The organism is Synechococcus sp. OH30 (genome assembly GCF_047462175.1).
Classification (GTDB): Bacteria; Cyanobacteriota; Cyanobacteriia; order Thermostichales; family Thermostichaceae; genus Thermostichus.
Genome location: NZ_JANSIP010000011.1, coordinates 1 through 49,017 on the forward strand (window position 1 = coordinate 1; position 49,017 = coordinate 49,017).

A 49,017-nucleotide genomic window follows, 5' to 3' on the forward strand; every position below is an offset into this window, starting at 1 on the left:
TACACGGGATTGGACTCCGTCCCGCTGCCGCGAACGATGAAGCAACTGGGGCAGAAGAAGAGACAAAAGCTCTGCTGCCAAGCGGGTGAGGAAACCCCACCCGCCTACGCGGTGGGGTAGTTCATGGACCTGCGTTAGATAGGGAACTCGCATTCACAGCAACAGTAGTTGAGCTCTACCTTAGCTTCCAAGACAGCCGTGTCGTCTTGAACCACCAACGTAACCTTGTTGTTGGCAACTTCAGCGGGAGAGAGCGTTAGGGTTTTGGTAAAAGTCTGGCCCGTCGAACTAACGGGTGAAGCGTACAAGAACCCCGACTGAGTTAGAGTGCCGCCGTTATACACGTAGTACTTGTCGTTGCCCGCATCTGGAGAACTGTTGCTGCTAGCCGGCAGATTGTTGCGGTAGGCAAATGTCAGAGTACCTCCTAGCCGGCAGCCTATTTTACAAGGAGGATCCCATTGAAAAGTATGGGCAAAGACTTTATTGGGGCTTGGTTCTGCCCAGTTGGTAGTTCCGTAAGGACCCTGGAGACTGCTCCAAATGGTGGCCGGTATCTCTGACTGCAAAGGGACAGCGGGGCTGGGTGGTGGAGCCTGCAGCCTTACCGACTGCAACCGCATGGGCTGAGAACAGGGGAGCGTGGGCAACGGTCTTGGGGAGGGGAGAATAGGGATCTGGCGGAACAGCTCATCGAGCTCCCCAATTAGGGGAACGGGGGAGGGCGTTGGTTCTAAAGGCCTAGGCCTTACAGCCGGCCTTGGAGCTTGCGCAACGGGGAAATGCTCCCAAAACCGATCTCTGCCCGCAGCAATTGAAGCAGAGCTATAACTCCAAAAACTAGAAAAAGAGACTAGAGCCAGTATACCTAGGCCCAGGCCTGTTTTTTTCATTGACGTTCTCCAGGAAACTTAATAACAAAGACTTTTCAGGGAAAAGCAAGTTCCCTAGAGAGGGGGGATTTTTTGTAAACTTCTATTGACTCTTAAGTTCCTGAAGACCAAAGGGAGGATTTCTAGTCATTATTCCTAAAGATACGTCTCTCAACCTTCAGCCCCACCCAGATCACGCCGATCCCGCAGGCCACCAACACCGCCGACTTGGCCAAGAGGCCAGTCTCATACTCGAAAAAGCGGGTCAGCACCACCAGGGTTAGCCCCAATAGCCCCTGCCAGAAGCGCCCCCGCAGCCCCTGCTGCAACCCTTCCCAGCAGAGGATCGCCGACAACCCCACCAGCAGCAGGGTTAGGATCCAGGGGGCAACAAACGCCAGGGCCACTCTTGAGGTCAAGTCCCCAGAAACAGCATTGCTGATCACCAGCAAAAGGGCCAGGGTAATCAGGGAGAGGAAAACGACGGCATCCTTAAGCCAGGCGGAGACAGGCTGGGATCTCTTGGCCTGCCACCCCTGCCACCAGCCCCAGCCGGCCAGCAGCAGCAACCCTGCCGCCGACAAGCTTGCCCAGGGATCCATAGCTTGGAACAGAGGTAAGGGGTCGGGATCCCAGTCCCAGGGGTCACGGAAGCTCCAGACGTAGAGCAAGAAACCCAGCCCCAGCAAAGCCAGGCCCTCCGCCGTCGGGATCAGATCCAAGACTTGCTCCTGATCGCCATCCTGGCCATTTTCTCCGGTCAAAATCCGGCTTAGTCGGTAACCATGGCGTTGGTGCCAAAAGCCCAGCCCCCAGACAACGGCAAGGCCAAGCAGCAGCCAGAGGGTCAAGCCTTCTCCAGAGCTGTCCCAGCCCCCTGCCAACCTTTGTAGCGCCAGGCCGAAGTCCACCAAAGCCAAAGCCAAGATCCAGCGGGAGCGGCACCCGTAGGCAAGGGGCAGCAGTAGGGCCAGGGCCAGCCAGGGGTAGAGGGGATCCAGAGCCGAGCGGATCCCCCTCTGCCACAGGTCAGTCATCCCGGCCAGGGCGAATAAGAGACAGGCCAGGACGCCACTGGGGGTGTGGAACAAGCTGTAGGCCACGGCCAAGCTGCCCAGCCCCCAGCCCAAGAACAAGCCCGCGGGGGATCCCCCTATTTGGAACCACTGGGCCATCAGAATAATGGCGGCTCCCAGGGCCAGCTCCCCGGCAATCAATAGGGCGCTGCCCAAGCGCGGGGATCCCTGCTGCCAAAGCCGCAAGCCGGCCACCTGCAGTCCCACCATGAGGGCCAGGGATCCCAGGGCTCTGACCGAGCGGGGAATGGCGTCCCAGTTGGCGGCCACGAAGGAGATCACCCCCAAGCCCACCAGCACGGCGCCCAACAGCAGCAGCACCAGGGTAAAGCGGCTAGCAGCTGTTCGCGGCAAGCTATCGAGTTGGTAGTACTCCCACAGGCGATCCCGCTGCGCCGGCTGAATCAGCCCCTGCTCCACCCAGGTGTCCAACAGGTCGGCCAATTGGCGGCGGAAGCGGTCGTCGGGGCCAGAGGAGCGGGGAGAAGTCATGGCACCCTCACCCCCTGCCCCTCTCCCGCGCTGCAGGAAAGGGGAGATTGGGATCAGTAGCCTGGAGCACTCGCTGCAGCACCTCTTGGTAGCCGGCTGCTGGATCGCCGAGATCAAAGCGAAAGAGGTCTTTATCCAGCACTCGCGGCTCAGTCCCTTCTAGATCCCACAGGCGGCAGGTGTCGGGGCTGATCTCGTCCGCCAGCCAGATCTCCCCTTCCTCGTCCAGGCCAAACTCCAGCTTAAAGTCCACCAGCTCCAGCCGGCAGCGCCGCCAGAAGTGGTGAAGGTGAGTGTTGACCGCCAAGGCCAGGGATCCCAGCTTCTCCACTTGCTCTGGCGTGGCCAGGTGCAACAGGCGGATGTGGTCGGGGGTTACCAAGGGATCCCCCAAGGCGTCGTTTTTGTAGTAAAACTCCACCAGGGGCGGCTCGATGGGCAGGCCCTGCTCCAGGCCTAGGCGCCGGCAGAGGCTGCCGGCCGTGCGGTTGCGCACCACCACTTCCAAGGGCAGGATCCGCAGGGCGCGCACCTGCATCTCTCGAGGGCCGGTCTGGGCCAAAAAGTGGTTGCGGATGCCCTGCTGCGCCAGGTAGGCAAACACCCGGCTGGAGACGGTGCAGTTGACCTCCCCCTTGCCGGCGATGGATCCCCGCTTTTGGGCATTAAAAGCGGTGGCGTCGTCTTTGTAGTGGCAAAGGTAAACGTGGGGATCGGCGGTGCGGTAGACCCGCTTGGCCTTGCCCTCGTAGAGGAGCTCTGGGGGCGTGGGCGAGGAGGACATAGGCAACCCCTAATAGCCGGTCAGCCGTCCGCGGATCCCTTGCCAAAGGGTAATGGCGAGGATGCGCAGATCCAGCCACAGAGACCAGTTTTGCACATAGTAGAGATCATACTGGGTGCGGCGGGCAATGCTGGTGTCTCCCCGCAGGCCGTGGATCTGAGCCCAGCCGGTGAGGCCACTTTTCACCAAATGCCGATCCGGATACTTGGGGATCTCCTGGCTAAATTGCTCCACGAAGTAGGGCCGCTCCGGGCGGGGGCCCACCAGGCTCATTTCCCCCTTCAAGACGTTCCAAAGCTGGGGCAGCTCGTCCAGGTTGGTGCGGCGCAAAAAGGCTCCTATCTTGGTTCGGCGCGGATCCCCAGGGCGCGTCCAGCCCGGCTGGCCGGGTGCCTCGGCATCCACCCGCATGGTGCGGAACTTGGCAATCCAAAAGCGGCGCCCATCCAAGCTCACCCGCTCCTGCCAATACAAGATGGGGCCGGGGCTGCTGCAGGCCACTAGCACAGCGATGATCAGAAACAGGGGGCTGAGCAACACCAGGCCCAGGGAGGCCCCCAGGATGTCTACCGCTCGCTTGAGGAAACGGTTGTGGGCGTAGCGCAGAGGGGGCTGGCGCAGCGTCAGCAGCGGGATCCCGTCCAGAGAGTGCAACTGCAGGTTAACGGTTAAGAAGCTGAGAATGTCCGGCACCAGCCGTACCTGCACCGACAGGGCCTGCAGCGTGAGGAGCAGGGGTGCGTTGGCCAGCTCCGGCTGCCCAAACCACACCTCTTGGATCTCGGGGTGAGCCTGCACATAGGCCACCAGGTGGCTGGGCTCCAGCCGCTCCAGCTTCTGCAAAGGCTCTGGTTCCGGTGCCGAGGGATCCCCGGCCACGGCCCAAGCCCTGATCTCAAACCCCAAGGCTGGGCAGCGCTCCAGTCGCTCCAGCACCTCAGCCAAGAGCAGGCCGGATCCCACCCAGATCACCCGTCGCCGCCCCTGCCCGTGGGCATACAGCCAGCCCATGCCCAGCCGCAGCACTGCCCGCATCCCCGTCAAGCTGAGCAGGGCCAGCAGGCCGGCATAGCCCACCACCAAGCGCGACAGCGAGACGGAGCGCACGAAAAAGGCCCCCGCCAGCACCAGGCCAAAGGTTACCCCCAGCCCCAGCAGCAAACTGACCCATTCCTCAAAGCGAGATAAGCGCTTCGATTCGCCGTATCCTCCCAAGCCGGCCTGAACGCCCCAATAGCTAAGGACTGTCAACAACCCCAGGCCAGCGTAGACATCCCACGGTAAAAGCTGGTGGGGGTGCAAGCTGCGCAGCCAATAAGCCGCCCCGAAGGCCAGCCAGATACAGAGCCCATCCCCAAAACAGGCCAAGGGCACCCATAGGCGGTGTGGATCCAAGCTCAGGGTGTAGCTAAAAAAGGGCCCCCCCTCCCTCCTGCAAGAGGACCTCTTCTGGCTACAGGGATTGGCCAAGAACTCTCTCCTCTAGCCACCTAGACTGGGATTCTAGTGGTCGGCCATCCCAACTGGCCAGAGAGCTGGCCCAGGGTTCTTTGGGACGCTACAGTCCGTAGAAATCAGGGCCGGATCCCTCGTAGCTGGGGTTAACCCGCAGGTTGAGGTGGGGGCAGACGATCTCGCAGGTGCGGCATTGGATGCAGTTTTCCAGCGACATGGCGTGGGAGCGGATCCCATTGCGTTCGCGGATGTGGTGGACTTCTGCCGGGCAATCGGCCACGCAGGGGGTAGGGCGGTTGAGCTTGTCGTAGGTGGCAATGCACTGGCGGCAGGTGTCAGCGCTGAACTCAAGGATGTGGCGGTTGCCTTCCGGGTAGCGGGGATCGGCAAAAAAGACGGCATCTGAGCGCGAGAAATAGCCCCATCGCGTGGTCAATGCTTCAGGATCCAGACCTAGGGGAGCCACAAAGTCCGCTTGGATGGCGGCATGGGGAGCAACATACCCCCGTGGGGGCGGCTCGCCGGCGCTGACCCGTCCCGTCAGCAGCGTGTAGGCGCGCAGGAGTTCCCCGCCGCGACGCACAGGATCCTGCAGGCCCCAGCGCAGGGATCCCAGCCAAGGGTGGCCGGCATCGACGCTGCAGCAGATCTGGGGCAGGTATTCTTCCAGCAGGCGGGAGTTTTCCAAAAAGGCTTCCCGAAAATAGCGGCTGCGGTAGAGATCTTGCCCCACCGAGCTCTCCATCACGGCTTTTTGGTAGGCCTCTTGAATGCGCAGATCCCCTTTTAAAAAGCCGTCGTGAATGAGGCCCGCTGCCAGGTAGCCGGTCTCCATGGCGTTGTTGATCCCGGCCAGGCTGCCCACATCCAGCACCCCCAGGGCATCCCCCAAAAGCAAGGCCCCTTCAACGCCAAAGCGGGTGGGCAGGCTGTAGTAGCCCCCCTCAGGAATGACGGCGGCCCCGTACTTGAGCAACTTGCCACCGGCAATCAGGGATTGGATCCAGGGGTGGGCTTTGAACTCCTGCAGGCGCTGCTGCGGGTTGAGGTTGGGATTTTTGCTGTCGAGGCCGATGATGAGGCCCAGGGCCAGGCGGTTATCTTTGAGGCCGTAGACAAAGCCGCCGCTGAAGCTGCCATCCAAAACCGGGTAGCCCAGGGTGTGCCACACCTGCCCTTGCAGCGAGCGAGGGATCTGCCACAGCTCTTTGACCCCCACCGACCACAGTTGCGGTCGAGGGCGCAGGTGAAACTTCTCGACCAGGTCTTTGGAGATAAATCCCTTGTCGCCAAAGCAGGTGAGCTCGGCAAAGACGCAATCTTCGTAAACTTGGCCGGAGTCGCTCACCCGCACCCCAATGACTCGCTCCCCCTCATAGAGGATCTCGTGGGCGGCAAAGCCGGGGAATACATCCAAGGTAACGTTGGGGATCCCTTTGGCCTTTTCCTGCAGGGTTTCGGCCAGCCAGCGGATGACATGGCTAAGGGTGAGGATGAACTGCCCCTGTTTGCGCAACCCCTTTGGGATCGCCGCTTCCGGCAGATCCCAGCGCTCTTGGGATCCCAGTACGCTCAGGTGGCTCACTTCCACCCGCCCCTCGTGGGGAAATCCTTGGCTCTCAAAATCCGGGAAAAGCCTGGCGATTACCTGGGGATTGCAGATGGCACCACTGATGATGTGCCCGCCAAATTGCCGGGCTTTTTCCAAGATGGCGATGGAGATCTTGAGCCCCGAGAGCTTGGCCAGATCCAAAAGGCGATGGGCCAGGATCAGGTTGGAGGAGCTTCCTCCCACCAAAAGCAGGTCATAGCGGATGGCGTCACTCATGCAGAATTCCCCACGCAGCAGCTCTGGAGAGTCTGCCCGTATCCTAGAAAGGAAAAGTGGAAAGATCCCAAAACTTTAGACCTTCTCAAGGCTTTGGGCGTTCTCCCTGCGATGGCCAACCCCAGCCTCTTGCCTGGCTTGGGCAGGGATCCCTCCTTCCTGCAATTTTTCCAGCTAGCCGGATTCGAGCCTCTCTTGCCAGAGAAAAAGGGGCTGTCTTTGAGCTGGCTTGCGGTCTTGCTGCTAGCTGGCAGAGCCTGGATTCTACGCTAAACAAGTTGTAGTCGGCAATGAAGGAACATCCTCTGTCCAAGTCTTTCTTGGCGACGCTGGTTGGAGCCTTCTTTGTTCTTTTAGGCTGCAGCGTTGTGCGGCACCACTTGTTTCAGTCGGGAGGGTATGATCTCGGTATTTTCGACCAAGCTGTTTATTTAATCAGCCGTGGCGAGGTTCCTTTTTCTACTATTCGCGGGATCCACATTCTTGGGGATCACGCAGCTTTTATCTTGTATCCTCTCAGTCTCTTGTATCGCATTGTTCCCTCTGTATATTGGCTGTTTGGCATCCAAGCTCTGGCACTAACGCTGGGAGCGCTGGCCGTTTACCATCTGGCGCTCCAAGCCGAGATTGATTCTGACAGAGCAAGAACAATTGCCGCTGCCTATCTTCTCTACCCAGCCATCTTCAACGCCAACCTTTTTGATTTTCATCCAGAAGTGTTGGCTGTTCCCCTTTTTTTGGCAGCTATACTCTGTGTTCGCTCTGGCAAGTTGTGGGAATTCTTGCTGTGTTTGAGCGGTATCCTCGGCTGCAAGGCGGTGTTGTCTCTCAATGTCGTTGCCCTAGGAGCTTGGCTGTTGCTCTTTGAAAGCAGACGAGTTGAAAAGCGCTGGCAACGGCGCTGCCAAGTGGCCGGCTGGCTTGCCATAGCGGCAGGGTCGGCCTGGTTTGGCATGGCTACTTTTTGGATTATTCCTCACTTCAGTGGCAGCGAGCCGGCAGCCGTTTCTCACTATAGCTATTTGGGCAATTCCGTTCCTGAAATTATCCAAAACTTGGTTCTCAAGCCAACATTAGTCCTGGGCAAGGTCTTCTCTCTCGACACCCTATTCTATGGATTTTTGTTAGTCATCCCTGTGGCTTGGGGCCTCTCTTGGCGCCACTGGGATCCCTGGATCCCTGCCTTGCCAACCCTGGGGCTGAATATACTTTCTAGCAATCCTGCTTATCGGGATCTGGTGCATCAGTATGCATTACCTGTTGTTCCTTTTCTCTTTCTAGCTGTTATCGAAAACGCGAAAGCAGTCCCCTTTTGGTTTTGCCCCGTCAAAAGCAGAAAAGCAGCGCTAGCCTGGTCTTTGCTGGCTTTTTTAGCCCTGGCAAAATACCCCTTTTTCGGCTCCATCTATCTTCAGTCTCTTGACACTTGGCAGGCCACTCGCGAGGCCCTTGCCCACATCACCACCCAAGGGGGTGTCCTTACCACCCACGAGATTAGCCCCCACCTCACCCATCGACGGGTTATTTACTTTACCGACGAGAGCCGCTTCAAGGGATCTCCCCCCCAACAATGGGATCCCTTTGACTACGTTTTGCTTAACAGCCGCCATCCGGGGTGGCGCAGCAGCCCAGAGTTCTCCCAGACCCTGCTTGCCGCTTTACAAAAAGAAACCTCGTTTCAGCTTCTCTACCATCGCGATGGGGTGTATTTGTTCTCTAGGATACGACAAGAACCTCCAAATCCCCCCTAGTCCAACAGGGCTGCTGGCAATTGACTACAACAACAACCTCTACCCCCGCTCGGCGGTGGCGGTGATTATGACGGCGGGATTATCGGTACGTAATTGGTGCTAAAGCTGTCACTGTAGCAAAACGGGCGGCAGGGATCCCTGCCGCTTTTTCCTGCAAGAGTTACTCCCCTCTCCCTGAGGGAGAAGGGCCTACTCCCACAAGTTCAAATCGGTCACCGCCCCCAGGCTGCTGCTGGAGACGAGCTTGGCGTACTTAGCCAAAACACCCCGTTTGTAGCGAGGCTCGGGGGGAACCCAGCGGGCGCGGCGGCGGGCCAGTTCTTCCTCACTAACATGCAGGTGCAACAGGCGAGCGGGGGCATCGATGGTAATGAGATCCCCTTCCTCCACCAGGGCAATGGGGCCGCCTACGTAGGCCTCAGGTGCCACATGGCCCACCACCATGCCGTAGGTGCCGCCAGAGAAGCGGCCATCGGTAATTAGCCCCACGCTATCTCCCAAGCCGGCGCCGATGATGGCCGAAGTGGGGGAGAGCATCTCCCGCATGCCAGGGCCGCCCTTGGGGCCTTCGTAGCGGATCACCACGACGTCCCCTGGTCGAATTTGGCCAGCAAGGATAGCCTGCAGACAGGACTCCTCCGAGTCAAAGACCCGCGCCGGCCCCGTGATCTTGGGTGTCTTGACGCCGCTAATCTTGGCCACTGCCCCTTCGGGAGCAAGGTTACCTTTGAGGATGGCTATGTGCCCTTGGGGGTAAAGGGGGCTGTGCCAGGGGCGAATCACCTCTTGGTCAGGGCTGGGCTCGTCTGGCACGTCCCGCAGGACTTCGGCAATTGTCTGGCCGGAGATGGTGAGGCAGTCCCCGTGCAGCAAGCCGTGGTTGAGCAGGATCTTCATTACTTGGGGGATCCCGCCAGCCCGGTGCAGATCGGTGGCAACAAAGCGGCCCGAAGGCTTGAGGTCACAGAGAACAGGCACGCGGGCGCGGATGGTCTCAAAGTCATCCAGCGTCAGGGGCACCTCCGCAGCGTGGGCAATGGCCAGAAAGTGGAGCACGGCGTTGGTGGATCCCCCTACCGCCATGATGACCGAGATGGCGTTCTCAATGCTCTGGCGGGTGATGATGTCGCGGGGCCGAATGTTGGCTTTAATGGCCTCGGCCAAGACCTTGGCCGATTGGGCAGCGCTTTCGGCTTTCTCTTCGTCCTCCGCCGCCATCGTGGAGGAGTAGGGCAGGCTCATGCCCATGGCCTCAAAGGCGCTGGACATGGTGTTGGCAGTGTACATGCCGCCACAGGACCCGGCGCCGGGGCAGGCGTGGCGCTCCACCGCCAGCAGCTCTTCCTCGGAGATGCGCCCGGCGCTGTACTCCCCTACCGCTTCAAAGACACTGACGATGGTGAGGTCGCGGCCGTTGTAGTGCCCCGGCTTGATGGTGCCGCCATAGACAAAGATGGAGGGCACGTTGAGGCGGGCCATGGCGATCATCGCCCCTGGCATGTTTTTGTCGCAGCCGCCAATGGCCAAGAGACCATCCATACTCTGGCCGTTGACCACCGTCTCGATGGAATCAGCAATCACCTCCCGCGACACGAGGGAGTACTTCATGCCCTCAGTGCCCATGGAAATGCCGTCGCTGATGGTAATGGTGCCGAAGATCTGAGGCATGCAGCCGGCCTCCCGCAGGGCGGCCTCGGCTCGCTCGGCCAGGGCTTGGATGCCGATGTTGCAGGGAGTAATGGTGCTGTAGGTATTGGCGATGCCGACGATGGGCTTGCCGAAGTCCTCATCGCGAAAGCCCACCGCTCTAAGCATGGCACGGTTGGGGGAGCGCTGCACTCCCTGGGTGACCACTTGGCTGCGCATCATCATTGGCAAGAAGAAACCGAGAAAAGTGAGCCGGGAAAAGAATGGGTAGAACTCATCCTACCGCTTTAACCCTCCTGGCAAGAGGGATCCGACCGAATCTGAAGCAACTCTGTAAGTTCTCGGCACCTGCGCCGAGAATCGGCCAGCCTACCTAGTAAAGGGGATCCCAGATTCCAATTGCGCCAACAGAACCCAGTCCTTGCCCTCCAGTTCGAGATCCAGAAGCTTCCTCCCCCTCAGGTGTTGGTGAAGCCGCCTATGGTTCTTAGCTCTCCTCCCTCCCCAGCCGCCGTGCCCAGCAGCGCCGAACGCGAGATGGCGCGGGATGTGCTCACCCTCTCCCGCCATGTCTTGCAGCAGTTTGGCAGCTTTACCGCTGAGGCGCAGGACTTTAGCGCCCTGATGAACCGCATTGCCCTAGCCGGCAAGATGATTGCCCGTCGCCTCAGCCAGGCAGGGCTAATCGAGGGGGTGCTGGGGGTAACCGGCAGCCTCAACGTCCAAGGGGAAGAACAGCAACAGATGGACGACTACGCCAACCGGGCCTTCATCCGCGCCTTGGAGCAGACGGGCCTGGTGTGTCGGCTGGTGTCGGAAGAGCTGAAGACCCCGGCTCGCCTGCCGGAAAACTGCTCCCTTAGCCGCTTGGCGCTGCTTGTCGATCCCCTAGATGGCTCCTCCAATATCGAGGCCAACCTGAGCGTTGGCTCGATTTTCTCTATCCTTCACCCCCTCGAGGATCGTCCGGAAGCAGACAACCAAGATCTCCTGCAGCCGGGCCGCCGGCAACTGGCTGCTGGCTATATCCTCTATGGTCCCAGCACCCAACTGGTCTATTCCATTGGCAAAGGGGTGCACAGCTTTACGCTAGATCCCAGCTTGGGGGAGTTCATCCTCTCCAAGAGCGATATTCGCATTCCCGAACGCGGCTCCGTCTACAGCCTTAACGAGGGCTACTTCTGCCAGTGGAGCGAAGGGATCCAAAACTTCATTCGCTATGCCCATCGCCAAGGTAGCTACACCTCCCGCTACAGCGGCGCTCTGGTGGCGGATTTTCACCGCATTCTTCTCCAGGGCGGGGTGTATCTCTATCCCGGCACCCAGAAAAAACCAGAGGGCAAGCTGCGGCTGATGTACGAGGCCAACCCTCTGGCGTTTTTGGCTGAGCAGGCGGGGGGCGTGGCTACCACCGGCAGCGAGGCCATCCTAGACATCGTGCCCCAATCCCTGCACCAACGGGTGCCCTTGATTATTGGCAGCCGCGAGAATGTGGAGGAAGTGTTGCGCTGCCTTCGCTGAACCCCGCCCACGCAAGCCGAGCTGACTCTATGGTGACCCTGGCTGAAAACCCCTTGCGCGTTGGCCTCAACCAAGAGCGCATCCCGGATCCCTGTATCCTGGTGCAGTTTGGCGCTTCCGGGGATCTGGCGACCCGCAAACTGATCCCGGCCTACTACCGGCTGTTTGTGCAGCGACGGCTGCCGCCGGAGTTTACCTTGGTGGGAGTGGCCCGGCGCGACTGGAGCCACGAGATCTATCGCGACAAGATGCGGGCGGCCCTAGAAGCATTTGCCCCCCAAGATCTGGGGCCAGAAGCCCTCTGGCAGGACTTTGCCCGCCGCCTGTTCTACTGCCGCCTTGATCTTGGTGATGCCGAGGGCTACCTGCGTCTCAAGCACTTCCTCAACCAACTAGACGAAGAGCGGGGCACCCGCGGCAACCGGGTATTTTACCTAGCGGTGGCGCCGGACTTTTATGCCCAGGCCATTCAACAGTTGGGGGCAGCCGGGATGTTGGCTGACCCGGCCAAAACGCGGGTGGTGATTGAAAAGCCCTTTGGCCACGACCTCACCTCGGCCCAGGAGCTGAACCGCCTTGTGCAGCGGATCTGCCAGGAAGAGCAGGTCTACCGCATCGACCACTACCTGGGCAAAGAGACGGTGCAAAACCTGCTGGTCTTTCGCTTTGCCAACGCCATCTTTGAGCCCCTCTGGAACCGCAACTACATTGACCATGTGCAGATTACTGTAGCGGAAACGGTGGGGGTGGAGGATCGGGCTGGCTACTACGACGCTGCCGGTGCTCTGCGGGACATGGTGCAGAACCACCTGATGCAGATCTACTGCCTCACTGCTATGGAGCCACCCGTCTCATTACGCGGCGACGGGGTGCGTAGCGAAAAGACTAAGGTGCTGCAGGCCACCCGCCTGGCGGACACTCGCAATGTAGCTGCAGCAGCAGTGCGAGCCCAGTACGGCCCCGGCTGGATTGCCGGCAAGCCGGTGCCAGGCTATCGCCAAGAGCCCAATGTCAACCCCAACTCGCAAACCCCCACTTACGTGGCCCTGAAATTGGAATGCGACACCTGGCGGTGGAAAGGGGTGCCCTTCTACCTGCGCACCGGTAAGCGCCTGGCCAAGAAGGTTTCCGAGGTGGCCATTTACTTTAAGCAGGTGCCGCTCTCTCTCTTTCCATCGGCAGCGCGGGAGGTGAGCCCCAACATCCTGGTGCTGCGCATCCAGCCCAACGAGGGCATCTCCCTGCGCTTTGAGGCCAAGATGCCAGGGCCAGAGATCCGCACCCGCTCAGTGGAAATGGATTTTCGCTACGGAACAACCTTTGGGTCGACCACGCCAGATGCCTACGAGCGCCTGCTGTTGGACTGCCTGCTGGGGGATCCCACCCTATTTACCCGCGCCGACGAGGTGGAAGCCGCCTGGCGGGTGGTGACACCGGTGTTATCGGCCTGGGAGGCGCCGCCTGGCCATGACAAGGGCGGCAATGCCGCACCGCCGCTGTACACCTATGAGGCGGGTACCTGGGGGCCCAAGGCTGCCGAAGACCTGCTAGCCCAGTCCGGGCGGCGGTGGCGACGCCTCTAGTTTGAATCGCTGCCCTCACCCCTAACCCCTCTCCCAACGAGTTAGAGATGGTGCTCCGCGCCGCCGGCGCAAACGTGAATCTGGTTGGAACTAGCCCTGGCAGGAAGGATCCCCGGTTGCTGCAGCTAACATGGGCATGGCCTGTTTTTGCGTGGGTGTCATGCCGCCACTGGTATTCCGGCTACCTGTCCGGTTTTTGCTAACCTTGCCGCTGGGCTTTGCCCTGGGGTTGGGGGTAGGGAGAGGGGATCCTGCTCGAGCCCAAGTGTTGCTGCACATTCCCCTACCCAATGGGGAGTTGATGCGGGCCCAGGGGCTGCAACTGGCTACCGATGCGCTGCGGCTGGCCCAGTTTGGCCAGACAGAAGAGGCGCTGCGCCGCCTGCAACTGGCGGTGGCCATGGTGCCCAACTCTTCCGAGCTGCTCTACGTTTTGGGCAACGTCTATCTGGAGTTGGGGAACTCTGACCAGGCCGTGCAGGTGCTGCAGAGGGCCCGCGCTCTGGCTCCGCAGGATGGAGATGTCCTCTACTCGCTGGGAGCGGCTTACTTGCGACAGGGCAGCTACTTTGCCGCCGCCGAGGCCCTGGAGCGGGCGGTCACCCTGCAGCCGGATAATCCCAACGCCCGCTTCCAACTGGGCAATGCTTACCTGATGCTGGATCAGTGGGATCCCGCCCGGCAGGAATATGAGAAGACCCTGGAGTTGGATCCCGCCTACTGGCCAGCCATGAATAACCTCGGCCTAGTGGACTACGAGCAGGGGGATCTGGAAGCAGCCATCAAGCGCTGGGAACGCACTCTCGAGATCAACGCTGCTGTGGCAGAGCCCTACCTAGCCCTGGCCACCGCTCTCTACGTGCGCGGCGACACCCAAAGGGCAGAGGAGTTGGCCGCCAAGGCTGTGCGTCTGGATCCCAGCTACGCCCGGCTAGAGGTACTGCGGGAAAACCTGTGGCGGGAGAAACTGCTCCAAGATGTGCAAGTTCTCCTGCGAACGCAGGCGGTTGCCAAGGCTCTCCAGCAGGCCGCTGTTGACCAGTTCAACCGCCAGATGGGCCTTGCAGCAGAGTAGCCCGGGATCCCGCAGCCCCTGGCTTCTGCAGCTTCTCAAGCTTGGCTCGGATCCGCTCGGCAATGCCAACACTGTTGAGGCCAAGGTCTGCTAGGGACTCTTCGCGGGTGGCCTGTTCCACCCAAATATCCGGCACCCCCAGCCGCAGGAGCGGTACTCGAATGTCAGCGTCCAGCAGAACTTCTCCTACTGCTGAGCCAAACCCGCCCAGAAGGCAGCCTTCTTCCACCGTCACCACCAGGCGGCTTTGCTCAGCTAGGGGCAGGATTAGCTCGGTATCCAGGGGCTTGGCAAAGCGGGCATTGACTACAGTGGTGGAGATGCCGTGCTCTTTGAGAAGCTCCGCTGCCTGCAAACTGGGGTACACCATTGACCCATAAGCCAGGATTAACACATCGCCGCCGCTGCGCAGCACCTCAGCTTTGCCAATAGGGATGGGCTCCCAGCCATCTTCTGCCAAGGGCACCCCAACTCCAGAGTCGCGCGGGTAGCGCATGGCGATGGGGCCTTGGGTGTACTGGATCCCGGTCACCACCATCCGCTGCAGTTCCGCTTCGTCTTTGGGGGCCATCAGCACCATCTCAGGAATGCAGCGCAGATAGGCAATATCGTACATACCCTGGTGGGTGGGGCCGTCAGGGCCGACCACGCCCGCCCGATCCAAGCAGAAAAAGACCGGCAGCTTTTGAATACAGACATCGTGGATAATCTGGTCGTAGGCCCGCTGGAGGAAGGTGGAATAGATGGCCACCACTGGACGCATCCCCTCACAGGCCATACCGGCAGCCAAGGTAACAGCGTGCTGCTCGGCAATCCCCACATCTATAAACTGATCCGGCAGCTTTTCCTTGAGTTTGTCCAGACCCGTGCCCGTATCCATGGCCGCCGTGATGCCAATAATACGGGGATCCCGCTCCGCCAGTTTGCAAAGAGTATGGCCGAAGACCTTGCTGTAGCTGGGGGGAGTGGGTTTGGTGGGAGGATAGGGTTTGCCGGTAGCCAGGTCAAAGCGGGATTGGGCGTGATAGCTCACCTGCTCCGCCTCGGCAGGGGGGTAGCCTTTGCCTTTAACCGTAGCCACATGCACCAGCACCGGTCCGGAGAGACCATGGGCCAACTCAAAAGCATCCAATAACTCCGCCAGGTTGTGCCCGTCCACCGGCCCCACGTAAGTAAAGCCCAGCTCCTCGAAGATAATGCCGGCCTTGTTGTTCTGCACGGCAGTAACCAGCTTCACCGTTTCCTTCATGCGGTCAATTTCCGGGCTGAGGCTGGAGCCAACCAGAGGCAGATTCTTGAGCTGCTCCTCCAGGCTGTCGGTCAAAAACTGCACCGGCGGGCTGAGGCGCAGGCGGTTTAAATAGCGCGGGAGCGCCCCCACATTGGGGGAAATCGACATGCCGTTGTCGTTGAGGATCACCATCAGGTTGGTCTTGGGCAGGTGCCCGGCGTGGTTGATGGCCTCATAGGCCATGCCCCCCGTCAGGGCGCCGTCACCGATGATGGCCACCACCTTGAAGTTTTCCCCCCGCCGATCGCGGGCAATGGCCATGCCCAGGGCTGCCGAGATGCTAGTAGAGGCGTGGCCGGCCCCAAAGTGGTCGAAGCGGCTCTCACTCCGCTTGAGGTAGCCAGAGATCCCCCCCTTCTGGCGGATGGTGTGGAAGTTGTGGTACCTGCCAGTAAGCATCTTGTGGGCGTAGGCTTGGTGCCCCACATCCCAGATCACCTTGTCGCGATCCAGGTCCAGGGTTTTGTAGAGCGCCAAGGTTAGCTCCACTACCCCCAATCCCGGCCCCAGGTGACAGCCGACTGGGGAGTTGGCAGCCGTTTGCAGGTGTTTTTCGCGGATCTGCCGGGCTAAGCTGCGCAACTGGCCGAGGTTTAGGTTGCGGAGCTGGTTGGGGTGAGTGATTTCACTCAGGTGCATAGAAGACGAGTCCTTTTGGTGTAATCCCACTCTAAATCATCCTTTTCCCAAAGTGGCCGGTTGCCCCAGCCACCTCCTCAGGTGGCCGACAGCGGCCAGGGATCCCTTAGTAGGGTTAGCATCGGACAAAGGCCCAGCTTCTCGAGGTGGCCTTGAATTGGCTTGTTGTTGCCTATGAGGATTGCCGATAACATCACCCAACTCATCGGCCGCACACCCCTGGTGCGGCTGAACCGGATCCCCCAGGCAGAAGGCTGCCTGGCGGAGATTGTGGTCAAACTGGAGAGCTTCAACCCAGCGGCCTCGGTAAAAGACCGCATTGCCGTCAGCATGATTGAGGCAGCTGAACAAGCCGGCTTAATTGCTCCGGGTAAGACCATTTTGGTGGAGCCCACCTCCGGCAACACAGGTATTGGCCTGGCTATGGCGGCAGCAGCCAAGGGCTATCGGCTGATCATTGTCATGCCTGAGAGCATGAGCCTGGAGCGGCGGCTGCTGTTGAAGGCCTACGGAGCAGAGGTGCACCTGGCCAGCAGCGAAGGTGGCATGGGAGAGGCCATCTGGAAGGCAGAAGAGATCGTGCGCCGCACCCCCAATGCCTACATGCTGGGCCAATTTACCAATCCTGCCAACCCGCAAATCCACGCCCGCACCACCGGCCCTGAGATTTGGGAGGACACTGATGGCCAGGTGGACATCCTGGTGGCGGGGGTGGGCACCGGCGGCACCATCACAGGGGCGGGCGGGTTCCTCAAGAGTAAGAAACCCTCGATTCGGCTGGTGGCCGTCGAGCCCAAGGCAAGTGCTGTTCTAAGTGGGGGGCGGCCCGGCTTCCACCGCATTGAGGGCATTGGGGCAGGGTTTGTGCCCGAGGTCTTGCGGCGCGACCTGCTGGATGAGGTGATTGCAGTAGATGACGAAGAGAGCATGGTCTATAGCCGCCGCCTGGCCAAAGAAGAAGGGATCCTCTCCGGCATTTCCACCGGGGCGGCCCTGGCTGCCGCTATCCAGGTGGGGCGGCGACCGGAAAACGCTGGCAAGCTGATTGTGATGATCCAGCCCAGCTTTGGCGAGCGCTACCTCAGCACTCCCCTTTTCCGCGACCTGGAGCGGGAGTCGGCCTCCCGCCTGCCCCAGTCTTTGGTTAGGTAATGCCCGGCCCGGTCCTGCTTAGAACTCGCCAGCCAGGGCCGCTACGCAGCGCTCGCACAGCTCGGGGTGTTCAGCAAATTCCCCCACGCGAGGGGAGTAGTTCCAGCAGCGCACGCATTTCTTGCCCTCCGCCCGCTGAACGGCAACCTGCACCTCTGCCTGCTCAGGCTCCGCCTTGATTAGCTCCACCTGGGAAGTGATAAACAGGTAGCGCAGGTCAGCTGCCCGCTCCTCCAGAAGAGCATACAGGTAGGGATCCCCTACCTTGAGGAGGAGTTTGGCTTCGGTGGAAGCGCCGATGACCTTGGCGGTGCGGGCCTGCTCCAGCGCTTTGTTCACCTCCTGCCGCACTGCCCGCAGCTTTTCCCAAGTGGCCGCCAGCTGGGGATCCCGCCAGTGCTCTGGTAGCTGCATCCAGCCCCCTTCAAACACTGAACGGGTAGGCTTGGGGTAAGGCAGGTAGCTCCAGATTTCTTCTGCTAGGTGGGAAAGTACGGGGGCGATGGCTTTGGCCAAGTTCTCCAGCACCAATGCCAGCACCGTCTGACATTGCCGCCGCCGCCGGCTGCGGGCGTGGCTGATGTAGAGGCGATCCTTGGCAATATCCAGGTAGAAGTTGGAGAGATCCACCACACAGAAGTTCTGAACCGCTTGGAAAAAGCGGTAGAACTGGTAGCTTTCAAAAGCTGCAGTGACTTCCTCCCCCACCTCCTTTAGGCGGTGCAGGAGGTAGCGGTCCAACTCCGTCAACGCTGCAAAGGGAACGGCATCCTGAGCCGGGTTGAAGTCATAGAGGTTGCCCAGCAGAAAGCGGGCCGTGTTGCGGATCTTGCGGTAGATATCCGCCATCTGCCCGAGGATGGTCTTGCCCAGGGGCACATCGCCGGAGTAGTCCACGCTGGCAACCCACAGCCGCACCACATCGGCGCCATAGGCGGGATCCGTCTGGGGGTTGCTGCCGCCGTTGATGAGTACCATTGGGTCGATGACGTTGCCCAAAGACTTGCTCATCTTCTGGCCCTTTTCGTCCAGCACAAAGCCGTGGGTGAGCACCGCTTTGTAGGGGGCACAGCCGTTGACGGCCACGGAAGTCAGTAAGCTGGACTGGAACCAACCCCGGTGCTGGTCGGAACCCTCCAGGTAGAGATCCACTGGGTAGCCCAACCCGCGGGCCTGGGCCACCGCCGCCCAAGAAGAGCCGGAGTCAAACCAAACATCCATGGTATCTGTGCCCTTGCGGTAGGTGCGGCCATTGTGGCGGTACTGCTCCGGCAGCAACTCTTCCACCGGTCGCTTCCACCAGGCGTCGGATCCCTCCTGGGCAAAGATGGCTTTGATGTGCTCGAGGGTCTCGGCCGTGAGCAGAACCTCGCCCGTTTCTTCGTCGTAGAAAACAGGGATCGGTACGCCCCAAACCCGCTGGCGGGAGATACACCAGTCCGAGCGCTCCTTCACCATGGCGGTGATGCGGTTTTCCCCTTCCGGCGGGATCCACTTTACGGTTTTGATGGCCTGCAGGGCCAGCTCTCGGAAGCCGGCTACAGACGCAAACCACTGCTCGGTGGCGCGGAAGATGGTTGGTTCTTTGGTGCGCCAGTCGTAGGGGTATTTGTGGTGGTAAGGCTCCTCCTTGAGCAGGGCGCCGGCAGCCTGCAAGGCCTTGATTACGGCCAGGTTGCCGCTGGTCTCCGGTTCTTTGGAGAGCACATCCAGGCCGGCAAACTGGGAGCCGGCTTCCGCTGTAAATCTCCCCCGCTCATCCACGGGGCTGAGGATGGGCAAGCCGTACTTTTGGCCGGTTTTGAAGTCTTCTTCCCCATGCCCCGGCGCTGTGTGGACAATGCCGGTGCCGGACTCGGTGGTGACATAGTCTCCCAAAACACAGAGGCTAGGGCGGTCAAAGAGGGGGTGGCGTCCCTGGCAGTATTCCAGAGCCGATCCCGGCAGCGTGGCCTTGACCTCCAGAGGGGTCTCCAGAACTTTCTCCAGCCGCTGCCGCAGCTCGGCAGCAATGAGCAGCAGACCGAAGTGGGGAGAATCCACCACCGCATAGGTGAGCCTGGGGTTAAAGCAAAGGGCCAGGTTGGCCGGGATCGTCCACGGGGTAGTCGTCCAGATGGCCACCCGCAAGCCCGGCAGGAAGGGCTCCAAAATCGGCTGTGCTGCTGGAGTGAGGCTCTGCAGAGGAAAAGCCACGTAGATGCTGGGGGAGACGTGGTTGTCGGGATATTCCAGCTCCGCTTCTGCCAAGGCCGTCTGCGAGCTGGGGCTCCAGTGGACAGGCTTGAGGCCGCGGTAGATGTAGCCTTTGAGGGCCATCTGACCAAACACCTCGATCTGGGCCGCCTCGTACTCCGGCGAGAGGGTCAGGTAGGGCCGATCCCAATCCCCCCATACCCCCAGCCGCTGAAAACTGGCCCGCTGCACGTTGACATAGTGCAGGGCGTACTCTCTGGCCTTTTGCCGCAGTTGCAGGGGGGTAAGGCTTTCCCGCTCCTGGGGGGAGAGGCTTTGCAGTACCTTTAGCTCAATGGGTAGGCCGTGGCAATCCCAACCAGGCACATAGCGCACCTTGCGCCCCCGCAGGATGTGGTACTTGTTCACAATGTCTTTGAGAATCTTGTTGAGGGTGGTGCCCATGTGGATGTCGCCATTGGCATAGGGCGGCCCATCGTGCAACACAAAGGGATCCCCGGGATTGGTTTCCGACAGACGCTGATAGATCTGTTCTTCCTGCCAAAAAGCTTGGATGGCGGGCTCCCTCTTAGCGGCCTCCGCCCGCATGGGAAACTGGGTTTGCGGCAGGTTGAGGGTACTCTTGTAGTCCACGGCAACTGGTTGATCAGGCTAAAGGGTGTCCTTCTATCCTACGCCGTTGCTCTCTCCTCAGCGGTGTCTCCTGAGATCCCCTTCATTGAAGCCCTTTTGGGGAGAAGGGATCCAGCCCGCCCTCTTGGTAAAGGTAAAGATTCGTGCTAGCCTCAGGATGTCGTTGAGGAAGGGAGGTTCCAGGGGATGCCAGAGAGTAGTTCGTGTAAGGGTCGTCAAGTTGGGTTCAGCCGGCTGTGCGCCGGGGCTGTTCTCTAACGGCCTGAACTCAGATCCTTAGCTTGCTGAGGAGTCTTCGCGTTCTGGCTCGCTTGGAGTTCCTCCCGGCAGTCAGGTTCCAGTTGAAGGCCCGCTAGACCGCTCTCTCCTGGACCGCCTGTTTCTCCTCGGTGGTGGGTGAGAGCGGATAGTTTTTTGAGGAGTTTCCGCTCCAGTAAGCCCAACTCTTTGCTAGGTTGCTTCAAGAACCTTCCTCTCTGGCTCATCACTGTACCTGCAAGGTCAGTCTTGGAACCCAGCCACCCCTACAAGGGCTATACACAACGGGGTTGCCGGAATCTGGCGCCTTCCGTGTCTGCTTGTGGAGGGACGACCGGATCCCGTTGAAGCGTGGGCAGAGCGCGGCGTAAGCCATGCAGCCTGTCCTGTCAGCAGGAGGTTCGGGAGTAGGTCACGGTTGGACGGCAAGGCGCCGGCTCTCGACAACAAGGCCACTTTGGTTAACCAGCATCACCGAGATCCACCGAGCGCCCGGTTCTGGGGGGGCATCTGCCTGGAGAAAGAGCCCGCCTGCCTGCAGAGGTTCAAGGGCAAACGAAGTGAGATCCAAGTAGCCGCCTGCAGCGACGGGTTGCTCATCGACAGCGCCCAGCAGCAAGGACTGGGTGAGGGGTTCTGCCACAATAGCCTGCAGCGAGTAGGTGGATCCTGGCTTGACCGCCTCGGGCAACTTGAAAGTAACAGTGGGAGGTGCCGAGCCGGAGAGGAGGGTGCTAGACTCCCGCAGGACTTCTTGGTCTACGAGCAGCAGTTGTCCTGGATTGGCCACATCCGGGCGGTAGCGGTTGCGCACCAGGGCGGCAGCCTTGACCTGAAACTCCCCCCGTGCTGAAGCTTGGGATCCCTGCACTTGGCTGGCGATCTCGGCCACGATCTCAGGGCCCACCTGCCGCCAAGAGACAATTTGAGCCGAGTAGGTCAATTGGGGATGGGCCTCCCACAGCTGGCGAATAGCTTCCTCCACCTCTTGTCGATCCAGGCCGTCCCGGTGGCGAAAGTCGGGGCTATAGCCAGCCATTACCCCTGGCAAGTCGCGGCGGTTGGCAGCGTCTATCTGCTTTTGCAGCCACTCTACGAGCGAGGCTGGCGGCGGGCTAGAGACTTGCCGTTGGATCCCGCTTTCTAGGCGGACGGGGGCAGCTTGAGCCGGCAGCTTGGCAGGGAAAGGGATCCCCCAGCTCAAAGTCAGAGCAAGGAACCCAAGCAGTTGGGAAAGGGTGAATCGAGAGCTCAAACTGGAGCCTCCAGGGGGCAAATCTGCCCTTAGTTTAGCTTGCTGAAGGTTTAGTGTTGCCCAACGCGATTGGGCCTGGGTTTATCCTGGGAGCTGGGTTCTCTGGGAGGTGTGCATGGCATCCCACCACTCTCCTGCTTTCCTGGCTTTGGTTAACGAGGCCAAAAGCCGCATCCAAGAGCTCACCGTTGAACAGGTGAGGCAAAAACAACTGCAAGGGGATCCCTTCTACCTAGTCGACGTGCGGGAAGAGTCGGAGTGGCAGGCCGGCCACATTGTCGGCGCCATTCACTTAAGCAAAGGCATCATCGAGCGGGATATCGAGAAGGTGATTCCAGATAAAGAAGCCGAGATTGTCCTCTACTGTGGTGGCGGCTTTCGCTCGGCGCTAGCAGCCGACAACCTGCAGAAAATGGGCTACCGCCGCGTGATCTCCATGGACGGCGGCATCCGCGCTTGGCGAGAGGCTGGCTTTCCCGAAGAGCGCTAGAAGCTAGCCCCTCTCCTGGAGGGGGTTCGCGGTAGCCAACGGTTTTTTCGGTGCTAGTTGGGAAAACACCCAGGTCGCCGAAAAACACGGCGCAGAAGCCCTTGGCTCCTGCTTTGTAGTCCACCACCAAGTAGCCGCTTCCTCTATGTTCCGTCTGCTTTCCCAAAGAGAACTATATTGGTCTCTAGGGCCATCGGCCCAGATCTCCCTCTTGTCCCTGCCATGCTCCAAACCCTGCCTCGCTTGGATATTGCCGCCCGTTTGCAGCAGTTGCGCCAGCTTTTGCAGGAACAAAATCTGGATGGGTTTTGGGTGCCCTCGGCTGATGAGCACCTCAATGAGTATTTGCTGGAATACCGCAAGCGGCGGCAGTGGATTACAGGCTTTACCGGCTCGGTGGGGGATGCTCTGATTAGCCGGGACAGGGCCTGGCTGTGGGTGGATCCCCGCTACCACGAGCAGGCGGAGCGGGAAGTGGATCCCAACCTGTTTACCGTCATCAAAGGCGGCCTGCCGGAGCAGCCCAGCCTGATGGAGATTGTGGAAGAGCTGGGATCCGGCTTTCGCCTAGGAGTGGATCCCTTCACAGTATCAGTGGCCACCTACCGCCAGTTGCAGACCCACGCCCAAGCCGGGGGGGTGCTACTGGTGCCGGTTAGCGAAAACCCGCTGGACAAGCTGGCCAAGGAAGCTAGCCAAGCCCTTTTGCAGCAACCCATCTATCCTGTCCCTGCCCAGCTCTGCGGGGCTACTGCCAGCGACAAGCTGGCCCAGGTGCGCCAGGAGATGCGTCGCAAGCGGGTGGGATTGTTGCCCCTAACCAAGTTGGACCAGGTAGCTTGGCTGTTTAACCTGCGCGGCTCTGACATCCCCTACAACCCAGTGTTCCGCGCCTACGCGCTGGTCGCCCTGGAGAGGGTTGCCCTGTTTACTGACCTGGAGCGCCTCACGCCCTCGGCTCGGCAAATGCTGGTGGAAGCCGAGGTCGAGCTCTGGCCTTACGAGGCCTACCCGGAACAGCTGCCCCAGTGGGCCAAGGGCTACGGGCCGGTGGGATTGGATCCCAAGCAGACCACTCAGGGCACCCAAGAGCTGCTGCAAGGGATCCCCTGTCGCGAGCTGGATCACCCTGTGGAGGCCCTCAAGGCGGTGAAAAACCCCACTGAGCTGGAGCAGATGCGGCTAGCTAACCGCAAGGCCAGCCGGGCCAAGATCCGCACCCTGGCTTGGATTGACCGGCAAATTCAAGCGGGGATCCCCATCAGCGAAGCCGATGTGGCGGCCACCATGGCAGCCCACTACCGCGAGGAAGGGGATTGGGTGGGCCTGAGCTTTAACACCATTGCCGGGGCCGGCGCCAACAGCTCCATTGTTCACTACGGCACCCCGGATCCTCAGAAGTTTTTGCAGCCAGGCGAGTTGTTTTTGTTGGATTCGGGATCCCACTACCTGGGGGGCACTACCGACGCTACCCGCACCATCTGGATTGGCCCGCAACCGGCAGATCCCTTGTGCCAGCGGCGCTACACCGAGGTGCTTAAAGCCCACATCCAGTGCGCCCGCCAGATCTTCCCCCCGGATACCTACGGGGTCTCCTTGGATGGCATTGCCCGCTCCAGCCTCTGGCAGGCAGGGCTGGACTATGGCCACGGCACCGGCCACGGTGTCGGCGCCTTCTTGAACGTCCACGAGGGGCCCAATGGGATCCACCGCCGCGCCACCACCCCCTTCAAGGTAGGCATGATCACTAGCATTGAGCCGGGCTACTACCAGCCGGGCTGGGGTGGAATTCGCTTGGAAAACCTCTATGAAGTGGTTGCCCTTCCAGAGCCGGAGGGCTGGATGGGCTTTCGCTCCCTAACTTGGATCCCCTTTGATAGGCGCTTGATTGACTGGGATCTGCTAGACAAGGCGCAACAGACTTGGCTTGAGGAGTATCACCGCCAGGTTTACGCCCTGCACCAAGCTAGCCTGTCGGAAGAAGAGGCCGCCTGGCTAGCGTGGGCCTGCGGCCTTGCCAAGTGACCTTGCAGGTACAGGGTGGCGTGCCCCTACTAGCTTTTCCAGGCGCAGCCCCAGCTAGAGCAGGCGGGTTGCCTCCACCAACTTAGCGTACTGGACCAGTAGCAGAGACTGCTGGTCGGGCAGCGGCTGAATAACCCCCTGCTGCTGCAGGCGCTCTAGCACCGCTGCCACTGTTTCCTTGCTAACTCGGCTGATATCGGCCAAATCCTGGAGCGGTGGGTAGAGGATGCGCATCCCCTGGCCAGTCTTCTCGCCAAAGGCTTCCGCCAGGTACACCAGCGCCTGCACCACCCGCAGCGGGGGGCTTTGTTGATCCAGATCGGCCTGCAAATTGGCTAGGCGCAAGCGACGGGAGAGGCTGCAGGCCAGTTGGTAGCACAGGCGCGGCTCCTGGAGCATCAGCGCCTTGAAAGCTGCCGCCGGGATCCCGGCAGCCCGCAGCGGGGTTAGGGCCAGCACATCCCGCGAGCGGGGAGCTTCATCCAGCACGGCCATTTCCCCCACCCAAGCGCCCGGGCCAAGCAGGGCTAGGGTTTGGGTGCCATCCTGCATCCCTTGGGCGGTGCGGATCCGCCGCGCCCGCCGCACCTTGGCCCAGCCGGAGAGGATTAGGTAAACGACGTTGCCCCAGGCCTCCTGCATCAAGAGCAGCTGCCCTGCCGGGATGTCCCGCAGCCTCACCTGGGATCCCAGCCACTGCAGAGACGTTGCCGAAAGTTCCGCCAGCATTGGCACTGCCTTGAGCTCAGAAAGAACAGCAGCTGCCTCGGAAGTCATGGGGATGGGCGCCCACTCTACCGCAAGCCCACTGTAGCCCAGTTGCCAGCTCGAGAGCTATCCTGCAAGGGCACTCTCGCCAGTTCAACCCCTCGCCCTTTGCGCCAAGATCTAGGAAGGGAACCCGCTTTTCTTGAATTCGTCTGGTAAGCAGAAGGGATCCCTCTGCTATTGTCCTCCTGCTCCATGGCTGCTTATGGATGCTGTCCTCGACGACCTCAGTGGCCAGCGCTGGTCGGCTTCAGTAAAGGACGAGCCTGTGCCGCCAGAAAAGCTTGCTGATCAAGAGCTGGTACTGCTGTGTCAGCAGAGATCCCAGCCCCACCGCGAGGCCTTCGCCGAGCTCATACGCCGCTATCAAGCCTACGTAGACAAGGTTCTCTACCACCTTGCGCCCAGCTGGCCAGATCGCCAGGACTTGGCTCAGGAAGTTTGGATCCGAGCTTATCGCAACCTAAAACATTTGCAGGAACCAGCAAAGTTTCGCAGTTGGCTGGGCCGGATTGCCACCAATCTGTTTTATGACGAGCTGCGCAAGCGCAAGCGTCAACAGCCAACCCTTTCTTTAGATGCCTCGATTTCAAGGCAAGAGAGTGAGATGGAATGGGAACTGCCCAGCAATAGCCCCGGCCCCCATGACCACCTCACCACCTGCGAGTTTTACGAGCGATTGCACCAAGCTGTCCACGATCTGCCCGAGGTCTTTCGCCAAGCTCTCCTGCTGCGAGAAATTCAGGGGATGGCCTATGAGGAAATTGCAGAGATTACGGGGGTATCTTTGGGTACTGTTAAATCCCGCATTGCGCGGGCCCGCGCCCGCTTGCAATCCATCCTGAAACCCTACCTCAACGGCGAATGACCATGTTTTGCCCCAACCCTGACCGTGAGAAGGCCGCCTCCCTTTCCCCAGCGGAGCTACCGCCAGTGGAGGAGTGCTTTGAACAGTTAAGCGCCTACCTAGATGGGGAACTGGCTCCCCAGGAGGCACGGCAAGTGGAGGATTGGCTGGCTAGCAATCCCCAGGCGCGGCAACTGTATAGCCAGCTGGCGGCTTTACAAGCTGGCTTGGCCAACCTCAAGGCGCCAACCTCGGATCCCGTTCAGACGGAGTTGCTAATTAGCCGTGTGTTCGAGAAGCTGGAGCGAACGCCAGCGGTTGCTCTAGGGTGGCGGCGCTGCAGCGGCTTTCCCTGGGGACAAGTGGCAGCGGCTGTGGTGGCCTTGGCGGGAGCCGGCTGGGCAGGCTGGCGCTGGTTGCACCCTCAGCCCTTGGTGTCACTGGAGGAGCCGCCGGTGCGGGTGGCCATGGTGCCAGCCTCTGCCCGGCTTGCCCAGCGCTACCTGTTCGAGCCAGGAGAGAAGCAAGACGCCTACTCAATTTTGTTTGAGCCGCTGCCCAACTCTCCAGCTGACTTGGGCGGGGAGTAAGGCTTGAGCTAGCTTGAAGGAAGACCGAGGAGGGCAGGGTGAGCACAGCAATCCGCCGGGCTTGGGGGCTAGCCATTTGTCTTTGGCTGGGCAGTCTGGGATCTTGGGCAGCCCAGGCAAATCCCAGGGGTAACCCTCTGGCGCACCCCTCTCCCAGTCCCTTGAAGTTTGCTGCCCAGCCCACCCCCCCGCTGGCCAGGGCGCAGGCTTCTACCCCAAAAAACCAACCGGCTGCTTCTGAGGTAGAGCTCTCCCCTTTTCCCGATTTCCCTCTCCTCAAAAAGTTGGAGCCACTCCCACCAACTTCAACCCAGCTGGGCATCGATTGGGCTCAGCTGCCCCTCCTGCCCGATCCCCAGCTGGCAGAAGAGATGGATAGGGAGTTCAGCCGCCGCTTGGCCCGCCTGAACCAGCAGATTGCTAGCCAGCAAGACCGCCTCTACCGCCTTTTGCAAACCTGGGACTCCGACGAAGAGGAGATCCGCCAGGTCCAGGCCCAACTGAGTCAGTTGCGCCTCGAGCGGGATCGCTTAGCTCTGGAGCACCTATTGCTGCTGCGGCAGTTGCAGGAGAACTTTGCCTTGCCTCTACCGAGTCGCTCTGCCGCCACCTCTCCGTGAGGTGGGAGCAGGTTATGATCGGCAGAGGGCAACCCCTGACGGAGCTGAGCAATGGCCCAAGTGCCCAGCAACCCAGAGATTGAGCAATTGGCAGCTGCCATTGGCAAGGAAGTTTACATCGATGTAGCCCGGTGGCACCTTTACCTGCGGGATGCCCACCTGCATACGGTTTTGGCAGAGCGACTGGCTCCCCAGGTGATGGCAGGCAAGGTGGACGAGAATGCCGTTACCGAGGTTTTGCAAGGGATCCCAGTAAAAGTGGGGGGTGGGCGCAAAGAGCTGCCTCTAGCCGATCTGCTGCCCATGCAAAGCCTGCTCAACCTGCTGGATGTGCTGGAGGAGTTCAGCCGCAAATGGGCTCAGTAGAGCGGGAGAAGGCGCTGCAGCAGCAAGGCAATCCTAGGCGGTCTGGGCGATCGCTGTCTCTAGCCAGCAGCTGGCTCAAGGGTGGAAGCTTTGTCCTGCTGCTGGGGCTGGTGTCGGCCTGTCAGGGAACCGAGTGGGGAGAGCGGCTGCAACGAGCGGTGCGACCGGTGGGTCTGTCTGCCTCTCCCTCTGCAGATCAAGCTGAGACGCCTTCCCCTTGGATCGAACCCCGCTCCCCCTCTCCTCCTACAACTCCCCCTGCTGCCTTCACGCCTCTGCCCAGCCAGCTCAGCAGCCGCTTCACGGATCTGGAGCCCGGATCCCTGGTGGCCCGCTCGGTCTATTACCTGGATCAACTGGGGGTCTTTGCTGATATTGGCGGCAGGGAATTTCAGCCCCAGCGCAGTGTTCGCCGCGGCGAATTTGCCCGCTGGCTGGTGCTGGCCAACAACGCCATTTACGCCGACGAGCCCAGCCGCCAAATCCGGCTGGGACCTGCCAGCGAGCGCCCCCTCTTTTTGGATGTGCCGGAGGAGGATCCCAACTTTCGCTACATCCAGGCCCTGGGAGCTGCCGGCATCGTTAGCGGAGACGCCAACCGCGAGTTTCGTCCCAACAGCCTGCTGTCGCGAGCCGAGCTCATCCGCATGAAGGTGCCTTTGGATTTTCCGCCTGGGCAGATCAAGGGATCCCGATTAGAGCTGGAGGAGCGTTGGGGCTTTACCGATGCGGCGCAGATCCCTGAGGAGGCGGTTGCTCCCCTGGTGGCAGATCGCAGCCTGGAGAATGCCTCCACCGTGTTGCGCACCTTCGGCCCCATCCGTACCTTTAACCCCTTCCAGCCGGTCAGCCGTGGGGAAGCGGCAATTGCCCTGTCGGCCTTTGGAGGGCGGACAGCTCAGGAGGCGGTAGCCCAGCTCTCGGCCCTGCCAAGTCCAACGCCGGAAGCCGAAACTTCTCCGCCGGCAGCCCAGCCGGAACCCACCTCTCCTACCCCTGAGGGCGAGCCTTCCCCCAGTGAACCTCCGGCAGTTACCCCAGGGGCAGGGGAAATCGTTACACCCCGCTAAGGGATCCCAGGCTTTAGGAAACCGAGAGGTCGAAAGCCCCTAAGGAGAAAGGCTCTGTTGCCCCTCCCTAGGGCAGGGCTTCCCGCCTAATAATGATGGAAGAAGCTAGCTTTGGAGAAAGGGATCCCGTCTGTGGCTGCAACCATTCCCGAAATTCGCTCTGAAGACCTGCTGCGCTACACCGTCATTGGCTCGCGGCGGCCCAGTGTTTACTTTTGGGCAGTGGTCTTGACAGCGGGGGGTCTGGGCTTTACCCTGGCTGGTCTTTCTAGCTATTTCCACCGCAATTTGCTTCCCTTTTCCGATCCCGCCAGCCTGGTGTTCATTCCCCAGGGCATTGCCATGCTCTTTTACGGCCTGCTCGGATCCCTGGCGGGGCTGTACCAATGGCTAAGTTTGTACTGGAACCTAGGGGGCGGCTACAACGAGTTCGACCGCCGCACCCAAAAGATAACGCTGGTGCGGCAGGGCTTTCCGGGCAAAAACCGCGAGGTGCGCCTAGAATACGACTTTGCCGAGGTGCAAAGCCTGCGGGTAGAGCTGCGAGAAGGCCTCAACCCCCGTCGGGTTATCTACTTGCGGGTAAAAGGACGCGGCGACATCCCCCTCACGGGTGTGGGTCAGCCACCCTCTTTGGCCGAGATCGAAAACCAAGCAGCCGAGATCGCCCGCTTTCTCAATGTCAGCCTAGAAGGTATTTGAGGGGGGATCCCAGCAGTCGACTCAGCAAGCAAAACCCCCCTCTCCCTAAGGGAGAGGGGCTGGGGGTGAGGGAGCTCTAGTAGCTAGGCAAAGCTGCAGAGCCCGCAACGGTCAGAGAAGGGCTAGCTGGCTCTGGAGCAAAAGCCTGGGCTGTCGGGAACCCCAAAAACGGACTTTGCTCTACTGCCTGGATGGAGAGAGTAAACAGCGGATTGGAGAGAATGCCAGCCAAGATGGTGGCCACCAGCGTCAGCACCATGCCCACCCGCAAAGCCGGCATGCCTTCGGCCTGCCAGTCGGTCTCGGGGTAGTTTTGCACCGAAAGCGACATTTCCTGCGGCTCTTTTACCACCATGGCTTTCACCACCCGCACGTAGTAGTAGATGGAGATGACGCTAGTAACCAAGCCCACCAGCACCAGCGTGTATTCTCCTGCCTGCCAGCCAGCCCAGAAGAGATACAGCTTGCCGAAAAAGCCCGCCAGCGGCGGCAATCCGCCCAGCGAGAGCAGACAAATGCTCAGGCAAAGGGTGAGGAAGGGATCCTTTTGGTAGAGGCCGCTGTACTCGTTAATCTCGTCGGTACCCGTCTTCAGGCTAAACAGGGTAACGCAGAGAAAGGCCCCCAGGTTCATGGCCAAATAGACCATTAGGTAAAAAATCAAGCTGGCGTAGCCCGCTTCAGTCCCTGCTACCAACCCAATCAAAACAAAGCCCGCCTGCCCAATGGAAGAGTAGGCCAGCAGTCGCTTGAGACGGGTTTGGGCAATGGCCACCACATTCCCCAGCACCATGGTCAAAATGGCCAACACCGAGAGCACCGCCCGCCACTCTTCTGTCATTGCCGGGAACACAGTGGCGAGAAAGCGAATGGCCAGGGCAAAGCCTGCCGCCTTGGATCCCACTGACAAAAAGGCCACCACCGGCGTTGGGGATCCCTCATAGACATCGGGCGTCCACTGGTGGAAGGGCACCGCCGCCAGCTTAAAACCAATGCCGCTAAGGCAGAACACCAAGGCAAGGATCCCCGCCAGCCCAGCATTGGCCAGGTGTGGTGCAATAGCTGCCAGCTGCGTCTGACCTCCTGAAAGGCCATAGAGCAGCGACATGCCATAGAGGAAGATGGCTGTGCTGCTGGCCCCGATCAAGAGATACTTCAGTGCTGCCTCTGAAGAGCGCGGATCCCGCTTGGTGTAGCCGGCCATCAGGTAGCTGGCGATGCCTAGCGTTTCCAACGAGACAAACACCATGATGAGATCGGTGGCCCCTGCAAGGAACATTCCCCCCAAGGTGGCCGTGAGCAGCAGCACATAAAACTCACCGGTGGGCGCTCCCGCCTGGGCGATGTAGCGCTCCGCCATCATCACCGTCAGGGCTGCCGTTACCACCACTAGGCCCCGGAAGAGAATGCTAACTGGATCCGCAGCAAAGCTGCCCAAGAAGCTCTCCAACTGAGGCTGCTGCCATTGCAACACCAGGGTTACCAAAGCCCCGATCAAGCCAAAGAGGGAGAGGGCGGGCAGACTTTTGCGGGCTGCTGACCCGCCTACTAAATCCACCACCAAGACCATCAACAGCGTGAGGGTGACCACCACCTCCGGCCAAATGGCGCCAGCATGCAGGTTTCCAGTTGGGGCAAAGACATCCATAGGAGAAGACTATGAAGAGAGATTAACGGGATCCAAAGCCAGCATACCGCGATTTCTGGATTCTCTAGCTTGCTCCTGGCATCTCTTCTCCCAATCGTCTCCATTGACCCTCCCTGGGTTTAATAAAGCTTGGCGCTGGAGGTGAGGACCAGTTTTAGGCGGGCATGGATAAGATTCAAGTCCGCCAAGCCCAGGTCGATCTCGCCGTCGATAACAATCCCGGTGTTAATTAGCCGATCCAGGAGTTCCAGCAGGGATCCCTCGCCGTCAGGCTGGCCGGGGTAGTAGTCTCCCTGGCGGGGCAGAAGGGTGCCCAGATCCCCTAGATCGAGGTTGAGATCCGCTGGATCGATCTCCAGCAGGGCGCAGAGTTGCCGAATTTGCTCTCGCAGAGCTTGCAGGCTGCTGCCAGCCCGTTCAATTTGCTCGGGCGAAAGGCGATTGGCTTCCATTTGGCGTACCACTTGGGCCTCCATCAACTGCCGCAGCAGCTCCACCAAGGTCAGCACCAGCGAGGCCAGGCCGGCTTCCGGGCGTTTCCGGCTAGGGGCGAAGTCTTCCAGGCTAGCCGGGCTGATGGCAAGGGGGGGAGAAGGAGGAGGCGGGGCCAACCACTGCTCAAAGGGCTGGAAGAGCTGCTCTAGGCTAAGCAAATGGAGACGGGGATCCCGAGCGGCCGCTTCCCGCTCCTCGGGCAGGTTGTAGCCCCACTCGGCTAAAAACAAGAGCACCTGCTCCAGTTCCGGTACACTCTGCACCTGGCGCAGCGTCTGCAGGCGATCCTCAACAAACCAGAGTTCCTCAGGCGCTACCTGGGTCGCTGCTAGCAGCCGCTGGAGGGTGGTGGCCTTGGGGGCGCGTACCTCCTTGCCCAGGATGCGGTGGCGTGGCAGCTGGATCCCCTCGCGGAGCAAAAGCTGCTGAATGAAGCGCCCCTCCTTGGTACTGAGAATGGCCAGGCGCGGCTCGCCAGCAGCCTGGATCTGGCGCATCCAGGCCGTTACTCCTGGATAAAAGCGGTGCAGCCCCAGCCAGCCTTGGAGATCCTCTGCCAGCCAGCGATCCCGCACCTCATCCAGGGCTTGGGCCAAAGCCCGCTCGGAAACCCCCGCCTGCTGCAACAACCGCTGCCGCCAGCCGGGCCAGTCTTGGCGCAAAGCGTCCTCTGGGATCCCTTGCTGTAGCCCCCATAGCAGCAGAGGCATCTCCCAGCCAATCTCGATTAGGGGTCGCAGGCGGTCGAAGGCAGGGCGCAATAGCTCCAACTGGGCAGGGGCTAAACCCCACACCTGGCCACAGACGCGACAGGAGGAGGCAAAATACTCCAACCGCCCGTCGCAGAGCACGCCGTCAAAATCCAGAACTAGAATACGGGGGGACATTCGCGGGGGCCTAGTGAACTCCATACCTAAGTCCCCCATAGAGCAAGTTGCAATTTAACCAAACTGTTTCGCCGGATTGGCCCAACCTAGTTTGATTCCGAGATGCGAACAGACTTGATCACAACCGGGTTCAAGGGGCGATCCTGAGGGCCCGTGGGCGCCGTGGCAATTTTATCCAACACCTCTTCCCCCTCAATCAGTTGCCCAAAGATGGTGTAGTGAGGAGGCAGCGGGTAGTCGGCATGCATAATGAAGAACTGGCTGCCATTGGTGTTGGGGCCAGCATTGGCCATGGCCAAAGTCCCTCGCGTGTAGGGGCGCCGCACCGGCTCATCGGGAAAGCGGTAGCCTGGCCCACCTCGACCTGTGCCAGTGGGATCCCCGCCCTGAATCATGAAACCCCGAATGACCCGGTGAAAGATGACGCCGTCGTAGAAATGATCCCGGGCCAAGAAGACAAAATTGTTGACAGCAAGGGGAGCTTCCTGCGGGAACAGCTCCAAAACCATCGTGCCGGCGGTGGTCTCCAGCGTGGCCGTGTAGGACTTGGCCGGGTCGATGACCATTGGCGGAGGACTGTTGTAGGTTTTCACGGTTTTGCCCAACTGTTGTGCTAGGAGCAAATCGTAAGAAGAATGCGGACGGGCCAGAGCGGGAAGAAAGCCAGATCCCACCCAAAGCAGCACCGCCAGCACAGCTAGCTTCAACAGGTGGGCAACCCCCGAGAGCACGCGCATCTCTCTTGCCAGAAAGCTCCGCCCCTATCCTATCAGGATTTGTCCAGGCCCGCCCTTCGCTCGACAGGGATCACGGCTTGGCTCGTCGCACCAGCCAGTAGCTGACGGAGAGGGCTAGCGTCGCTGCTGCCAGCCCAATGAGATCCAGGCCCCCCAGCTTCTCAAAATCGAAAATAATGATCTTGCGCGCCACTGCGATCAAAGAAGTCACAATCACCAGCTCTACCTGCACCACCTGCTTTTGCAAGTAGGCGGTAATGTTCTCCAGAATCTCCAGCGCAATCAAAATATTTAAAAAGAGGCCGAAGATCTCGATCAAAGTGGTAGAGAAAAACCCGATTGGCTCCTGCAGCAGATCAGCTACCAGGAAGCGGGTCAAATCCACCACAGCTACCCCAATCAGCCCAATCATCAAGATAGAAAGCAGCTTCGAGATCAGGCTTTCTAGGCGGATGATGGCCCGCAGAAAGGGATCCTCCTCTTCCGTTTCGTGAGGATTGTGCAAGAGCCACTTGAGAAACCGCATGCCACCCCCCTTTGACGACCCCATTATCTGCCCCAGACGTCTAGGAGGACCGGGATCCCTTGGGGCGATGGTTGCGACACCGCTCAGAACAGTATTTCACCTCCGGCCAACAGTCGGCCCACTTCTTGCGCCAGGTAAAGGGCCTGCCGCAGGTGAGGCAGATTTTGCTGGGCAAATCCGACTTTTTTCGGTGGTGGGGCATGGCGCGCTGGAAACAACAACCCTTGGATAACTTAACCAGATAACTGCCCTGTGTTCTGCAACTGCAGGGCTTGCGGCCGGGAACGGCTGCGCAGGGCGGCCTCGATCAGCCCCAAAAAGAGGGGATGGGGGCGGTTGGGGCGGGAGCGAAATTCGGGATGGAACTGGGTGGCAATGAAAAAGGGGTGGCTGGGCAACTCGATGATTTCCACCAGGCGGTTATCGGGCGAGACGCCGCTGATGACGTAGCCGGAGTCCAAAAACAGGCTGCGGTAGGCGTTGTTGAACTCATAGCGATGGCGGTGGCGCTCATAGACAATGGTTTCCCCGTAGAGCTTGGCCGCCAGGGTGTTGGGCAAGATGCGGCAGGGGTAGAGGCCCAGGCGCAGGGTTCCCCCCAAGTGCTCCACATCTTTCTGCTCTGGCAACAGGCTGATGACAGGGTGGGGGGTGTCGGGATCAAACTCGTAGCTGTTGGCCCGCTCCAGACCGGCAATGTGGCATCCCCAGTCGATCACCGCACACTGCATGCCTAGACACAGGCCTAGGAAGGGAATGCCCCGCTCGCGCACGTAGCGGATGGTGGCCACCTTACCCTCGATGCCGCGGCTGCCAAACCCCCCCGGCACCACCACGCCGTCCACACCGGCCAGCAGGGCTGCCGGCCCCTGCTCCTCAACTTCTTCAGAAGAGATCCAGCGCAAGGTAACGCCGGCATTGAGGGCCAGGCCCGCATGGCGCAAGGCTTCCGCCACTGAGAGGTAGGCGTCGGTGAGGCGCACGTATTTGCCGACAATGGCAATCTCCACTTGCTCTTGAGGGTGGTGCAGCCGCTGCACCAGGAGCTCCCACTCCCGCAGATCCGGCTGCTGCGGCTCCAGGTTGAGGATCTCCAAAACCCGCTGCGCCAACCCTTCCTGCTCTAGGATCAAGGGCACGTCGTAGATGCTGGGGGCATCCTGCGCCTGGATGACACATTCCACCGGCACGTCGCAAAACTCAGAGATCTTCTCCTTGAGGCCGCGGGGTAGGGGCTGCTCGCAGCGGCACACCAGCACGTCCGGCTGAATCCCAATCGAGCGCAGCTCCTTGACCGAGTGCTGGGTGGGCTTGGTTTTCATTTCCCCTGCTGCCCTGATGAGAGGCACCAGGGTCACGTGCACGTAGGCCACGTTGGCTCGGCCCACGTCTTTGCGAAATTGGCGGATGGCTTCCAGAAAGGGCAAGGACTCAATATCCCCCACCGTGCCTCCCACCTCCACCAGCACCACATCGGCGTTGGTCTCGCGGGCCACCCGCCGGATGCGCTCTTTGATCTCTTGCGTAACATGCGGGATCACCTGCACTGTGCTGCCCTGGTAGTCGCCCCGCCGCTCCTTGTAGATCACCGCCTGGTAAATGGCGCCGGTGGTGACGTTATTGAGCTTGGACATGTTGGTGTCGGTGAAGCGCTCGTAGTGGCCCAAGTCCAAGTCGGTCTCGGCGCCATCGTCAGTAACGAACACTTCCCCATGCTGGTAGGGGCTCATGGTGCCGGGATCCACGTTGATGTAGGGATCCAGCTTCAAAATTGACACGGTGTAGTTGCGGGACTTGAGCAAACGCCCCAGGCTGGCCGCTACGATCCCCTTGCCAATGCTGGAGACAACTCCGCCGGTGATGAAGACAAACTTGGTCATACCCCGGGTCCCTTGCCCTTTTTTGATTATGGCAGGGATCCCTTAGGGCCGAGAGCGGATGGGGCCGTTGTAGAGGATGGTGGTCTGAAAGGTGCGCCGATCCACCCGCACCTGGGTTTCGATGCTGGGCTGAGTAAAGCCAGGCTCGCCGCCCCGGAAGGTGAAGATCCAGGCATCTGCAAACTCTTCAAACGGTGCATCGATGGCTGCCCCGTGCATAGAGGCCTCGGCGCGGTAGCGCTGCAAGCCCCCGTTGGCAATTTCAGCCGCTTGGCGGGCTAAGTTCTTGGCTCGGTTGAGATCGCGGAAGTAGCGGCTAATCTCCTCAAAAGTCCCCCTTGGCAGCGGCCTTGGCCGGGGGGATGTCGTCGGTACAGGCCGGGGATCCGGCACGATGGGCAGGGTGGGAATATCCTGGCTGGGGGGCAGCGGGATAGGAGTTCGGGAAGTTTCTGGAAAAAGGGGCGTGATCACCTGTGCCTGCGCAGAGAGCAGGGATCCCCAGATTAGAACGCTGCCCCCGGCCAGGCAGAGAGGGAAAATGGACTTCATCGGGCCATTCCGGTGGGAATCTTTCAATCCCCACTCTACTGAGCCTCTAGTTAGAAAAGTAGAGGCAAAAGCCCGGCCTCCTTTTCCACCAGCAGCTAGGCGCAACCGGCTTTGTCTTCTCCCGGCGCCTGTTAGCATCCTGAAACCGGCTCCTCTTTGCAGAAGTTGCCATGGAGTTTGTCACGCTTGCCGAGACAGGTCTAAAACTTAGCCGCGTGGGGTTGGGCACCTGGAGCATGACCGGGGATTGGTGGGGGCCAGCAGACCCTGAGGAGGCCTATGCCACCCTCCGCAAGGCTATTGACCTAGGTATTACCCTCTTTGACACAGCCCCGGCCTATGGCCGCGGCCTTTCGGAAACGCTTTTGGGACGGGCCATCCGGGATGCCGGCTGCCGGGATCGCGTGGTCATTGCCACCAAGGCCGGCCTGCAGTGGACTAACGGCAAGGTGGTGCGCAACTGCAGCCTAAGTTGGCTAGCTCAGGATCTGGAAAACTCCCTTCGCCGCCTGCAGACGGAGGTGATTGACATCTACCAGGTGCATTGGCCAGATCCCCTAGAACCTTTGGAGGAAACGGCCGCCTTTTTCTACCGCCTGCTGCAGGAGGGCAAGATCCGTGCCATTGGGGTGAGCAACTTTTCTCCTCAGCAGATGGAGCGCTTTCGCCAGGTGGCTCCCCTGCACACCGTCCAGCCGCCCTATAACCTGTTTGAGCGCCAGATTGAAGCGGACGTTCTGCCCTACTGTCGGGCTAACGGCATTGCTACGCTGATCTACAGTCCCCTCTGCCGGGGATTGTTGGGGGGACGGCTGACGCCCCAAACCAAGTTTCCGCCTGGAGATCTGCGCGGCGGCATCGATCCCAAGTTCGTGGAACCTCGCTACTCCCAGTACTTACAAGCAGCAGAAGAGCTGAGCCAGCTGGCACGGGAGCGCTACGGCAAAACCCTGCCTCAGTTGGCGGTGCGCTGGCTCTTGGATCAGCCGGGAGTGAGTGCAATCCTGTGGGGAGCGCGCAAACGCCAGCAGTTGGATGACCTAGCCGGAGTTTGGGGCTGGTCGCTGGAGGCGGAGGCAAGGCAGGCCATCGACGAGATCCTGCATAGGCACGTCCCCGAATCCATTCCCCCCAGCTTCATGGCTCCTCCTGCCCGCGCAGGGATCCCAGCTTCTCGGAATTGTCCAGAGTGATCCTAAGGATCAAGCAAGAGAAGGGCGGAAGAGGTTCTCCTATGGCGCTGCAAGGGGTGATCCTAAGCTGGAGCGGCATAGTGGCCGACGATGAGGGGCTGCACCTCTCCGCCATCAACCAGGTGCTGCTGGAGGAGAACTTGCGTCCCTGGGATCTAGGATCCCCTGCCCAAAAGGAGCTCTACCGGCTGCACTACCTAGGCCGATCCGATCGGGAGCGCCTGCCCGCCCTTTGGCAAGCCCAGGGGCGGGTGCTCAGCCCCAAGCAGCGAGAAGAGTTGCTGCACCGCAAGGCCCTGTACTACCGGCAGGCGTTGCAGGAGCAGAAGGGATCCCTTCTTGTCCCCGGCTTGGTGGAGACTCTAGAGAGGCTGGAGCGGCTGCAGCTCAAGGTGGGCCTAGTGAGCGGCCACGCTGCTGCTGAGGTGGAGGCTTTTCTAGAACGCTTCCCCTGTCCGCTCCTGGCCCGGCTGACCGACCATTTCCGGTACCGTGTGACCGGCGAGGAGATGGATCCTGACCTGGGTTCAGGGCAGCTGCACCGTCTGCTCCTAGAGCGGATGGGGCTCTCCCCTCAGGAGTGCCTGAGCTTTGAAGCCACCTACGCCGGCATGCAAGCAGCTCGCTCCCAAGGGATCCCGGTCTTGGCCCTGGCCACTTTCTTTCCTTTGCACATGCTGCAGCGGCGGGCCAACTGGGCAGTGGATGGCTACCCCCAAGTGGAATGGGAGCGCCTCCAGAGGTGGTTTGCCACTGGCCAAGACCGGCCTGCCCAAGCCGCCTGACTCAGCGGACGGAAGGGATCCCCTTAGGGCAGGATCAGCATGCCGTCCCCAAAAGAATAGAAGCGATAGCCCTGCTCAATGGCCTCTTGGTAGAGATCCAGTAGCCTCTGCCGCCCAATCAGCGCTGCCACCAGCATCATCAGGCTGGAGCGGGGCAGGTGGAAGTTGGTGATTAGGCCCTGCACCACCCGCCAGCAGTAGCCGGGGTAGATGAAGAGGTCGCTCTTCCCCTGCCAGGGCTGCAGGGTGCCGGAGAGGGCTGCCGTTTCCAGCGCCCGCACCACGGTTGTTCCCACGGCAATCACCCGCCTTCCCTGCGCTTGGGCTGCCCGAACGGCAGCTACGGTTTCCGCCGGCACCTTGAGCCACTCGCTGTGCAAGTGGTGGTCAGTGACTCGTTCTGCCTCCACGGGGCGGAAGGTGCCTAGGCCAATGTTTAGGGTGATGAAGGCGGTTTGGATCCCCTTTTGAGCCAAGCGCTCCAAGAGCTGGGGGGTAAAGTGCAGCCCGGCGGTGGGGGCGGCCACCGAGCCTGGCTGTCTAGCCCAAACAGTTTGATAGTCTTCAGGTCGGACTCCCGCCTCCGCCGGATTAAGGGTGTGGGCAGCCTTGATGTAAGGGGGAAGCGGGATCCGCCCCACTCGCTCCAAGATCTTCTCAAAGGGATCCGCTCCTTCCCAGGTAAACCGCATCACCCGGCCACTGGTCTCCGCATCCACAGCAAGTACCGTGCCCATCAGTTCCGCCGGGGATCCCTGGTGATCCCAAAACCGGATCTGATCCCCCACCTTGACCCGCTTGCCTGGTCTAACCAAGACCCGCCAGATTTGCTCCTGCTGGAAGGTGTTAGCTGGGATCCCTGGCAACTCAGGCTCCAGCAGCAAAACCTCTACCCGTGCCCCAAAAGAGTCTTTTCCCGGCAAGACCTTGGCTCCCCACAGCCGGGCCGGAATTACCTTGGTGTCATTGAGAACCAGCAGATCCCCGCTCTGCAGGTAGTCAGGCAGGTCGCAGAAGCGGCGGTGCTCATGCCTATCTGGGTACACCACCAACATCCGCGCTTGATCCCGCGGCTCCACCGGTTTTTGCGCGATGCGGTCAGGAGGTAGAAAGTAGTCGTAGGCAGCAGTTAGGAGATCCGGGTTGGACTCTTCAACGCTCCCTGCAAGGGGGCCGGGTTGAGCTGGACCAGCTAGGGGTGGAAAAGGATCCGTCATGACCAAAAAGAGGTTTCCCAGACTTCAGGATCCAGCCTAGCCCTCTGCTCTGGGCTGGCTATCTCCCCCTACAGCCCCTGTAAAATGGCGTTGGCTTCTTGGGGAGCTCCGCTATGGCCAGCCATTCCATGCCTCCTTCTGCGAGGGAGTGCTCACCGCAGCAGGCAAAAGTGTGGCTACAAGGGCTGCTGGGCATTGCCTGGGCCGATGGAGAATATAGCCCCGAAGAGCAGCGACTCATTGAAGATCTCATCCGCTCCGACTGGCCAGAAGTGGAGGGGAAGGATCTATCCCCCCTATCCCCGGAGGAGTTGGCAGCCCAACTGCAACCGGAGCTGCGGGAAGATTTCCTACGTACGGCCGTGATGACCGCCATTGCCGACGGCGTGTATTCCAAAGCAGAGGATCGGCTCCTGCAGCGGTTTGCCGCCGCCTTGGGGCTGGAGCTACCCCAGCTCCATCTGCTCAAAACCACCTTGGTCGACAAGGGTTCTGCTGCGCCTTCCCCAGGAGGTGCTCCAGCCGAGAGCGGTTACACCGACCTTTTGGCTCCCTTGCGTTCCTGGCTGGACGGGATCCAAGTCCGCAATCCCCAGGTGGCCCGCTTCCTGTGCCGCCTGATCCCTGCCCGGTGTCCCTTCGAGCGGGATGTGGTGCTGTTTGGCCGCAAGGTGATGCACATTCCCCCCTTGTGCAAACTCAACCCCCTCTACGACCAGGTGGTGGCCCTGCGCTTCCGCGCTCTCTCTTTTTTGGCAGAACGCGGAGAAGATATTAGCCAGTACATAGGATAGCTGGGTGGCCCCGTACTGTAGGGCGGGGCGGAAAAGCCCGTAAGCAGCTTTGGTTGCCAACCAAAAATGCGGCTTGCTTATGGGTACAGCTTGCCAGCCAGCTTCCTGGAGGCAAACGAAAAACCCGACCGGTGGCAAGCCTCTGGGCGGGTAGGGTATCAAAGGCGAAGAGGGGGTTCCGGCCCAACTTGCTAAAGTCAACCTTAGGGCTTGGCCTCAAGGAACTGGGGGGGGCGTTTTACTGCGCAAGAATCCCCCGACTTAAGTCAGCGGGAGGGTCAATAGCCCCAAGTCCGCAACCCTGCTCAAGCGGCAAGGCAGAGAACGGCGGCAGCAGCTGCCCAGGCAAGAGTGAACCCTTTTTAGCCACACAACAGGCCTGAAGAGGTGGGCGTTCTCTCAACGGGGGCAGCTTCTGTACTCCCAGGGCGATAGAAGCAGGGGCCAAGCTTCCAGATTGGCCACAAATGGCTGCATATCCACCCGGACCCTAGCCAGTTGTAGGCTCTGGTGGGTTGCTTGCCAACTGCAGGGCTGCTGTTCCCTCCTCAAGCCCGCAGGTGGTCTGGAGGACAAGGGTCGGGTAGTCTTCTGTCTCTCCCCGAGGGATCGTCTCCCTCCTGGCGGCTGCTTCTGCTGAGCTGGGAGCTATCCCCTCTGCGGGCAACCAGCCCAACAAGGGCAAGGGCAGGAGGGTAGAGAGATTGGTTACTACCAACAATAGCCCCAGGTTGCTGAAATTGCTTTCGGTTACTCCTAGCGCGTGCATGAGCAGGGATCCCAGCTCCTGGGAGAGAAACCCCGCCAAGTTGAAGGCCGACATCAAGAGGGCAAAAAAGGTAGCCTCAACCCCTGGCGGGCAAAGGCGGGCGGCCAGAACCAGCACTGGCATAAAGGCAATTTGCCCTGCCACCGTCAACACCAGGCTATCCCCGAGGCTAAACCAGTGATCGTCGAGGCCCCAGGCGCGGTTGAGGTGATAGACCAAAATCAGAGTGGTCAGGCCCAGCCCTGCTGAAATGACTGTCATCCAGCCAAAGAGGGGCCGCAGGGGGATCTGTCGTAGATACACCTGAAAGATCCCCACCCCTGCCAAGCTGGCAATGCTGGTAACCAGCCGCACCTGGCCCAGAAACTCCGGCCCAAAGCCAAGCTCGTTGGTTACAAAATAAAACAGGGCTACGTCGGCACTGGGAGTTGCCTGCCAGACAAACACAAACAGCACCGGTAGGAAAATGCTGGGCTGCCGCAGCGCTTGCCACACCCGACCCACCTGTTGCTGCAAGGGATCCCAGCCCCAAGAGCTGGCTACAGGCTGATCCCCAATTACCCAGGCAGCCAGGGCAATCAGCAAGGGCAACAGAGCTGTTAGCCCAAACACCACTTGGGGAGGGTAGTGGGCCAAGAGCGCGCCTCCGGCATAGGCGGTGAGCAGGGATCCCAGAGCTGTTGCCCCCCATGTCAAAGACTGCAGCGTGCCCGTTCCCGCCCAGTCACTGCCCTGCACCCGCTCCACCACCAGCGAATCGACGATGACATCCCCCACCGCCACTGCTAGGGATCCCAAAACCATCCACAGCACAGCCAGCTCCGCTGTCGGTGCCCCCCAAGCCATCCCCAGCCAAGCCCCGCACCCCAACACCCCCGCAAGCAGGAGGTAAGGACGGCGCCGGTAGCCCGCCAGCGGCAGCGTATCCGACAGGAGTCCGTAAAGAGGCTTGAGGGTCCAGGGAATTACAGCCAGGCCCATCAACGCCGCTGCCTGCGCTGGACTGAGGCCCAGGCTATCCTTCAAGTAAAAGCTGGTGGCTAGCCTTGCCAGTCCTACCGCCCCCTGCACAAAATACACCAGCAGGATCCCAAACAGTTCCGGAGTCCAATGGATCTCTTGGAAGGGGTCGAGAGCCGATTGGCGTAGCCGTTGCAGGAAGAGAAGGATCATGAGCGTTTGTGTCTTGCGTTACTGAATTGTTGGGGTCCTGCTGGGTAGGACCCCTCAGGTTCGGGGCTTTGCCGCAACAATAGGAAAAGTTAGCTAAGAACTTCTTTACACTGTAACCTGCCCCCTGACCTACCACTGCAATTTTCCAGAGGCCTGTTGTTCTAGGCGCCAGCAGTACTTTTGCAAAAGCTGCCTTGGGTGAACATGATCGACAATGCAAGGGATCCTTTCTTGACTGCCCATGAGCTGGCAACGCCCTGATGGCCGCACAGCTGCCCAATTGCGCCCGATTTCCTTTCAGCGCCACTTCACCCGCTACGCTCCTGGCTCAGTGCTGGTGAAGTTTGGCGATACCCATGTTCTCTGCACCGCCACCGTGGCTGAAGAGGTCCCCCCTTTTTTACAAAACACCGGCCAAGGCTGGTTGACGGCAGAGTACCGCCTGCTGCCCACCGCCACCCAACAGCGCCAGCCGCGGGAGGTGCTCAAGCTCTCCGGCCGCACCGCCGAGATCCAGCGGCTGATTGGGCGCAGTCTGCGCGCTGCTTTGGATCTCCAGAAACTGGGATCCCGCACCATCACCATCGATGCCGACGTGCTGCAGGCCGATGGCAGCACCCGTACCGCCGCGATTACCGGTGGCTATGTAGCCCTGCATGATGCCATCACCTGGCTCTACAAACAGGGGCTGCTGGATCCGGCACAGGGATCGCCGTTGCGGCAGCAGGTGGCAGCCCTTTCGGTGGGGATTGTGCAAGGGGAGGTGCTGCTGGATCTCTGCTACGAGGAAGACAGCCAAGCGGAAGTGGATATGAACGTGGTTATGAACGAGCAGGGAGCCTTAATCGAGATTCAGGGGACTGCTGAAGCCAGCTGCTTCGACCGCTCGCAACTGTTGCAAATGTTAGACCTGGCCCAGGCCGGCATCCAGAAACTGCTCCAGGCCCAGCGGGACGCCTTAAACTCGTAGCCAACGGATCCTTTGTCGGCTTGTGAGCCTAGGCCCAGCCGAGGAGCGGGGGCTTTTTGACGATTTGATGAAGGGGAGATAACTTTATAAAGCAGCTGCAAATTAGGGTGAGTAGCCAAGGTAATCGCTGCTTGGGTGGCCTGAAAAGACGAGGCCGGAGGAGCTTCTATGTCCCATTTTCTCTTTGCAGCGGCGGAACTGGCACCTCTACTCCGGCAGCAAAGTCGGCAGTTTACCACTGGCTACCTCCACCTTTACCTCAAGAGGGGGGATCCCGCCGCGGAACCAGAGCCTTGGGTGCTGACCTACTACTGCGGCCGGCTGCTCTTTTCCGCTGATCAGCCCCTTGGAGCCCCAATTCTGCTGCAGCGCCTATCGCGCTTTATCCCTCGCCTCAACCTAGAGTGGTCCCAACGGGTTATCCGGGTGCTGCGGGAGCGGCTGCTCCGAGACAGCCCCCTGCCGGAGTTGCTGGAGGTGATGGCCGAGCTGGGTTTAATAAAGCCAGGCGAGGTGGAAGACGCCCTCTGGCTTAACTTGCTCACCGATTTTGATCGCTACCTATTCGAGCGGGCGGGCACCTGTTACTTCGAGGTGCAGGAACGGGTTGCCCAGGAGGCACCCATTGGCGGGTTTGAGCTGGAGCCCCTGCTGCAAGAAGCTGCCCGCCGCCACGATCGCTGGGCAGAACTAAAGGTGGCCATCCCCAGCCTTCTGGCGGTGCCCGTGGTTAACTGGGAGCGGGTCAATCGCTATCGCCTTAGCGACGAACAGCGCCAAAAGCTTCATGCTCTTACCAAAGATGGCCAGTCGCTGGAGGCCATTGCCCAAAAGCTCTGTCGGGATCGGCTGGAGGTAGCTGGCCTCTTTGCCGCTTGGGTCAAAAAAGGGCTGGTGAGCTTACAAACTTCTCCCGAGCTGCTGCCCCCCCAGCGCCCTACCCCCCTCACCCTCTTGGCGGTAGATGACAGCGTTGTTATGCAGGAGATCCTGCGCCAGTACCTGCCCAAGTATCGGGTCATTACAACCGGCAACCCCGCTGAGGTGCTCCCCCTCTTGTTCCAGTACCGGCCTCACCTGCTACTAATGGACATCGCCATGCCCGGGATGGATGGCCTGGAGCTCTGCCGCATCGTGCGCAGCCTGGAAGAGTTCAAGTCTCTCCCTATCCTGATGGTGACCGCACGGGACGGCCTGTTGGATCGCATCCGCGGCAAGTGGTCGGGAGCAACCGGCTACCTGACCAAGCCTTTTAGCGAAAGCCAGCTCAATGCCGAGGTGGAGCGACTCTTGGCCCAGCAGCAAGATCACCCCCCGCGCTCTCCTCGAGGAGCCAAAACCAACCCGGGATCCCTTTTCCCCTTCGAGGATCAGGCCAAGGCCTAGAAGGAGAGCCAACAAAGCCATGTTTACGGGTCTGGTGCGCAGTTTGGGTACAGCTCAGTTGATCTCCTCTTCTCAGGTACGGGTTACCTGCCCAGAGCTGCAGCCACAGTTGGCCTATGGGGACAGCGTGGCGGTAGACGGCCTTTGCCTGACGGTAGTGGAGATCCTGCCCGATGGCTTCTTGGCAGATGTCTCCCCGGAAACCCTGCGCCGCTCGACTTGGGGCCAGGGATCCCGCGGCCCGCGCCTAGTTAACCTAGAGCCAGCCCTGCGGGTGGGGGACAAGTTAGGGGGACATTTCGTCAGCGGCCATATCGATGGGGTGGGGCGACTGTGCGAACAAGCAGCTAGCGGCAACGCCTGGGAACTGAGCTTTGAGGTGCCGGCGGCAATTGGCCGCTACATCGTGCCCAAGGGCAGTGTGGCGGTAAACGGCGTCAGCCTAACCATTGCCGAGGTGCGCCAAGGGGGGTGTTGGTTTAAGGTGGCGGTGATCCCTCACACCTACCGCGAGACCAACCTCTCCCTACTGCAAGTGGGGGATCTGGTAAATGTGGAGGCAGATCTCTTGGGCAAATATGTGGAAAAATTGTTGGGCCTGGCTTGGCCGGAGAGCGGCATCTCCCTGGAGTTTCTAGCGGAGCACGGCTACATTTAGGTCCCAGGAAGTCCCAGCCGACCCTGCCCCATGATCCCTCCCCAAGAAGCCGAATGCCTGCGCGGCGTCACCATCTATTTGATTGGCATGATGGGCAGCGGCAAATCCACCCTGGGGGCGGAGCTGGCCGCCCAGTTGCGCCGCCCCTTTTTTGATACCGATGCTCTGGTGGAGCAGGTGGCCGGCTGTTCAATAGCCCAGATCTTTGCCGAGCAGGGAGAAGCCCACTTCCGAGAGCTGGAAACCCAGGTGTTGGCCCAACTGAGTGGCTACACTCGTCTGGTCATTGCCACCGGCGGCGGCATTGTGCTGCGACCCAAAAATTGGAGCTACCTGCACCACGGCCTTACCGTTTGGCTGGATGCGACCCCAGAGCTCATTTGGCAGCGACTGAGACGGGATCCCGGCCACCGCCCCCTGCTGCAAACTCCTGCTCCCCGCGCTACTTTGCAGAAGCTAATGCAGGAGCGGGAACCCTTCTACGCCCAGGCCGATGTACGCGTGCGTATCTCCAGGGAAATTAGCCCACCGCAGTTGGCCGAAGAGGTTTGGCAGGCCATCCGCGCTCGTCTGCGAGAGGGAAACCCCTAAGTCCTCTGCCGACACCACTGCCCAGGGGCAGGCAGCCTCAGCTGGTTCTGCCTAGGGATCCCTAGTGTTCTAGGATGGGGAGGGGTAGGGCCGAGGACCATTTGCCTAACAAGAGGGAGGGCGTTGTGGTGCAAGCTAGAATTTTGTTTGCGGCGGCAGAGGTTGCTCCCCTCGCAAAGGTAGGAGGCATGGCGGATGTGGTGGGATCCCTGCCCATTGCCTTGCGCAAGCTAGGGCAGGATGTGCGCATCATCATGCCCCTCTATGGGTTTCTCTGGGACAAGTTTGGCCAGGAACCAGGGCAATACCCCCGCTCTAAGGATCCCATCTGGTCGAAGCAGGTCATGGGCCAGGTGGCTGATATCTACGAAAGCGTTTTACCCGGCACCGATGTCCCCCTTTACCTGGTCAGCCACTACTGTTTTGCCCCCCACCGCATCTATTACGGCGAGGACGAGTTCTGGCGCTTTACTTTTTTTGCCAACGCCGTAGCCGAATTTGCCTGGACCTACTACCCCTGGCGGCCCAACATCATCCACTGCCACGACTGGCACACCGGCATGATCCCGGCCTGGATGCACCAGGCTCCTGACATCGGTACTGTCTTTACCATTCACAACCTGGCCTATCAAGGACCTTGGCGTTGGCAACTGGAACGCATGACCTGGCTGCCCTGGTATTTTTCCGCTCCCAATGCCATGGCTGCCGGGATCCTCTACGCCGACCAGGTAACCACGGTTTCGCCCACCTACGCCCTGGAGATCCGCACCAGTGTCTATGGAGAAGGCCTCCAGGATCTGCTGGCCTGGAAGGGGGAACGCCTGTGGGGGATCTTGAATGGGATCGACACCGAGAAGTTTGATCCCCGCACCGATCCCCATCTAGCCGCCAACTTCAGCATTGACGACCTCAGCGGTCGAGCGGTGAACAAGGCCGTGCTGCAGGCCCGCGTGGGCTTGACCGTCAACCCCGATGTGTTTTTGATGGGGATGGTGGCGCGTTTGGTGGAACAAAAGGGGATCGACCTGCTTATCCAAACCTTGGATCGCTTCTTGGCCTACAGTGACTCGCAATTTGTCCTGCTGGGCAGCGGCGAAGCCTACTACGAAGGACGGATGCAGGAGATGGCCGAGCGGCACCCAGGCCGAGTGGCCTACCAACGGGGTTACCAGCCCCAACTGGCCCAGTTGATCTATGGGGGAGCAGATGTCTTTTTAATGCCCAGCCGCTTCGAGCCCTGTGGCATTAGCCAGATGATTGCCATGCGCTACGGGTGTGTGCCCATCGTCCGCCGCACGGGGGGGTTGGTGGATACGGTCAGCCACCATATTCCCAGCAAAGGGATTGGCACTGGCTACTGCTTTGACCGCTACGAGGCTTTGGACTTCTACACCTGTCTGGCGCGGGCCTGGGAGGCGTTTCAGCACAAAGACACCTGGCAAGCACTGCAAAAGCGGGGCATGGCCAGCGATTTCAGTTGGCGCCGCTCCGCCTTGCAATACCTGCGCCTGTACGAGCGGATTATGAACTTGCCCCTGTTGCCAGAAACCCTCTCGGCTCAACCGGATCCCTTCCCGGCCAGTTCCCCGCCGTCTGAAGAGCTGCCTCCTCGGCAATCCCCTCTGGAGGAGGCCCCTGAGCTGCAGCAGAGTCAGAAGTAAGGTAGAGTAGAACGGGTTAGCACGGTTTCGAGGGTTCCTGGCCCATGTTCCGACCACCCCCTGCTGGTGCTGGCAAGAGTCGACCTACTTTCCGTGGGCTTGCCTTTCGGCCCCGCTCTTGGTTGCAGTTGGCCTTTGGTCTCTTGCTGGGCTTGGGGCTGGGTGTCAGCTCGAGTTTCTGGGCTACAGCTCAAGAACTGCCTGCTGCTAGCCAGCAGCTTATTCCCAATCCCCAGCAGTTTCGTGCCCTAGAACAGCCCAGCAGCGCCCTTAGCGCCTTGCGAGCCGAACAGTTGGCTGCTGAGGCGGATGCCGCCATCCAGGCCCAAAACTACGACCGGGCCATTGAGCTCCTGCAACAGGTGTTCAACGCCTACAACCAGCGCTCCAACTACCACCAGGATCTCTCCCGGGCTTTTGCCGGCATCCAAAACCGCATCTCCGAAGAGCAGCGGGAGCTGGCCCGCGTTGCCGCCCAGGCTCGGGATCAAGCCGCCTATGATCTAGCCGTGGTCTATCGGGCTGCCGGCCGTCCTGAGGAGGCCGTGGGCTGGCTGATCCAGGTCATCAAGAGCCAGACCCCAACCCGGGAGCTAGGCACCCAGGCCTACCAGCAGCTTCTCGAGATTGGCTTTGTCAGCACCCCCTTCCCCTAGGGCCCCTCTCCCAGCTGCCGATAGAAAGCTAGCGCCGTTTGCCCGTAGGCCCGCTGGTCCAAGCGCAGCAGGGATCCCACCTGCTCCGGTAACTTTTGGCCACTGCGATGCTCGACAATCAAGGTTCCACCTGGCTTGAGCAAGGGCGGGATGAGCGGCAGGAGGGGGGTGTACAGGCCGGCATCATAGGGGGGAGCAAAGTAGACGTAATCAAACGGATCCAAAGCGAGACCTCGACTGAGCAGCTTGCGGGCATCTCCCTGAATCACCTGGAAAGATTGTCCAGGCTTGGCCACCTTGGCCCAGTTGGCCTGGATGAGGCGACAGGCTGGCGCGGCAATCTCGATGCCAGCCACGAAGGCTGCTCCCTGGCACAGGGCTTCTGCCCCTACCGTGCCAGCCCCACAGCAGAGATCCAGCCAGCGACAGCCCTCCACCTGCCCCCGCAGGATGTTAAACAGAGCTTGCCTCACCCGCCCAGGGGTAGGCCGAGTTCCCAGGCCAGGGGGGGTTTGCAGCGTCTGTTTGCCACTGATGCGCAGGCCCATTGGTGTTAGGGAGAGGGAGTTGGTGTAGGCAACTGGCCGGTCAACCCACTGCGCTGGGCGGCGCGATCCCGCTCCATCTGGATTTGCTCCACCAGGGCTTGCGGCAACTGGGCAGCGGCCTGCAAAGCCTGGTCAAAAAGGGGGACGGCTTCCCGGTCTTGACCCTTGGCAGCCAGGATCTGGGCCTTGAGGTAGTAAAGTTCAGGGTTGTTACAGGAAACTGCAATTGCCCGATCCACCGCCGCCAGCGCCTCGTCATAGCGTTGCATATCCCGGTAGGCCAGCGCTTGACCGCGGTAGGCTAAATACTCAGGCGCTGCCAGACGAAATTGGTTCAAAGCCTTCTCGCGGTAGGTCAGCAACAAGTCAATATAGCCGTTGAGAAGATTTAGCTCCGGGTCACTGCTGTCTACTGCTTGGGCAGCGCGGATGGCTGCAAACAATTGGTTGAGGGTGGGCAATGCCTTAGGCAAGCCAAGCACCACCCCTTCCCGCACCACAATGTTGGCTGCTTCCAACCCGTAGCCCACGCCCTCGTACAGGTTGCCGCGTAAGGGATCCGTCTTCTTCAGCTCGGCAGCCACTTGGCGGGTTTGGGTGGCCAACTGGGCGAAAGACTCCAGATCCCCCTCTTGGTAGGCCAGGGCTGCCAGCAAGGCGTAGACCATTGGCTCTTGGGGAGAAGCCTGTCGGGCCCTCTCTAGCTTTTCCCGGCTCTGGGTATAGCGGCCTGCGCAGAAAAACTCCTCAAAGGCGGCAGCCACCTCAGGGCTAATGGGGCGAGTGTTGGCCCCACTGCGGAAGGGATCCTGCGCCCAAACTGGCGCCGCCGGGGGGGGGGGGGGGGGGGGGGGGGGGGGGGGGGGGGGGGGGGGGGGGGGGGGGGGGGGGGGGGGGGGGGGGGG

Annotated in this window: 42 protein-coding genes; 22 read left to right on the top strand and 20 right to left on the bottom strand. The window is 60.5% G+C overall.

Annotated elements, in window-relative coordinates; genetic code table 11:
* Positions 1 to 1,015: 1,015 nt before the first annotated feature.
* The 4 genes from NW830_RS10580 to NW830_RS10595 form a co-directional block, all read right to left on the bottom strand.
* Positions 1,016 to 2,440 carry a DUF2157 domain-containing protein gene (locus NW830_RS10580; RefSeq protein ID WP_414362711.1) on the bottom strand — a complete coding sequence of 475 codons (1,425 nt, stop codon included), beginning with the start codon at positions 2,438 to 2,440 and terminating at the stop codon, positions 1,016 to 1,018.
* A 7-nt stretch (positions 2,441 to 2,447) separates the two neighbouring features.
* Positions 2,448 to 3,224 (bottom strand): phosphoribosylaminoimidazolesuccinocarboxamide synthase, encoded by a 777-nt coding sequence (gene purC, locus NW830_RS10585; RefSeq protein WP_414362710.1) that lies wholly within the window; start codon positions 3,222 to 3,224, stop codon positions 2,448 to 2,450.
* Positions 3,225 to 3,233: 9 nt separating this feature from the next.
* The gene (locus NW830_RS10590; protein ID WP_414362709.1) at positions 3,234 to 4,619 is read right to left on the bottom strand and encodes a sugar transferase; all 1,386 of its coding nucleotides are present in this window, start codon (positions 4,617 to 4,619) and stop codon (positions 3,234 to 3,236) included.
* 163 nt (positions 4,620 to 4,782) lie between these two features.
* Entirely contained in the window at positions 4,783 to 6,507 is a 1,725-nt protein-coding gene (locus NW830_RS10595; protein WP_414362708.1) for an electron transfer flavoprotein, read from the bottom strand.
* Between the two features lie 368 nt (positions 6,508 to 6,875).
* On the opposite strand from NW830_RS10595, the gene NW830_RS10600 reads away from it, so the two are divergent.
* Positions 6,876 to 8,258 carry a DUF2079 domain-containing protein gene (locus NW830_RS10600; RefSeq protein ID WP_414404690.1) on the top strand — a complete coding sequence of 461 codons (1,383 nt, stop codon included), beginning with the start codon at positions 6,876 to 6,878 and terminating at the stop codon, positions 8,256 to 8,258.
* Between the two features lie 189 nt (positions 8,259 to 8,447).
* On the opposite strand, the gene ilvD is transcribed toward NW830_RS10600, so the two are convergent.
* Entirely contained in the window at positions 8,448 to 10,130 is a 1,683-nt protein-coding gene (gene ilvD / locus NW830_RS10605; RefSeq protein ID WP_414404691.1) for a dihydroxy-acid dehydratase, read from the bottom strand.
* Between the two features lie 312 nt (positions 10,131 to 10,442).
* Between ilvD and fbp the strand changes: the two genes are divergently transcribed.
* The 3 genes from fbp (at position 10,443) to NW830_RS10620 (ending at position 14,084) form a co-directional block, all read left to right on the top strand.
* Positions 10,443 to 11,426: a class 1 fructose-bisphosphatase gene (gene fbp / locus NW830_RS10610; RefSeq protein ID WP_414362716.1), complete on the top strand. Its 984-nt coding sequence runs from the start codon at positions 10,443 to 10,445 to the stop codon at positions 11,424 to 11,426.
* Between the two features lie 29 nt (positions 11,427 to 11,455).
* A complete protein-coding gene (gene zwf, locus NW830_RS10615; protein ID WP_414362705.1) occupies positions 11,456 to 13,009 on the top strand; it encodes a glucose-6-phosphate dehydrogenase in 1,554 nt (517 codons plus the stop codon).
* A gap of 160 nt (positions 13,010 to 13,169) precedes the next feature.
* Positions 13,170 to 14,084 carry a tetratricopeptide repeat protein gene (locus NW830_RS10620; protein WP_414362704.1) on the top strand — a complete coding sequence of 305 codons (915 nt, stop codon included), beginning with the start codon at positions 13,170 to 13,172 and terminating at the stop codon, positions 14,082 to 14,084.
* Here NW830_RS10620 and dxs read toward each other — a convergent pair.
* Positions 14,053 to 16,014 (bottom strand): 1-deoxy-D-xylulose-5-phosphate synthase, encoded by a 1,962-nt coding sequence (gene dxs / locus NW830_RS10625; RefSeq protein WP_414362703.1) that lies wholly within the window; start codon positions 16,012 to 16,014, stop codon positions 14,053 to 14,055. The genes NW830_RS10620 and dxs overlap by 32 nt on opposite strands.
* A gap of 174 nt (positions 16,015 to 16,188) precedes the next feature.
* Between dxs and cysK the strand changes: the two genes are divergently transcribed.
* Positions 16,189 to 17,166 carry a cysteine synthase A gene (cysK, locus tag NW830_RS10630; protein WP_414362702.1) on the top strand — a complete coding sequence of 326 codons (978 nt, stop codon included), beginning with the start codon at positions 16,189 to 16,191 and terminating at the stop codon, positions 17,164 to 17,166.
* Between the two features lie 18 nt (positions 17,167 to 17,184).
* Here the strand turns inward: cysK and ileS are convergent, their stop codons facing one another.
* Together ileS and NW830_RS10640 are read right to left on the bottom strand one after the other, a co-directional pair.
* Entirely contained in the window at positions 17,185 to 19,950 is a 2,766-nt protein-coding gene (gene ileS / locus NW830_RS10635) for an isoleucine--tRNA ligase (protein ID WP_414362715.1), read from the bottom strand.
* 715 nt (positions 19,951 to 20,665) lie between these two features.
* Positions 20,666 to 21,508, bottom strand: a complete 843-nt coding sequence (locus NW830_RS10640; protein ID WP_414362701.1) for a hypothetical protein — start codon at positions 21,506 to 21,508, stop codon at positions 20,666 to 20,668.
* A 115-nt stretch (positions 21,509 to 21,623) separates the two neighbouring features.
* Here NW830_RS10640 and NW830_RS10645 point away from each other — a divergent pair, with 115 nt between their 5' ends.
* Positions 21,624 to 21,998, top strand: coding sequence for a rhodanese-like domain-containing protein (locus tag NW830_RS10645; protein ID WP_414362700.1), 375 nt, complete (start codon positions 21,624 to 21,626; stop codon positions 21,996 to 21,998).
* Between the two features lie 177 nt (positions 21,999 to 22,175).
* The gene (locus tag NW830_RS10650; protein ID WP_414362699.1) at positions 22,176 to 24,023 is read left to right on the top strand and encodes an aminopeptidase P family protein; all 1,848 of its coding nucleotides are present in this window, start codon (positions 22,176 to 22,178) and stop codon (positions 24,021 to 24,023) included.
* 54 nt (positions 24,024 to 24,077) lie between these two features.
* Here NW830_RS10650 and NW830_RS10655 read toward each other — a convergent pair whose 3' ends face one another.
* A complete protein-coding gene (locus tag NW830_RS10655) occupies positions 24,078 to 24,800 on the bottom strand; it encodes a Crp/Fnr family transcriptional regulator (RefSeq protein WP_414362698.1) in 723 nt (240 codons plus the stop codon).
* Between the two features lie 196 nt (positions 24,801 to 24,996).
* Between NW830_RS10655 and NW830_RS10660 the strand changes: the two genes are divergently transcribed.
* The 6 genes from NW830_RS10660 (at position 24,997) to NW830_RS10685 (ending at position 28,986) form a co-directional block, all read left to right on the top strand.
* Entirely contained in the window at positions 24,997 to 25,659 is a 663-nt protein-coding gene (locus NW830_RS10660) for a sigma-70 family RNA polymerase sigma factor (RefSeq protein WP_414362697.1), read from the top strand.
* A complete protein-coding gene (locus tag NW830_RS10665) occupies positions 25,656 to 26,228 on the top strand; it encodes an anti-sigma factor family protein (protein WP_414362696.1) in 573 nt (190 codons plus the stop codon). Before NW830_RS10660 ends, NW830_RS10665 begins: the two co-directional genes overlap by 4 nt.
* A gap of 38 nt (positions 26,229 to 26,266) precedes the next feature.
* Positions 26,267 to 26,848, top strand: a complete 582-nt coding sequence (locus tag NW830_RS10670; protein WP_414362695.1) for a hypothetical protein — start codon at positions 26,267 to 26,269, stop codon at positions 26,846 to 26,848.
* Between the two features lie 51 nt (positions 26,849 to 26,899).
* Positions 26,900 to 27,214 (top strand): DUF3181 family protein, encoded by a 315-nt coding sequence (locus NW830_RS10675; protein WP_414362694.1) that lies wholly within the window; start codon positions 26,900 to 26,902, stop codon positions 27,212 to 27,214.
* The gene (locus tag NW830_RS10680) at positions 27,202 to 28,284 is read left to right on the top strand and encodes an S-layer homology domain-containing protein (RefSeq protein ID WP_414362693.1); all 1,083 of its coding nucleotides are present in this window, start codon (positions 27,202 to 27,204) and stop codon (positions 28,282 to 28,284) included. Before NW830_RS10675 ends, NW830_RS10680 begins: the two co-directional genes overlap by 13 nt.
* Positions 28,285 to 28,416: 132 nt before the next feature.
* Positions 28,417 to 28,986 carry a photosystem I assembly protein Ycf4 gene (locus NW830_RS10685; protein ID WP_414362692.1) on the top strand — a complete coding sequence of 190 codons (570 nt, stop codon included), beginning with the start codon at positions 28,417 to 28,419 and terminating at the stop codon, positions 28,984 to 28,986.
* A 76-nt stretch (positions 28,987 to 29,062) separates the two neighbouring features.
* Here the strand turns inward: NW830_RS10685 and NW830_RS10690 are convergent, their stop codons facing one another.
* From NW830_RS10690 to NW830_RS10720, 7 genes are all read right to left on the bottom strand, one after another.
* On the bottom strand, positions 29,063 to 30,634 hold the full coding sequence (locus NW830_RS10690; RefSeq protein WP_414362691.1) for an NAD(P)H-quinone oxidoreductase subunit N: 1,572 nt from the start codon (positions 30,632 to 30,634) through the stop codon (positions 29,063 to 29,065).
* A gap of 119 nt (positions 30,635 to 30,753) precedes the next feature.
* Positions 30,754 to 32,016, bottom strand: a complete 1,263-nt coding sequence (gene gvpJ / locus NW830_RS10695; protein WP_414362690.1) for a gas vesicle protein GvpJ — start codon at positions 32,014 to 32,016, stop codon at positions 30,754 to 30,756.
* An 86-nt stretch (positions 32,017 to 32,102) separates the two neighbouring features.
* Entirely contained in the window at positions 32,103 to 32,582 is a 480-nt protein-coding gene (locus NW830_RS10700) for a peptidylprolyl isomerase (RefSeq protein ID WP_414362714.1), read from the bottom strand.
* 241 nt (positions 32,583 to 32,823) lie between these two features.
* Positions 32,824 to 33,279, bottom strand: coding sequence for a phosphate-starvation-inducible PsiE family protein (locus tag NW830_RS10705; protein ID WP_414362689.1), 456 nt, complete (start codon positions 33,277 to 33,279; stop codon positions 32,824 to 32,826).
* Between the two features lie 40 nt (positions 33,280 to 33,319).
* On the bottom strand, positions 33,320 to 33,481 hold the full coding sequence (locus tag NW830_RS10710) for a DUF2256 domain-containing protein (RefSeq protein ID WP_414362688.1): 162 nt from the start codon (positions 33,479 to 33,481) through the stop codon (positions 33,320 to 33,322).
* Positions 33,482 to 33,512: 31 nt separating this feature from the next.
* Positions 33,513 to 35,159 carry a CTP synthase gene (locus NW830_RS10715; RefSeq protein WP_414362687.1) on the bottom strand — a complete coding sequence of 549 codons (1,647 nt, stop codon included), beginning with the start codon at positions 35,157 to 35,159 and terminating at the stop codon, positions 33,513 to 33,515.
* Between the two features lie 42 nt (positions 35,160 to 35,201).
* Positions 35,202 to 35,711, bottom strand: a complete 510-nt coding sequence (locus tag NW830_RS10720) for a hypothetical protein (protein ID WP_414362686.1) — start codon at positions 35,709 to 35,711, stop codon at positions 35,202 to 35,204.
* Between the two features lie 170 nt (positions 35,712 to 35,881).
* Here NW830_RS10720 and NW830_RS10725 point away from each other — a divergent pair, with 170 nt between their 5' ends.
* Together NW830_RS10725 and NW830_RS10730 are read left to right on the top strand one after the other, a co-directional pair.
* Positions 35,882 to 36,904: an aldo/keto reductase gene (locus NW830_RS10725; RefSeq protein ID WP_414362685.1), complete on the top strand. Its 1,023-nt coding sequence runs from the start codon at positions 35,882 to 35,884 to the stop codon at positions 36,902 to 36,904.
* Between the two features lie 41 nt (positions 36,905 to 36,945).
* Complete coding sequence (locus NW830_RS10730; RefSeq protein ID WP_414362684.1) at positions 36,946 to 37,689, top strand: HAD family hydrolase; 744 nt, start codon at positions 36,946 to 36,948, stop codon at positions 37,687 to 37,689.
* Positions 37,690 to 37,712: 23 nt separating this feature from the next.
* Here the strand turns inward: NW830_RS10730 and queA are convergent, their stop codons facing one another.
* The gene (gene queA, locus NW830_RS10735) at positions 37,713 to 38,906 is read right to left on the bottom strand and encodes a tRNA preQ1(34) S-adenosylmethionine ribosyltransferase-isomerase QueA (protein ID WP_414362683.1); all 1,194 of its coding nucleotides are present in this window, start codon (positions 38,904 to 38,906) and stop codon (positions 37,713 to 37,715) included.
* A gap of 113 nt (positions 38,907 to 39,019) precedes the next feature.
* On the opposite strand from queA, the gene NW830_RS10740 reads away from it, so the two are divergent.
* Positions 39,020 to 39,700, top strand: coding sequence for a Mo-dependent nitrogenase C-terminal domain-containing protein (locus NW830_RS10740; protein WP_414362682.1), 681 nt, complete (start codon positions 39,020 to 39,022; stop codon positions 39,698 to 39,700).
* Between the two features lie 490 nt (positions 39,701 to 40,190).
* Here the strand turns inward: NW830_RS10740 and NW830_RS10745 are convergent, their stop codons facing one another.
* Complete coding sequence (locus tag NW830_RS10745) at positions 40,191 to 41,642, bottom strand: folate/biopterin family MFS transporter (protein ID WP_414362681.1); 1,452 nt, start codon at positions 41,640 to 41,642, stop codon at positions 40,191 to 40,193.
* Positions 41,643 to 41,883: 241 nt separating this feature from the next.
* Between NW830_RS10745 and rph the strand changes: the two genes are divergently transcribed.
* The 6 genes from rph (at position 41,884) to NW830_RS10775 (ending at position 47,564) form a co-directional block, all read left to right on the top strand.
* The gene (rph, locus tag NW830_RS10750; protein ID WP_414362680.1) at positions 41,884 to 42,612 is read left to right on the top strand and encodes a ribonuclease PH; all 729 of its coding nucleotides are present in this window, start codon (positions 41,884 to 41,886) and stop codon (positions 42,610 to 42,612) included.
* Positions 42,613 to 42,780: 168 nt separating this feature from the next.
* Positions 42,781 to 43,998 (top strand): response regulator, encoded by a 1,218-nt coding sequence (locus NW830_RS10755; RefSeq protein ID WP_414362679.1) that lies wholly within the window; start codon positions 42,781 to 42,783, stop codon positions 43,996 to 43,998.
* Positions 43,999 to 44,017: 19 nt separating this feature from the next.
* The gene (locus NW830_RS10760; protein WP_414362678.1) at positions 44,018 to 44,656 is read left to right on the top strand and encodes a riboflavin synthase; all 639 of its coding nucleotides are present in this window, start codon (positions 44,018 to 44,020) and stop codon (positions 44,654 to 44,656) included.
* Between the two features lie 30 nt (positions 44,657 to 44,686).
* Positions 44,687 to 45,247 (top strand): shikimate kinase, encoded by a 561-nt coding sequence (locus NW830_RS10765; RefSeq protein ID WP_414362677.1) that lies wholly within the window; start codon positions 44,687 to 44,689, stop codon positions 45,245 to 45,247.
* A gap of 188 nt (positions 45,248 to 45,435) precedes the next feature.
* A complete protein-coding gene (gene glgA / locus NW830_RS10770; RefSeq protein WP_414362713.1) occupies positions 45,436 to 46,908 on the top strand; it encodes a glycogen synthase GlgA in 1,473 nt (490 codons plus the stop codon).
* 44 nt (positions 46,909 to 46,952) lie between these two features.
* The gene (locus NW830_RS10775; protein WP_414362676.1) at positions 46,953 to 47,564 is read left to right on the top strand and encodes a hypothetical protein; all 612 of its coding nucleotides are present in this window, start codon (positions 46,953 to 46,955) and stop codon (positions 47,562 to 47,564) included.
* Here NW830_RS10775 and rsmD read toward each other — a convergent pair.
* Both rsmD and NW830_RS10785 read right to left on the bottom strand, forming a co-directional pair.
* Positions 47,561 to 48,112: a 16S rRNA (guanine(966)-N(2))-methyltransferase RsmD gene (rsmD, locus tag NW830_RS10780; protein ID WP_414362675.1), complete on the bottom strand. Its 552-nt coding sequence runs from the start codon at positions 48,110 to 48,112 to the stop codon at positions 47,561 to 47,563. The two genes, NW830_RS10775 and rsmD, sit on opposite strands and share 4 nt — an antisense overlap.
* A 5-nt stretch (positions 48,113 to 48,117) precedes the next feature.
* The coding region (locus tag NW830_RS10785) for a Sll0314/Alr1548 family TPR repeat-containing protein (protein ID WP_414404692.1) at positions 48,118 to 49,017 on the bottom strand (900 nt) is incomplete at its 5' end.

Excerpts from the sequence above, each read along its gene's own strand:
- NW830_RS10580 (WP_414362711.1), bottom strand. The coding sequence starts at position 2,440 with ATGACTTCTCCCCGCTCCTCTGGCCCCGACGACCGCTTCCGCCGCCAA.
- purC (WP_414362710.1), bottom strand. The coding sequence starts at position 3,224 with ATGTCCTCCTCGCCCACGCCCCCAGAGCTCCTCTACGAGGGCAAGGCC.
- NW830_RS10595 (WP_414362708.1), bottom strand. The coding sequence starts at position 6,507 with ATGAGTGACGCCATCCGCTATGACCTGCTTTTGGTGGGAGGAAGCTCC.
- ilvD (WP_414404691.1), bottom strand. The coding sequence starts at position 10,130 with ATGATGATGCGCAGCCAAGTGGTCACCCAGGGAGTGCAGCGCTCCCCC.
- fbp (WP_414362716.1), top strand. The coding sequence starts at position 10,443 with ATGGCGCGGGATGTGCTCACCCTCTCCCGCCATGTCTTGCAGCAGTTT.
- zwf (WP_414362705.1), top strand. The coding sequence starts at position 11,456 with ATGGTGACCCTGGCTGAAAACCCCTTGCGCGTTGGCCTCAACCAAGAG.
- NW830_RS10620 (WP_414362704.1), top strand. The coding sequence starts at position 13,170 with ATGCCGCCACTGGTATTCCGGCTACCTGTCCGGTTTTTGCTAACCTTG.
- dxs (WP_414362703.1), bottom strand. The coding sequence starts at position 16,014 with ATGCACCTGAGTGAAATCACTCACCCCAACCAGCTCCGCAACCTAAAC.
- cysK (WP_414362702.1), top strand. The coding sequence starts at position 16,189 with ATGAGGATTGCCGATAACATCACCCAACTCATCGGCCGCACACCCCTG.
- ileS (WP_414362715.1), bottom strand. The coding sequence starts at position 19,950 with ATGCGGGCGGAGGCCGCTAAGAGGGAGCCCGCCATCCAAGCTTTTTGG.
- NW830_RS10645 (WP_414362700.1), top strand. The coding sequence starts at position 21,624 with ATGGCATCCCACCACTCTCCTGCTTTCCTGGCTTTGGTTAACGAGGCC.
- NW830_RS10655 (WP_414362698.1), bottom strand. The coding sequence starts at position 24,800 with ATGACTTCCGAGGCAGCTGCTGTTCTTTCTGAGCTCAAGGCAGTGCCA.
- NW830_RS10660 (WP_414362697.1), top strand. The coding sequence starts at position 24,997 with ATGGATGCTGTCCTCGACGACCTCAGTGGCCAGCGCTGGTCGGCTTCA.
- NW830_RS10665 (WP_414362696.1), top strand. The coding sequence starts at position 25,656 with ATGACCATGTTTTGCCCCAACCCTGACCGTGAGAAGGCCGCCTCCCTT.
- NW830_RS10675 (WP_414362694.1), top strand. The coding sequence starts at position 26,900 with ATGGCCCAAGTGCCCAGCAACCCAGAGATTGAGCAATTGGCAGCTGCC.
- NW830_RS10680 (WP_414362693.1), top strand. The coding sequence starts at position 27,202 with ATGGGCTCAGTAGAGCGGGAGAAGGCGCTGCAGCAGCAAGGCAATCCT.
- NW830_RS10690 (WP_414362691.1), bottom strand. The coding sequence starts at position 30,634 with ATGGATGTCTTTGCCCCAACTGGAAACCTGCATGCTGGCGCCATTTGG.
- gvpJ (WP_414362690.1), bottom strand. The coding sequence starts at position 32,016 with ATGTCCCCCCGTATTCTAGTTCTGGATTTTGACGGCGTGCTCTGCGAC.
- NW830_RS10700 (WP_414362714.1), bottom strand. The coding sequence starts at position 32,582 with ATGGTCATCGACCCGGCCAAGTCCTACACGGCCACGCTGGAGACCACC.
- NW830_RS10705 (WP_414362689.1), bottom strand. The coding sequence starts at position 33,279 with ATGCGGTTTCTCAAGTGGCTCTTGCACAATCCTCACGAAACGGAAGAG.
- NW830_RS10710 (WP_414362688.1), bottom strand. The coding sequence starts at position 33,481 with ATGCCCCACCACCGAAAAAAGTCGGATTTGCCCAGCAAAATCTGCCTC.
- NW830_RS10715 (WP_414362687.1), bottom strand. The coding sequence starts at position 35,159 with ATGACCAAGTTTGTCTTCATCACCGGCGGAGTTGTCTCCAGCATTGGC.
- NW830_RS10720 (WP_414362686.1), bottom strand. The coding sequence starts at position 35,711 with ATGAAGTCCATTTTCCCTCTCTGCCTGGCCGGGGGCAGCGTTCTAATC.
- NW830_RS10725 (WP_414362685.1), top strand. The coding sequence starts at position 35,882 with ATGGAGTTTGTCACGCTTGCCGAGACAGGTCTAAAACTTAGCCGCGTG.
- NW830_RS10730 (WP_414362684.1), top strand. The coding sequence starts at position 36,946 with ATGGCGCTGCAAGGGGTGATCCTAAGCTGGAGCGGCATAGTGGCCGAC.
- queA (WP_414362683.1), bottom strand. The coding sequence starts at position 38,906 with ATGACGGATCCTTTTCCACCCCTAGCTGGTCCAGCTCAACCCGGCCCC.
- NW830_RS10740 (WP_414362682.1), top strand. The coding sequence starts at position 39,020 with ATGGCCAGCCATTCCATGCCTCCTTCTGCGAGGGAGTGCTCACCGCAG.
- NW830_RS10745 (WP_414362681.1), bottom strand. The coding sequence starts at position 41,642 with ATGATCCTTCTCTTCCTGCAACGGCTACGCCAATCGGCTCTCGACCCC.
- rph (WP_414362680.1), top strand. The coding sequence starts at position 41,884 with ATGAGCTGGCAACGCCCTGATGGCCGCACAGCTGCCCAATTGCGCCCG.
- NW830_RS10755 (WP_414362679.1), top strand. The coding sequence starts at position 42,781 with ATGTCCCATTTTCTCTTTGCAGCGGCGGAACTGGCACCTCTACTCCGG.
- NW830_RS10760 (WP_414362678.1), top strand. The coding sequence starts at position 44,018 with ATGTTTACGGGTCTGGTGCGCAGTTTGGGTACAGCTCAGTTGATCTCC.
- NW830_RS10765 (WP_414362677.1), top strand. The coding sequence starts at position 44,687 with ATGATCCCTCCCCAAGAAGCCGAATGCCTGCGCGGCGTCACCATCTAT.
- glgA (WP_414362713.1), top strand. The coding sequence starts at position 45,436 with ATGGCGGATGTGGTGGGATCCCTGCCCATTGCCTTGCGCAAGCTAGGG.
- NW830_RS10775 (WP_414362676.1), top strand. The coding sequence starts at position 46,953 with ATGTTCCGACCACCCCCTGCTGGTGCTGGCAAGAGTCGACCTACTTTC.
- rsmD (WP_414362675.1), bottom strand. The coding sequence starts at position 48,112 with ATGGGCCTGCGCATCAGTGGCAAACAGACGCTGCAAACCCCCCCTGGC.